This window comes from Propioniciclava coleopterorum (assembly GCF_011393335.1).
Classification (GTDB): Bacteria; Actinomycetota; Actinomycetes; order Propionibacteriales; family Propionibacteriaceae; genus Propioniciclava; species Propioniciclava coleopterorum.
On sequence record NZ_CP049865.1, the window covers coordinates 396346 to 449600 of the forward strand.

A 53255-nucleotide genomic window follows, 5' to 3' on the forward strand; every position below is an offset into this window, starting at 1 on the left:
ACGCCCTGTTCGAGGGCGGGCGCACCCGCACGGAGGCCGAGCTCAGTGAGGAGGCGCTCATCGCGCTGGCGGGCGACCTCGGCCTGCAGACGGACCGGTTCGCCGCCGACCTGCGCTCGGAGGAGACCGCGCAGGCGATCGCCGCCAACCAGCAGCTCGCGTTCAGCCTGGGGGCGACCTCGACGCCGGTGTTCCTGTTGGGCGGACGTCCGCTGGTGGGCGCGCAGCCGACCGAGGTGTTCGAGGCGGCCTTCGCCGCCGCGCTCGACGCCGCGGCGTGAGCCCATGGACATCGGACTGCTCGCCGCGTTCGTCGGCGGCACGCTCGCGCTGCTGAGCCCGTGCGCGGCGCTCATGCTGCCCGCGTTCTTCGCCTCGACGGTGGGGTCGGGCCCGCGGCTGCTGGCGCACGGCGCGGTGTTCTACCTGGGCCTCCTCCTGGTGCTGGTCCCCGTCGGCACCGGCGCCGGGGCGCTCGGGACGCTGTTCGTGACGCACCGACAGGCGATCGTGCTGCTGGCCTCGGTCGTCCTGGTCGTCCTGGGCGCAGCCCAGGCGCTCGGGTTCGGGTTCGACCCCTCGCGCCTGCTGCCCGCCTCCGCCGACCTGCACGCCCGGGCCGCGTCCCGGACGGGCCTGGCCAAGACGCTGCTGCTGGGCGCCGCCAGCGGCATCGCGGGCTTCTGCGCCGGCCCGATCCTCGGGGCCGTGCTGACGCTGGCCGCCGCGCGCGGCGACGCGCTGGCCGCCGGCGTCCTGCTCGCCGTCTACGGCGCCGGGATGGTCGTGCCGCTGCTGGCGATCGCCGCGCTGTGGCAGCGGCTCGGTGACCGGGGACGCCGGTGGTTGCGCGGCCGCACCGTCACGGCGCTGGGCCGCGAACTGCACACGACCTCGCTCGTCACCGGGGTGCTGATCATGGCGGTCGGCGTCCTGTTCTGGACCACCAACGGCCTGGTGGGGGCGCCCGCGCTGGTCCCGGTCGAGGCGCAGGCATGGCTCCAGGAGCGCGCGGGCGGCCTGGCCAGCCCGGTGGTGGACGCCCTGGTCGTGCTCGGCGGCGCCGCGCTGGTGCTGCTGGTCTGGGCCGGGCGGCGCCGCGTCCGCGGCGGCGACGCGCAGGACGCCGAGGACGCCCGCGGCGCCCGCCCGTGAGGGGCTGAGCCGCGCGCCCCCTCGGGCGCCGTCACGCCCGCTTCGGCCGGGGACGCGGCACCAGCACCGGCGTCGCGGCGCGGTAGGCCTGGTAGTCGGCCCGATCGCCCCAGCGCGCGTCCGCCTTCTTCTCCAACAGTGGGATCCCGCTGACCCGGGTGAGCAGCAGGACGACGAACACCGGCGAGAGCAGGGTGACGTACTGCCAGCCGTGCAGCGCCGGGAACGCCGCGAGGGCGATCCCGGCCCAGGCGACGATCTCACCGAAGTAGTTGGGGTGCCGCGACCACGCCCACACGCCCGTGGAGATGAACTCACCCTGGTTGGCCGGGTCCGCGCGGAAGCGGCTCTTCTGGGTGTCGGCCACGACCTCGAACCCGAACCCGAGCGCCCAGACGAGCAGGCCGACGACGGTCATCGCGCCGAACGCGGGTCGCGGCGCGGCGGTGATCGCCGCCAGGGCGGCACCCAGCGTGATGGTGACCCACAGCCCCTGCAGCATCCAGACGTTGAGGAACCGGGGGAAGTTCGGCTTGATCGCGTCGAAGCGGTCATCCGAGCCGGCCCGCCGGACCCGTCGGAACAGGAAGGTCCCCAGCCGGGCCGCCCACACGACCACCGCGCCGCCGATGAGCATCGCCGTCGCGTCGCGATGGCCGCTCAGCACCCACGCGGCGACGACCGTGGTGATGTAGGTCAGGCTGCCGAGCAGGTCGAAGTAGTGCTCGGTCTGCTTCGTCCAGGCGTGGAGGAAGCCGACGGACTGCACCAGGAAGACCCAGGCCACGGCGAGCGCGAACACGGGGACGCCGCCCACGAGCGCCCCGCCCTGCGAGCCGGCCCAGGCGATCCCTGCGCCCAGCCCGAGCACCAGGACGAGGATCGCCGCCGAGCGGCCACGATTACCCGGAGCGGGCGTCTCAGCGCCTCCGGGCCGAGGGTCGGGGTCGGGCGATGCGGTCATGCGGCCGCGACCGCCGGACGGGCCCGGCTCCAGGCCAGCGCGGCCAGCACCGCGACGGCGCTCAGTGCGGCCATCACGCCGACGGTCGTCGAGGCCGGGGTGCCGGCCAGGCGTCCGACGGCGATCCAGCCGAGCCCCCACGCCATGGCGGCCGCGACGCCGAGGGCGGCCACCCCGAACCGCCGCATGAACAAGGCGCCGAGCGCGGCGGCGACCGCGAGGACGAGCACAGCGGCGACGGCGTTGCCCACAGCACCCAGGTCGACGCCCTGGGCCACAGCCGCGGCCGTGACGTTCGCGCACGTGGCGACGGTCACCCAGCCCAGGTAGACGCCGAACGTGCCGTCGAGCACCACGCCCTCCAGTGCCCCGGACGGCCGGGAGGCAGCCAGCCGACGGTTGAGGACGCCGAGGACCACGGCCAGCGCCGCGATGTCCACGACGCTGAGCCACAGCCAGCCGGCCTGGGTGATCCCGAGCCAGGCGCCGTTGAGGACCATCGTGCCGGCGGGCAGCCAGCCGAGGCTCCGCCACCGCTTCGACCGCGCGGCGGCCGGCGTCCAGCCCCAGACCACATAGGCCAGCAGCAGCAGGTAGATCAGGCTCCAGATCGAGAACGCGGCGGTCGCCGGGGCCAGCAGCGTGGCGTCCGCGGCCAGCGCACCCCCGGCCGTGTCCTCCACCGGGTTTCCGAGCAGTCCGAACCCCACAGGGTTCCCACGAGCATGAGGATGAGGGCTGCGGTGTCGAGCAGCCTTCGGGTCAGGGTCGTCATGGGCGGCCTTCCTTTCGGGTCGGGGGGTGGTTCGTCGGTTCGGGTCGGTCGGCGCGGGCCCGCGCGTGGCGTTCCAGGGCGTCCCGCCGCTCGGCGGCGTGGTCCACCAGACGCTCGGGGTAGCCGTGGGCGTGGCCGCCCGGCACGGCCCACGGCTCGTGGACGCGCGGGCCGTCGATGTGGGCGAGTTCGGGGATCCACCGGCGCACGTAGTCGCCGTCCGGGTCGTGCGTGAGCCCCTGCCGGACGGGGTTGAACACCCGGAAGTAGGGGGCGGCGTCGGTGCCGGTGCCGGCGGTCCACTGCCAGCCGTGGGCGTTCGAGGCCGGGTCGCCGTCGATCAGGTGCCGCAGGAACCAGCGCGCGCCGGCGGGCCACCAGGCGTGCAGGTCCTTGGTGAGGAAGCTGGCCGCCACCATGCGCACCCGGTTGTGCATCCATCCGGTCGCGAGCAACTGCCGCATGCCGGCGTCCACGAGGGGATAGCCGGTGCGGCCCTCCTGCCAGGCGACCAGGGCGGCGGGGTCGTCGTCGTAGGCCAGGGACGCGAGCGCGGGACTCAGGTCGGCGTCCAGGCTGCCGGGGTGGTGATGGGTCACGTCGGCGTAGAACTCGCGCCAGGCGAGCTCGGTGAGGAACTTCTCGGCGTCCGGGCCGCCGTCCGCGAGCAGGTCGGCGAGCAGGGTCCGGGGTGCAGCACGCCCAGCGCGAGGTACGGCGACAGGCGGGAGGTGCCGTCCAGGTCGGCCCGGTCCCGGCGCCGCGCGTACCCCGGCAGCCCCTCGTCGAGGAACCCGTGCCAGCGCGCCAGCGCCGCCTCCTCGCCGGCCGGGGGCAGTTCGAGCGCCGCGGCGGCGTCCGCGCGGGCCTCGAGCCGGGCCCAGGCGCCCTCGTCGCCGGACGCCGGCGCCAGCCGCAGGCCCGGCGGCTCCTGGGCCGGGGGCTCGCCCAGGTGCTCGCGCCATCGCCGCGCGAACGGGGTGAAGATCTCGAAGGGTCGCCCCGCAGCCGTCAGCACCGCGCCGGGCGCGACCGCATAGGGGGTCCCGGTCTCGACCCAGTCGACGCCGGCGGCTGCGAGCGCGGCCCGGACGCGGGCGTCGCGGGCCACTCCGGCCGGCTCGGTCTCCCGCGAGACGTGCACCGAGGAGGCGCCCAAGCGGGCGGCGAACGCCACGAGCGCCTCGGCGGGGTCCCCCTCCAGCAGCGTGAGCCGACCCTCGTAGGTCTCCCGCAGCGCCAGGAGCGTGGCCGCCCACCAGGCGCGCGGCGCGGCTCCCCGCGCCTCGTCGCCCGGATCGAGCGCGACGCAGACCGCCACCTCGCCGCCGGACGCGCGGCCGTGGGCTGCGGCCAGCGCGGGCAGGTCAGCGCGACGGAGGTCGCGGCGAAGCCAGAGGACGGCGGTCATGCACGCCACCCTAGACATTGGACAAACCTTGTACAAGAGTGGCCCTCGAGATGGGACGATCCGACCGCGACGGGCGGCGATCGGCCCCCGCGCGACGGGATAGGCTCGGCGCAGGCGCACGATTCGAGGAGGCGAGGGTGTACACGGTCAGCCAGGCCGCCCGCCTCGTCGGCGTCCCCGCTGCCACGCTGCGCGCCTGGGAGCGCCGCTACAGCGTCATCGCCCCGAGCCGCACCGAGGGCGGCTACCGGCTCTACGACCCGGCGCAGATCGAACTGCTGCGGGAGATGGCTGCGCGCGTCGCCGGTGGGATGCGTCCCGCGCTCGCGGCCGCCAGTCTCAGCGCCCTCCCGACGCCGGGTGGGGCCACCTCGGGCACGCCGGATCTGGTCGCGGCCGCCGCCTCGCTCGATCCGGAGGTGCTGGGCCCGACCATCCGGGCCGGCCTCGCGGACGGCGACTTCGAGAAGTCGGTGACGGCGTGGTTGCTCCCCCAACTCGACCTGCTGGGCGAGGCCTGGGCGTCGGGGCGGCTGTCGGTCGCCCACGAACACTTCACCAGCGCGGGCCTCATGGGGGCGCTGGCCTCGGCCTTCGCCGCCGCGGCCCCGCACGAGCGCGGCCCGACGGTCCTGGTGGGCCTGCCGAGCGGCGCGCGGCACGAGCTCGCGCTGCTCGCGTTCGCCGTCTGCCTGCGCCGGCTCGGCGCCGATGTCCTGTACCTGGGGGCCGACGTCCCCCCGGCCGACTGGCGGGCTGCCGTACGCGACCGGCACCCGCTGGCCGCCGTCCTCGCGGTTCACTCGCGCCGGGACGCCCGCGCCGGCACCCTCGTCGCCGACGCCCTGGCCGACCTGCCGGTCTCGGTGTGGGTCGGCGGCGCCGCGCGCGCCGGAGTCAGGGGCGCGACGCCGCTGCCCGACGACATCCCCGAGGCGGCCCGCCGCGTGCACCGGGCGCTGCTCGGGGCGACGCTGTGAGCGCGCGGAGGCGACTCTCTCGCCCGTGAGGGGCGAGGCCGGGTCAGGCGGCAGCGGCCAGCGCCAGCACGGCGACCGCGCCGGTGACGGCGCGAACCAGGTTCCAGCGGCGCCAGGGCCCCTCGAAGGCGTCCCGCGCCGCCCGCAGTTCCACCCCGGACGCCGTGGGCGCGGCGTCCAGGCGTCGGTTCAGGGGGACGTTGGCCGCCACCGTGATGAGGAAGGTCGCCGCCGACGCCGCCGCTCCGAGCACCCCGGCGGCGCCGAGGTCGCCCTCGGCCGCCCGCGCGCCGACGGCGACGAGCGCCAGCGCGGGCGCCAGGAAGAACACCGGGAGGAACCACCGGTTGAGGATCGCGGTGTTGATGAGCCGGAACGCGGTCACGTAGGCGGCGTCGTCGAGCCGCGCGAACGCCAGCACCACCGAGCAGGCGAAGGCGAAGTACAACCCGGCCAGCAGCCCGTTGATCAGAATCGCCCCCACCAGCAGCCACTGCGCGACCATTCCGGCTCCCCTCATCCGACGTCACGACCACGCTAGGACGCCCCGGCGCGACGAACCATGCCCCTGTGAACGGTTCTCTTGCTCATTCGTCCCGGATCTCGCCGCGCCGCATGGGAGAATCGGCCATGACCACCCTCCCGCGGACCGCGGCGGACCGGCTCGCCCGGACGCTGCAGACGCTCCGGATGCGCCGCGTCTTCTCCTGTCGCGCCGAACTGGGCGAGCCGTGGGCGCTGGAGATGCCCGCGCTCCCCGACGCCCTCAGCTTCCACGTCGTGCTGGCGGGGTCGTGCGCGCTCGCCGTCCCGGGCTGCGATCCGGTCGCCCTGGCCGCGGGCGACGTGGCGCTCGTCCCCCACGGCCGCGGCCACACCCTGCGTGCGGGGCGGGCGGACGCGGCACGGGTCGACCTGCTCCCCCAGCGCTACCTCAGCGCCCACCACTCGGTCCTGCGGCACGGCGGCCCCGGCGCGCGCGGCCTGCTGTTCTGCGGCGTGGTCGGGTTCGACGACCAGGCTGCGGCCGAGCTGGTGCGCGGGCTGCCACCGCTGCTGCGGGTCGCCGGGGCGACCGCGGCGGAGTCCGACGCGCTGCACGCGACGGTGCGGCTGATGACCGCGGAGGCGGAGCATCCACGCCTGGGTGGCGACACGATCGCGACGCGGCTCGCGGACGTCCTCGTCGTGCAGGCCATCCGCTCCTGGCTCGAGACCCGGGCCGATCCGCCGCCCGGCTGGCTGAGCGGCATCGCCGACCCGCGGATCGGAGCGTCCCTGGAGGCGCTGGCCGCCGACCCCGGCGCGGACTGGACGCTCGACCGGCTCGCCGCCGCGGCCACCCTCTCGCGCTCGGCGTTCGCCGCCCGGTTCGCGGACCTCCTGGGCGAGGCGCCGGGCGCCTACGTCACGCGCTGGCGGATGCGGCTGGCGTGCGCGCGGCTGCGCGAGGAGGACGTGACCGTCGCCCGGCTGGCCGCCGACCTGGGATACCGCTCCGAGGCGGCCTTCCACCGCGCCTTCACCCGCGTCGTCGGGAGCCCGCCCGGCGCCGTCCGCCGTGCGGCGCGCGAGGACCTCAGCCTTCGGCCGCCCGGCGGTGGTGCTCCCGGGCCAGGTCCAGCCACGACGTGAGGGCGGCGTCGTCCTCGAGCGCCTGCGCCTCCACCCGGATCCATCCCGGGCCCATCGACCGCCCCGCGCCCATCTGCGCCTGCGCCGCGCCCGGTCGGGCCACCAGTTCGTCGTGACGCGCCCCGGCCACCCGCACCAGGAGGCTGCCGTCCCGACCCGCGGCGACCAGCATCCGGCCCTCGACCATGAACGAGCGGCCGCCGAACATCGACACGTCGCGCAGCGTGGGCTCGTCGGCCAGCAGCCCGCGAAGCCGGAACACGAGATCGGCCTGCGCGGCGGGCACGCCCGTCGTCGCGGCACGCGCCGGTTGGGGTGGGGCGCCGGCGTCCGCTCCGCGCGCCGCCGGGTCGGGTGCTTGCATGGCGACCTCCTGGGGGCTCAGCCTGACGCTAACGCACCCCGCCCGCGCCGCCCAGCCCGGACGCCGCCCCGTCGTCCATCAGCCGCGCGAGCGTCCGGGCCGCCTGCCGGGCGAACACCGGGTTGGTCTCCTCGTAGTAGTGCAGCCCCCCGATCGCCATCTCGAAGGCCCAGCCGCGCCCGCGTTCCCAGGCGGCGGCGTCCAGCCCCAGTGCCTCCCGGAACAGCGAGCGTTCCGGCTCCTCGAAGACGGTCCAGGCGGGCGCCAGATCGGACGCCGGATCGCCGATCTGCGGCACGGCGATGTCGATGAGCCCGGCCAGGCGACCGTCCCGGATCACCAGATTCCCCGGAACCGGGTCACCGTGGATCGTCCGGGGTGGGCCCGCGAGCGGCGCCGCCCGCAGCGCCCGCTCCCAGGTCGCGGTGGCCGCGTCCGCGTCGAGCAGGTGGGCGCTGCGCCGGATCGAGGTCCGCACCCAGTCGGTGTCGGCGAGCGGGCGGCTGCCCCGGCCGCCCCGCCCCACCCCGCCCCGCCGGTGGGCAGGGCGTGGAAGGCGCGCAGCACCGCGGCGAGGTCCGCGGCCAGTCGGCCCCGGTCCAGGTCGGCGGAGGCGTCCGGGGTCAGCGCGTCCAGCGACGCCCCCTCGACCCACGTCCAGACCGACCACACCCCGTCGTAGCCGGGGAAGGCCTCCCCGATCGCGACCAGTTGGGAGACCTCCAGCGGAAGGGACGCCGCGAGCCGTCGCGCATGCTCGCCCTCGGCCAGCAGACGGGCGCGGGCGTCGGCGTCCTGGGGCACCAGCGGGACGCGTGCGACAAGGCCATCGCCGATCCGGAAGGGGGCGACCACCGTCCCGGCGGACGCCACCGCGACGACGGGGAGCCCGCGCGCGCCCACGATCTGGTCGGCGACCGCGGCTCGGACCGCCTCGATCTCGATCTCGATCTGACCCGGGTGCATCCGCATCGTGCCATCCTCCCCGCGCAGGGGCGCTACACCACGAACGACACGACGAGTACCCCGGAGGACAACGCCAGCATGCCGAGACAGTTCAACCAGAAGGACGATCGCAGGAAGCGGGCGCGGACGTGCGCGGCGGCCGCGCAGCAGAAGTAGGCCACCACCCCCACGTTGGCGGCGAGCCCCACGCCCGGGAGCCACAGCCCCGCGAGCAGTCCCCCGGCGCCGAGCAGTTTGGCGACCAGCAGCACCCACCACCAACGCTCCGGGAACCCCACCCCGTCGAGGCAGGCGCGCACGAAAGCCGGCGGGCGCACACCCAGCAGGGCGTCGATCACCAGGACCCCGGCGAGCACGACACAGGGCCACCAGGGATCGGGCGTGAGTGTCATGGCGCTCCTGGGCGGGAGGGGCGGGCGCTGGTCCGCCGAGAGTACCGGCGGGGACCCCTCCGCGGGTAGACCCGTTAGGTGGGGACGCCCCCTGCCGCCGATCCACCCCTGGAGGTACCCGTGCGATCACGCCTGACCGTCGCCGCACTGGCCGGCGCGCTGATCGTCAGCCTGGCTCCGCCCGCGGCGGCGGAGCCCGCTCCACCGCCGACCGTGGAGGGGGTGCCCGCGCTCGCGCGAACCTGGATCGGGAACTCCTCCGACCAGGAGACCCGCATCCCCGCCCGGCTCACGGTGCACGGGGTGCGCCGCCTCGAGTCGGCCTCCGTCATCTACTTCTCGATGGGCCTGCCCCGGTCGGGTGAGGCCGCGGAGCGCACGCTCTTCAGCAGCTACGGCACCGGGTTCTTCAACGTGCTCATCCAGGAGCCCGGGGCCGGCAGCGTCCAGTGCAGCGCGGCCGCCCTGGACGTCGCCGGCGGCCTCGCCTACACGGCCCTGCGCCGCGCGGGGGCAGCCGCTGCTTCGGCACCGACATCGGCGACTTCGGCACCAACGCCACGACCGGACCGCACGCGGCCATCGTCGCGTACGCGGTGATCGCGCCGATCCCGAAGGAGCTGACCACCGTCGACCTCTACGTCGGCAGCCAGCTGCTGCACGCGGTGCCCGTGGAGGACGGCCCCCTGGAGCCGCTCGCGACGGCGTCCGGGCCGATCGTGGTCGGCACGGGCTGGCCGAAGGTCGATCTCGGCGACCTGTCCCAGGCGGTCGCGCCCGCTGAGGCCGTCCGGCCGCTCCGCACCATGGTGACGGACCTCGACACGCAGGTCTCCGAGTCGCAGGAGTCCCTCGAGATCGACGCGTCGGTCCTGTTCGCCGTGGACAAGTACGACCTCACGCCGGCCGCGAACCAGGTCATCGCGGACGCCGCGGAGACGATCCGGGCGAAGGCGCCGTCCGGCACGCTCATCGTCGAGGGGCACACCGACTCCACCGCCGACGACGCCTACAACCTCAAGCTGTCGCAGAACCGGGCGGCGTCGGTGACAGCGGCCCTGAAGGCGCTGCTCCCCGACCACACCATCGAGGCGGTGGGCAAGGGCGAGGCCGAGCCGATCGCGACGAACGCCACCGCCGAGGGCCGGGCGCTCAACCGCCGGGTCACCATCAAGCTGCCCGAGTGAGAAGGGAGGGCACCATGCTGATTCGATCTCTGCGCGTCCTCGGGGCGACCCTGGCCGGGACCATCCTGCTGTCGGGGTGCACCGGCGGCGGGCAGCAGCCGCCGCCCAGCGGTGGGCCCCCCAGCGCGGCGCCCACCGCCGCCACGCCGCCCGCGACGCCGACGCTCGTGGATCGGTCGGACGAGGTGCTGGCCCAGCCGCCCACGCTGACCGCCGTCGCCACGACGCAGGCCAAGCCCACGTCGTCCTTCCGCGGCTCGACCTTCACGATCTACGGCCTCAGCCGCAGCGACACCGCGACCATCCTGACCTACACGGTCACCGGCGGTACGGAGCACGCCAGCCCGAGCGACGCGCTGCCGCGCGCCTGGGAGAAGGCGCCGCGGCTCGAGACGCCGACCCACTCCTATCGGGTGGTGACCTTCCAGCAGGAGAGCGGGGAGTGGGCCGCGGTGGCGAACCCGATCTACCGGATCGAGCCCGGGAAGGAATCGGGCCCCCTGACCGTGCTGTATCCGCCGCTGCCCGCCGGCACCGGGACCGTCACCCTGCGGGGGCTCTGGTTCGAAGACGTCAGCGTCCCGGTGACCGACCTGGGCTGACCGGCGCCCCGCCCTCCTCGAGCCGGGCGATGACCCGCAGCACCGTCAGCCAACTGCGGGTGGTCATCGCCGTCCCGAAGCGGCGCTCGAGCCACGCCAGGTAGCGCCGGGCGTTGCCGGGCTCGCTGTTGTCGGCGACCGACAGGATCGCCGCCGCGCCCCCGTCGTGCCCGAGGACGTGCACGTCCTTGTCGGGCTGGTCGTCCAGCACGGCCGGGTCGGCCACCGGGTCGCGCAGGAACGTCACCGTCAGGTAGGTCTCCGGGCTGTGGGTGAGCCCCTCGAACGGGTCGGACGCCGCCAGCCCCCGCAGTTGCGGCAGCGAGCGCACCAGCGCCCGGCTCCTCAGGCCGAGGTCGGCGGTGAGCGCCCCCTCGATGCGGCGCTCCAGCGCGGACCGCGCCTCGGGGGCGTCCCCGCCCGGAGCCGTGAAGGTGATGTTGCCCGAGGAGATCACCGAGCCCACCTCGGTGAAGCCCAGCCGCTCGACGACGCCGCGCAGGTGCGCGTTGGACATGTTGCGTCCGCTCGGGGCGATGCCCCGCAGCAGCGCCACGGTTCGCACCGGCGCGCCCTCAGGCGGGCTGCCGCAGGATCTTGTCCATCGCGCGCCCCCGGGCCAACTCGTCGACGAGCTTGTCCATCCAGCGGATCTGCTGCATCAGGGGATCCTCGATCTCCTCGACGCGGTGGCCACAGATCACGCCGGTGATCAGCGCGGCGTGCGGGTTGAGCGCCGGGGCGTCCGCGAAGAACGTCTCCAGGTCGCGCTCGTCCGCGATGGCCTCGGCGATCCCCTCCGGGTCGTACCCGGTCAGCCAGCCGATGACCTCGTCGACCTCGCCGCGGGTGCGGCCCTTCTTCTCGGCCTTGGTCACGTACAGCGGGTGGATGCTGGCGAAGCTGGTGCCGAAGATGCGGTGTCCGGCCATGATGGTTCCTCCTCCGGGCCACGCGGCCCTGCCTGCGGACGGCCGTCGTGCGGCCCGTCCCATGGATACCAGGCGCCGCCGACGATCGTCACGGTTCAGCGGTTCCCCAGCCTGGCCAGGATCAGCGCGTCGATCAAGAGCGGATCCAGCGCCTTCTCGCGGGCCACGAACGCGGCCCCCTGGAGGCACGCATCCTGCTTCCCCGACGTCCCGACGACCTGGGTCGTGGCCGCGACGAGCGGGTGCAACCGCGCCACGGCCGCCTCGCGGATGACGTCGACGAACAGCGGCTGCTCCCCCGCCAGCCGGCCGCCGACCACGACCAGGCGCGGGTTCAAGGTGGCCACCGCACCCGCGATCACCCGCCCCAGGCGCCCTCCGACCCGGCTCACGGCCGCGACCACCTCGGGAACCCCTTCGTGCAGCGAGCGCGCGATCTGGTCGGCCCACTCGCGCTCGTCGGTGGTGTAGCCGAGTTCGCGCCCGATCGCGGCCAGACTCGCGGTGACCTCGGCGCAGCCGACCTCCCCACACCGGCAACGCACGTCGCTGTCGGGGTCGGGCACGTGGGCGAGATCGCCGGCCATCCCGGCCGCGCCCCGCACGACCTGCCCGCCGGCGACGATGCCGCATGCCAGACCGATGTCGACGTTGACCACGATGAGGTCGCGCGCCTGTGGCCAGCTCGACTTCCACTCGCCCAGGGCCATCAGGTTGGCGTCCTTGTCGACGACCACGGGCGCGGCGGCGCTGATCCCCAGCGCCGGCAGGAACGCCGCGATCTCCTGCCCCACGATGAGGTCGGCCCACTGCCCCTCCAGCGGTCCCGTCCCCGTGGAGGGCGGCCGCGCCATCCGGCCGCCCAACTCGACCGGGCTGGGCAGCCCGACGCCGACGCCCAGCACGCTGCCGGGGTCCACGCCCCGGCGGGCGATCAGCGCGCGCAACTGGGTACCGATCGAGCCGAGCAGGACCCCGGGGCCGGCGTCCATGTCGAGATCGAGGCCCTCGGTGGCGAGCAGGTGGCCCCCGAGGTCGGCGATGCCGATCCGGGAGCGCCGCGAGCCCAGTTCGACGCACACCAGGTGGCCGCCCGAGGGGTTGAAGGCGACCCGGCGCGGCGGCCGGCCGCCGCCCGTGGTGGGCGCGACGTCCTCGACCAGGAAGCCCGTGGCCAGCAGTTCCGACAGTCGGGCCTCCAGGGTGGCGCGCGCCAGCCCGGTCCGTTCGATCAGGTCCTTGCGGGTGCCCCCGCCGCGCTCCATGATCACGCCCAGCAGGGCACCGGGGCCCATCTCCGTGCGGAACGGGGCGCGCTGTCGCGCCGCACCCGCCCTGCTCACTCGCTGGATCCCCCGGGGGGGTCGGCTCACCGCCACCACGCCACTCCTTGGTTTCGATCCCTTTTCGGAAACGAGGCTAGCGCAGCCTTCATTTCCGTCCTAGAGTGAACATAAGTGGGACGCAGTGGTCCCAGAAAGGAGTGGAGCGATGCCCTCCGACCAGGCGCGGAACCCCCTGGCACCCCTCCTGCCACCCGCCGCGATCAGGCTGCACGCCCACGCGGACGACTGGCGCGACGCCATCAGGCAGGCCGGAGACCTTCTGGTCGCCTCCGGGGCCTCGACAACGGCATACACCGACCAGATGATCCAGGCGGTGGAGAGGTACGGCCCGTACATCGTCATCGCCCCCGGCTTCGCCCTGGCCCACGCACGCGCCTCCGAGGCCGTGCTGCGGACCGGCATGTCGTGGGTGTCGCTGGACGAGCCTGTTCGGTTCGGTCACGACAAGAACGACCCTGTCAAGATCGTCCTTGGCCTGGCCAGCCACGGGCACGAGGAGCATCTGGCCGCCCTGCAGCTGGTGGCCGCGCTGGCCACCGACCCCACGCGCATGGACGCGCTGGAGGCTGCGACCACCCCCGAAGAGTTGCTGAAACTGATGAATCAAGGAGAAGACAAGTGAAGATCATCGCCGTGTGCGGCATGGGCATCGGAACGTCCATCCTGCTCAAGATGAACGCCGATAAGGCCCTCGAACAGTTGGGGATCGACGGAGACGTCGAGGCCACCGACATCGGGACGGCCAAGGGGGCGGCCACCACCGCCGATCTGGTGCTCACCAGCGCGGAACTCGCCGAGGAACTCGAAGGCCTCAGCACCCCGGTCCGCGTCATCAACAACTTCATGGACGTCGACGAGATCGCCCAGCAGATCTCGGACGCGACCACGACCTAGCCACCGACAGGACGCGTCATGCCCGTTCTCGATTTCATCGTCAACCAGATCCTGTCCGTGCCGGCCTACCTGGTCGGCCTCATCACCGCCATCGGCCTCGCGGCCATGGGCAAGAAGTCCGGTCAGGTGATCGGTGGTGGCCTCAAGGCCACGCTGGGCTTCCTCCTGCTCGGAGCCGGCGCCAACGTCGTCGTCGCGTCGCTGGAGCCGCTGGGGAACCTGATCCTGGCCGCCACCGGCGCCCAGGGCGTCGTGCCCACCAACGAGGCCATCGTCTCGATCGCCGCCGAGCAGTTCGGCGCCCAGGTCGCCTGGGTCATGATCGCGGGCTTCCTGATCAGCCTCGTCATCGCGCGGTTCACGCCGCTGAAGTACGTCTTCCTCACCGGCCATCACATGTTCTTCATGGCCACCATGCTGACCGTGGTCCTCTCGGTCGCCAACCTCAACGCCTGGGTCCTGGTCGCGGTCGGCGCCATCCTGCTCGGCACGGTCATGACCGTCATGCCGGCGTTCGCGCAGCCCTTCACCAAGGACGTCACCGGCAACGACAAGCTCGCCGTCGGCCACTTCGGGACGTTGGGCTACATCGCCGCGGGCGCCATCGGCTCGGTCGTCGGGCGCAACTCCAAGTCCACCGAGGATCTGAAGGTCCCCGACCAGCTCCGCTTCCTGCGTGACTCGATGGTCTCCACGGCCCTGTCGATGGTGCTCTTCTACATCATCTTCTGCGCGTGGGCGTGGGCGAGGGTGGGCAACGAGGCCGCCTTCAAGCTGCTCGAGGCCACCGACGGCGGCGACTTCATCATGAAGGGGCTGGCCCAGGGCCTGCAGTTCGGCATCGGCGTCTCGATCATCCTCTACGGCGTCCGCACGATCCTCGCCGAGCTGGTCCCGGCGTTCGAGGGCATTTCGCGCAAGGTCGTCCCCGGCGCGGTCCCCGCCCTGGACTGCCCCATCGTGTTCCCGTTCGCCCCCAACGCGGTGCTGATCGGCTTCATCTCCAGCTTCGTGGGCGGCCTGGTGTCGTTCTTCCTGCTGGCGACGATCTTCGGTCCGGCGTTCGGCCTGGCGCTGATCCTGCCCGGCATGGTGCCGCACTTCTTCACCGGCGGCGCCGCGGGCGTCTTCGGCAACGCCACCGGCGGACGCCGCGGCGCGGTCATCGGCGCGTTCACCAACGGCGTGCTGATCTCCTTCCTGCCGGCGTTCCTGCTGACGGTGCTGGGCAGCCTCGGCTTCGCCAACACCACCTTCGGCGACGCGGACTTCGGCTGGTACGGCATCCTCGTCGGCAACATGATCAAGCTGGGCCCGATCGGCGGCGTCATCGGCGTCCTGATCCTGGCGGCCGCCCTGCTCGTGGGCGCCAGCTTCTACCAGAAGCGCTTGGTCAACACCGGCTGGAACCCCGGCCTGAAGCACCAGCAGTGGCTCAGGGACGAGGCAGAGGCCGCCAAGGCCGCCGCCGACGCCGCGAAGTCCGCTTCCTGACCGCACCACCACGGGTGCCGGGACGTCGTCGTCCCGGCACCCGGCCTTTTCATCCCCTCACCTCGAAACGGAGCCCCCGATGGCCACGGCCGAACACGACATCATCCGCTACGCCCGCGTCCTGCCGCCGGACATCGTGCAGGCGAAGGGGAACGGGCACGCGGGCACCGCCGCCAGCCTCGCCCCGCTCATGACCCTGCTGTTCGGCACCCACCTGCGCGACGACCCGGCCGACGCGGCCTGGGCCGGGCGTGACCGGTTCGTGCTGTCGGCAGGCCACGCCGCCCTGGTGCTGTACGTGCAGCTGTACCTGTCGGGTTACGGGCTCACCCTGGACGATCTGCGCCGGACGCGCCGCCTGGGGTCGCTGACGCCGGGCCACCCCGAGCGCGGTGTCACGAACGGGGTCGAGACCAGCACCGGGCCGCTGGGCCAGGGCATCGGCAACGCCGTCGGGCTGGCGATGGACCAGCGCCGGCAGCAGCAGCTGTTCGATCCGGACGGCGGGCCGTCCAGCCCGTTCGCGCACCGGGTGTGGTGCGTCGCCGGCGACGGCGACCTGATGGAGGGCATCAGCCACGAGGCGGCGTCGCTGGCCGGGCACCTGGGACTGGGCAACCTGGTGATCCTCTGGGACGACAACGGCATCACCATCGAGGGCGGCACCGACATCACCTGGACCGAGGACGTCGCCGCGCGGTTCGCCGCGTACGGCTTCCGCGTCCTCGAGGTCGCCGACGGCGAGGACCTCGCGGCGCTCGACGCCACGCTGACGTCCGCCGCGGCGGCCGACCCCCTCGGGCCGCCCACCTTCGTCCGCGTCCGGACGCGGATCGGCCATCCGCTCCCCCACGTCGGCGGCACCGCGCGAGCCCACGCGGGCGCGCCCGGCGAGGACGAGATCCGCGCGGCCAAGCAGATCCTGGGGCTCGACCCCGACGAGCAGTTCGCCATGCCGGCCGACCTGCTGGAGCGGGTCCGCGCCGGACGGGCCGAGCGCGGCGCCGCCCGGCACCGGGCGTGGGAGCGGGACCTGGCGGCGTGGCGCGCGGACGCCCCCGCCGAGCGCGTCGCGCTCCTGGACCGCCTCGCCGCCGGCGCGCTGCCCGAGGGCCTGTGGGATGACCTCCCGGTTTTCGAGGAGCCGAGCCTGCCGATCCGCTCCGCGACCGCCGGCTACCTGGCCGCGCTCGCCGCCCGGCTCCCCGAACTGTGGGGCGGCTCGGCCGACCTGGCCGACACCGCCGGCGGGCGGCTCACGGCGTCCGACAACTTCCTGCGCCCCGCCGACGCGTCCGGACGCCCCGGATCGCCGGGCGGCCAGCAGGTGCACTACGGCGTCCGCGAGCACGCCATGGCGGCCATCAGCAACGGCATCGCGCTGGGCGGCCTGTCCCGGCCGTTCGCCAACGGCTACCTCGTCTTCGCCGACTACCTGCGCCCGTCGCTGCGGCTGGCGGCCCTGATGGGGCTGCCGGTGCTGTACTCCCTGACGCACGACTCCATCGCGGTGGGCGAGGACGGCCCCACGCACCAGCCCGTCGAACACGTCTCGTCGCTGCGCCTGATCCCGGGGGTCGACGTCGTGCGCCCCGCGGATGCCGACGAGGTGCTGGGCGCCCTGCGGCGCATCCTGGAGCGCCCCGAGGGTCCCGCCGTCGTCGTCTCGAGCCGGCAGGCCGTCCCCCGGTTGGGGCTCGGGGACGCCGCGGTCGCCGGCGCGCAGCGCGGCGGCTACGTCGTCCGCGCCGAGGAGCACCCCGACGTGGTGCTGCTCGCGACCGGCTCGGAGGTGTCGCTCGCCCTCGCGGCGGCCGACCTGCTCGCCGCGTCCGGACGCCGCGTCCAGGTGTCGTCGCTGCCGTGCTGGGAGTGGTTCGAGCAGCAGCCGGACGCCTACCGCGAGCCCGTCGTCCGGCCCGACGTCCCCGCCCGCGTCGCCGTCGAGGCCGGGTCGGGCGCCCTGTGGTGGAAGTACGTAGGGCCGCTGGGCGCCGTGGTGTCGGTGGAGGACTTCGGGCACTCCGGCGACGGGGCCGAACTGCTGCGCCGCGCCGGCCTGACCCCGGAGAACGTCGCCGCCGTCGCGACGCAGACCTGGGAGCGCACCACCCCGGCGTGACGCAGCCGGCGCTGCGGGGACCTTCCCTGCGGCGTCCGGGCGCCGAACCGCGCCATGGGCCTTGTCGGGGCGAGCGGCTAGGGTGGTCGGAACAGCGTGGCACCTGGACCGACGACCTCGACAGCGAAGGCATCATGATCGAGCTGACCGGCGTGACCAAGACGTACCCCGACGGCACCGTCGCGGTCGACCACTTCGACGCGCAGTTCCCGCCGCACGAGACCACCGTCCTGCTCGGGTCCTCGGGCAGCGGCAAGACCACCATCCTGCGCATGATCAACCGCATGGTGGACGCCACCTCGGGCACCATCACCATCGACGGGGAGAACATCGCCGACCGGGATCCGGTGCTGCTGCGCCGCAGCATCGGCTACGTCATGCAGAACGGCGGGCTGCTGCCGCACCGCTCGGTGCTGGACAACATCGCCACCGTGCCGCTGCTCAACGGCGAGCCCAAGCAACAGGCCTACGCCCGCGCGCGGGAGCTGATGGGGCTGGTCGGCCTCGACGACAAGCTGGCCAGGCGCTACCCCGGCCAACTCTCGGGCGGCCAGCAGCAGCGGGTGGGCGTCGCGCGCGGCCTCGCGGCCGACCCGAACGTCCTGCTCATGGACGAGCCGTTCGGTGCGGTGGATCCGCTGGTGCGGGCCGACCTGCAGGACGAACTGCTCCGGATCCAGCAGACGCTGGCCAAGACCATCGTCTTCGTCACCCACGACGTGGACGAGGCGCTGCGCCTGGGCGACCAGATCATCCTGCTCGAAGAGGGCGGCCACGTCGCCCAGCGCGGGACGGGGCCCGAGCTGCTCGGCGCGCCCGCGAGCCCGTTCGTGGCCGACTTCATGGGCCTGGACCGCGGCAGCCGCGACCTGTTCGACAAGGACGGCGTCCTGGTCGACGGCTTCGGCCGCGCGGCCGGCGTCCTGGCGGGGGATGCGCCCGCGTGACGTGGCTGCTGGAGAACCTGGGCGCGGTGGCCGGCTACCTCGCCAGCCACCTCACGCTCGCGCTGCCCCCGATCGCGCTGAGCTTCCTGCTCGCCGTGCCGCTGGGCTGGCTGGCGAACCGGTTCCGCTGGCTGCGCACCCCGCTGCTGACCGGCGCCGGGCTCACGTACGCGATCCCGTCGCTGCCGCTGTTCATCGTCCTGCCGATCATCATCGGCACCCAGACGCGCGACCCGGCCAACATCATCGTGGCCCTCACCATCTACGGGCTGGCGCTGATGCTGCCGCTGACCGCCGACGGGCTGCGGCAGGTCAACCCGCTCGCCCTGGACGCCGCCAAGGCGATGGGCTATCCGCCGCTGCGCCGCTTCCTCACCGTGGAACTGCCCCTGGCCGGGCCGACGCTGCTGGCCGGCGTCCGCGTGGTGGCGGTGAGCACCGTCTCCCTGGTGACCGTCGGCGCGGTGCTGGGCATCCCCAGCCTCGGGTCGCTGTTCACCGACGGCTTCCAGCGCGGCATCCTCGCCGAGATCGTGACCGGGATCATCCTCACCGTCGTCCTGGCGCTCCTGCTGGACGGCCTCCTGGTGCTGCTGGGCCGCGTCCTGATGCCGTGGACGCGCAAGCGTCCCGTCCGGACGCAGGCGCAGGACGCCGTGGCGGAGGTGGCCGCGTGAACTACCTCCTGGACGCCATCGCCTGGATCAACGACCCCACGCACTGGCCGGGGGCCAACGGCATCGGCGTGCGGCTCGGCGAGCACCTGGCGTACTCGGTCCTCGGCGTGCTCGTGGCCTGCGTCATCGCCATCCCGGCCGGCTGGTGGGTCGGCCACACGGGCAGGCTGCGCGGGTTGGCCGTGGGCATCTCCGGGGGCGCCCGCGCGCTGCCGACCCTCGGTCTGGTCACCCTGCTGGGCATCCTGTTCGGCATCGGCCTGGTCGGGCCGATGGTCGCCTTCATCGTGCTGGCGCTGCCCTCGGTGCTGGCCGGCGCGTACTCCGGGGTGGAGTCCGCCGACAAGCAGGCCGTGGACGGCGCCCGGGCGTCCGGCATGACCGAGATGCAGGTGCTGCTCCGCGTCGAGGTGCCACTCGGCCTGCCGCTGCTGATCGGCGGCATCCGCTCGGCGTTCCTGCAGGTGATCGCGACCGCGACGCTGGCCGCCTACGTCGGCGCCGGCGGCCTGGGCCGCTTCCTGTTCCTCGGCCTCAAGACGCAGGACTACGCCCAGATGCTGGCGGCGTCCCTGCTCGTCGTCGCCCTGGCGCTCGTGTGCGACATCGCGTTCGCCACCGCGCAGCGCCTCGCCTCCCCCACCCGCTTCCGCTGACCACCTGCACCGAACGAAAGGACTCAGCCATGTCTCTCTCCCGTCGTCGTCTCACCCAACTGGCCGCCGTCGGAGGGCTCGGCGTGCTCGCCGGCTGCGCCTCCGGCGACCCGCTCGGCACCGCCCAGCCCACCACCGGCCCGGCCACGACCGCCGCCGGCGGGGGCGGCGGCTCGCTCACCGTCGGGTCGCAGCAGTACTACTCGAACGAGATCATCGCCGAGCTCTACGCGCAGGTGCTGGAGAAGGCGGGCTTCAGCGTGAGCCGGCAGTACCAGATCGGCCAGCGCGAGATCTACCTGCCCGAGCTGGAGTCCGGCAAGATCGACGTGATCCCCGAGTACAGCGGCAACCTCATGCAGTACTACGACAAGGCGGCCACCGCGACCGACCCGGCCGAGATCACCGCCACCCTGGCCAAGGTGCTGCCCGCGGGCCTGCGGGCGCTCAAGCCCGCCGAGGCGTCCGACCAGGACTCCTACACCGTCACGCAGGCCTTCGCGCAGCAGCACGGACTGAGCAGCATCGGCGACCTGACCAAGGCCCCGCAGCCGCTTAAGATCGCCGCCAACAGCGAGTTCGCGACCCGCCCGTACGGCCCCGAGGGCGTCCAGAAGGCCTACGGGGTCACCCTCGAACTCGTGCCCGTGGAGGACTCGGGCGGCCCGCTCACGCTGCGCGCGCTCACCGACGGCACGGTGCAGATCGCCGACCTGTACACCGCGGATCCGTCGATCGTGAAGAACAACCTGGTCACGCTGCAGGATCCCGAGCACCTGATCCTGCCGCAGAACGTGACCCCGGTGGTGTCCAGCAAGGTGGACGACAAGGCCGCGGCCGCGATCGACGCCGTCGACGCCAAGCTGACCGCGACCGATCTGCAGCAGCTCAACGCCAAGAGCGTCGACGAGCAGGCGAAGTCCGCCGACATCGCGTCGGCCTGGCTCAAGGAGAAGGGCCTGCTCTAGCCGGGACCGGCACGTCGGCGGCGGCGTTGCGGGCCCGTAACACGGCCACTGGCACAATGGGCGCGTGGTGAACGACCTGAACGCGCGCGCCGTGCCGTCCCCGCTGCCGGCCCTCGACCGGATCCGGCTGGGGGTGGGCACGCTGCTGGGCGACGCCGCCGCGCTGGCGTCCCGTGCCCTCGGGAAGGGGTCCGGCGCCTCGATCCGCGGCCAGATCCTGACGCGGGCCTACCCGGGCGCGTTCGGCGCCCTGGTCAAGAGACGCCGGATCGCGGCCGTCACCGGGACGAACGGCAAGACGACCACGAGCCACCTCCTGGCCGCCGCCCTGCGTGCCGGCCTGGGGTCGGAGGCCGGCCGCCTGGTGACCAACGCCGACGGCGCCAACCTCCACTACGGCATCGCCTCGGCGCTGGCCAAGGCGCCGCGCGCCGACCTCGCCGTCCTGGAGACAGATGAGCGCGTGGTGAAGGATCTGCTGGCCCAGGGCCGGCCCGAGGTGCTCGTCATGCTCAACTTCAGCCGCGACCAGCTCGACCGCAACCACGAGATCAAGTTCCTGGCCCGCTCGTGGCGCGAGGCGCTGGCCGCCGCCGGGCCCGACGGCCCCGTCGTGGTGGCCAACTCCGACGATCCGCTGATCGTCTGGTCGGCGCAGACCGCGCACCGGGTCATCTGGATCGACACGGCGTCCACGTGGACCGCCGACGCCGCGCTGTGCCCGGAGTGCGGCGGGCTCCTGCAGCGCACCAACCCGTCCGAGGGCTCCCCCACCGGCGCGTGGGACTGCCCCGCCTGCCCCCTGTCCGAGCCGGCCGCCGACTACGTGGTCCGCGGCACCGACGTGCAACTGCCCGACGGGACGATCGTCGCGACCCGGCTGAACGTGCCGGGCGCCTTCAACGTCGCCAACGCGGCGTGCGCGCTGGCCGCGGCGGTGCAGTTGGGCGTCGCGGTGCCCGACGCCCTGGCCGGCTTCTCCACGGTCCGCTCGCCGGCGGGGCGCTTCGCGGTCGCGACCATCGGGGAGTCGCTGGTGCGGCTCGTGCTGAGCAAGAATCCGGCCGGCTGGGCGGAATCGCTGCCCCTGCTGAAGACCGACCCGGTCATCCTCGCCATCGACTCCGTGGCCGCCGACGGCAAGGACGTCTCCTGGCTGTGGGACGTCGACTTCGAGCAGCTGGGCGACCGGCACGTCATCTGCACCGGCCCCCGCGCCTACGACCTGGCGGTCCGCCTCGAGTACGGCGACGTCGACCACGAGGTCATCCTCGACGTGGCCGACGCGGTGCGCGCGGTCCGCGGCACCCCCGACCCGGTGGACGTGATCGCCACCTACACCCCGTTCCAGAAGTTACTGAAGATGGCAGGGCTGCGATGACCGTGAAGATCGTGCTGGTGTACCAGTCGCTGCTGGGGATTTACGGCGACCAGGGCAACTCGAAGGTGCTGGCCAAGCGGCTGCAGTGGCGCGGCATCGACGCCGAGGTGATCCAGGTGGAGCCCGGCGACGAGCTGCCGCGCGACGGCGCGGTGTACCTGCTGGGCGGCGGCGAGGACAACGCCCAGACCGCCGCCGTGCGCGAGCTGCGCCGGGGCGGGGAGCTGTTCGACGCCCTGGGCGAGGGCGCGGTGCTGTTCGCCGTGTGCGCCGGCTACCAGATCTGCGGCACCACGTTCACGATCGGGGAGAACGACGAGGTCCGCGAGGGCCTGGGCCTGCTCGACGTCGAGACCCGACGCGGCCCGACCCGCGCGGTCGGCGAGATCCTGACCGAGTGGACCAGGCCAGACGGCACCACCACCCTGCTGACCGGCTTCGAGAACCACGGCGGCTACACCACGCTCGGCCCGGACGCCTCCCCGCTGGCCCGCGTGCAGGTCGGCGTCGGCAACGACGGACGCGGCTTCGAGGGCGCCGTGCAGGGTCGGGTCGTGGCCACGTACCCGCACGGCCCCGTCCTGGCCCGGAACCCCGAGCTCGCCGATCACCTCCTGGAGCTGGCGCTGGGGCGTCCCCTCGAGCCGCTCGCCCGGGGCGAGAAGGAGATCGCGGGGCTGCGCCGGGAGCGACTGGAGTTCGTGCGGCGCTGATGCCCGCCCGATTCGCCTTTCGGGCAGGCATGCACTAAAGTTCTTTCTCGCGCGCACCGCTAGCTCAACTGGCAGAGCAGCTGACTCTTAATCAGCGGGTTCAGGGTTCGAGTCCCTGGCGGTGTACCACGTGAAGGCCCGGACGCAGCAGCGTCCGGGCCTTTCGCATGCCCCGGTACTCCACCCGCCAGGCCTCCGGACACCGGCCCCCTCGCGGCCGACCGGACGCGGCAGGGCCCGGAGGATCGCTCCCCCGGGCCCTGCTCGCGCGCGCGGCGTCCTACTTGACGCCGCCCGCGGTCAGACCCGCGACGATCCGGCGCTGGAAGAACAGCACCAGCAGGATCAGCGGGATGGTGAGGATCACGCCGGCGGCCATGATCGTGCCCCACGGCGTGTCGAAGCCGTACTGGCCGGTGAACTTGCTCAGCGCCACCACCGCCGTGTACATGTCGGCACGCGTGCCGAACGTGAGGGCGATCATGAACTCGTTCCACACCGCGATGAAGGTGATGATCGCCGTGGTGAAGACGCCCGGCGCCGCCAGCGGCAGGATGACCTTCACGAAGGCCTGGCCCGGCGTGCAGCCGTCCACCATCGCGGCCTGCTCGAGCTCGACCGGCAACTGCCGGAAGAACGCGGTCAGGTTCCACACGCACAGCGGCAGCCCGAAGCTGAGCGACGGGATGATGAGCGCCTGGTAGGTGTTCATCCAGTTGAACGGGAACCACGGGTAGGTCGCCGTGAACAGCTTGAACAGCGGGATCAGCAGCGTGATGCCGGGGAACATCGAGCAGGCGATGATGATCGACAGCACGACGCCCTTGAACCGGAAGCGGAGCCGGGCCAGCGCGTAGGCGGCCAGGATGCCGAACAACAGCGTCAGCAGCGTCACCGAGGTCGACACGATGATCGAGTTGATGATGGCCGGCGCGAAGTTGTTGGCCGGATCCCAGACGGCGACGTAGTTCTCGATCGAGGGCGGGTTCGGGATGAAGTCGGTGCTGCGACCCATGGACGGCAGGCGCAGCGAGCTGACGAGCATCCAGTAGAACGGCAGCAGGCAGTACAGGATGATGACCGCCATGCCGATCAGTCCCAGCACGAGGAACAGCAGGTCCTTGCCCGAGCGCTTGCGGCTGGCGAGTTCCTTGATCTCGGCCTGCGAGGTGCGGGCCTGGGTGTCGGTGCTCATGATGACGAATCTCCGCTCGTGATCGTGCTCCGCATCGGAGCGGGGAGCTCGCGGCCCTCGGCCTTGGCGCGCTTGCGGGCCAGCTTCTGGCGCTTGCGCTGCTCGGCGAACGCCTTGGTCTCGGGATCGCCCACCACGTCGGCGCCCAGCAGCTTCACGAACAGGAACGCGACCAGGACGATGTAGAGGAACAGCACGATCGAGTAGGCGGCCGCCTGGCCGTACCTCAGCGCGTTGTTCTCGAAGTAGGCGAACATCGACAGCGTCTCGACGGAGTACTTGCCCTGTCCCGCCAGCGCGAACGGCAGATCGAACATCCGCATGGTGTCGAGGGTGCGGAACAGCACCGCCACCACCAGGGCGGGCTGGACGAGTGGGAGCGTGATGCGCGTGAACTGCTGCCAGGCGGACGCCCCGTCGACGCGGGCCGCCTCGTAGACCTCGTCGGGGATGGTCTGCAGGCCGGCGAGCGTGAGCAGGCCGATGAACGGGGCCGTCTTCCACACGTCGGCGACGATGACCGCCCATTGGCTGTAGGCGTTGTCGGCCAGCCACAGGATGTTCTGGCCGAGCAGCTTGTTGGCGACGCCGTTGGCGTCGAAGATCAGCGCCCACATCTTGGCCGACACGACCGTGGGGATGGCCCACGGCACCAGGATCGCGGCCCGGACGAGGCCGCGGCCCTTGAAGGCCTTGCTCATGATGACCGCCATCGCGACGCCGATGACCGTCTCTGCGGTGACGCACACCACGGTGAAGAACGTCGTGTTGAGGAAGGCGTTGATCAGGCGGTCCATGCTCCCGAACACGCCGATGACCGTCTGGGGGTTGGTGAAGATGTCGGTGAAGTTGGCCAGGCCGACGAACTGCTCGCCGCTCTGCACGATGCCGGTGGTGGGGTCGACGCCCGAGTTGGTGCGGAACACCGACTCGCGGAGCGAGAACAGGATCGGGAACCCGACGACCAGGGCGATGACGAGCATCGTCGGGGAGATCAGCAGTCCGGCCAGGGCGCCCTGGCCGTCGCTCATGAGGTTCTTCTTGGCTTTCGTGGCCGGCCTCTTCGCCGGCCCAGCCACGGTGGTGGGTGCTGTCATGTGGGAGTTCCTTCTCCTGGGAACCGGGAGGCCCGGCGTGACGTCACGCCACGCCGGGCCACCGGTTCCGTGTTGGACAGGAGAACTACTTGACCAGTTCGGTGAGCTTGGTCTGCAGTTCTTCGAAGGCGGTCTGCGGCGCCTTCTGGCCCTGGAGGGCGGAGTAGCTCGCGTCCTGGATCGCCAGCGTCACGTCGCCGTACTTGACGGCCTTCGGGCGCGGCTTGGCGGTCGAGATCGAGTCACCCAGGTCCTTCAGGTACGGGAACTTGGCCTGCAGCGCGGCGTCGGAGTAGATGGACTCCACGGTCGGGGCGAGCGAGGAGGTCTCGAGGCGGCGCTTCTGGTTGGCCTCGGTGTTCATCCACTTGATGAACTCCATCGCGGTGCCCTTGTTCTCGGCGAACTTGGAGACGGCCATGTTGTGACCACCCAGCGTCGAGACGCCCGGGCCGTCCTTGCCGGGCAGCGGAGCAACGGCGAACTTGCCGGCGACCGACGACGAGCCGTCCGTCTTCGAGGCGAGCTGGTACACGTAGGGCCAGTTGCGCAGGAACAGGATCTTGCCGTCCTGGAAGGCCTGGCGCGACTCCTCCTCCTTGAAGGTGATCGCGTCCTGCGGGATCATCCCGGACTTGAAGCCGTCCACCAGCCACTGGACGCCCGCGACGGCTTCGGAGGTGTTGACGTTGGGCTTGCCGTCCGCGGTCAGGAACTCGCCACCGGCGGAGTTCACGGCCTCGGCGATGTTGCAGGTCAGGCCCTCGTACTTCTGGAACTGGCCGGCGTAGCACGACATGCCGGACTGGCCCGGGAGGACCGCGTCGCAGGCGGACTTCATCTCGGCCCACGTCTTGGGGGCCGACAGACCCTTCGCGTCCAGGAGGTCCTTGCGGTAGTAGAGCAGCGCGCCGTCGGAGGTCGACGGGTAGCCGTACACCTTGTTGAAGTAGGTCACCGAGTCCACGGCGCTCTTGAGCAGGCCCGTAGTCGGGAACTTGTCGGCGGGCAGTTCCTCCACCCACTGGTTGGCGGCGAACTCGGCCGTCCACACCACGTCCATGCTGATGACCGAGAACTCGCCGGACTTCGCGCTCGCGCGCTTGACCATGTCGGCTCGCTGCTGGTCGGCGCTGTCGCTCAGCTCGATCAGGGTGACCTTCTGGTCGGGGTTGGCCGCGTTCCACTCGTCGATCTCGGCCTTGAGGTTGCCCGAGGTGTCCTTGCCCTGGGCGTAGTTGATCGGGCCCTTCTTGGTCCAGTCAGCAGTGGTGGTCGTGCCGCCCCCGCCGCCACCGCCCGTGCCCGGCGCCGCCGGCGTCGAGGAACACGCCGCGGTCGCGAGCACCGCGGCGACGGAGAGCGACGCCACGAGCGCACGCTTCATGGTTGTGGTGTTCATCAAACCTCACTCCTATGTGACGGCTCGCAAGTAGGCACTGCGGGCCTTGTTCGTGAACAACAAGGTAGACTCACGCGCCCTTATCGGGGAAGCCCCCCCGCACCATCGTTATCAATCTTTGACTTCGTGGTGATAGCCATCACAGAGCCATCATAAAACCCCTAGTGAAAGGGATTTTGACGCGATTCTTCGGTTTGGTTGACCTCTGAATCTGTGTTTTTGTGTGGAGTCATGCACGGACGCGCCAGAAGGTGACCCCCGTCGTCGGGGGCCAGTAGCCCTCACCGGAGGCTCGGCGCGGCGGGGTTGCAGGCGGTTGCCGCACCCCGCGGGGAGGTCAGCCGCGCGCGATGGACCGGATCACGACGAGGAAGGCGATGCCGCCGACGACCGCGGCCGCCAGCGCCGCCAGACGCGGCGCCTTGGGGCTCCCGTCGAGGTTCACGAACTGCGCCTTGACGCCCTCGGCCTCGTCGCGGACGAACTGTTTGGCGTCCTGCACGGTGCGCGCGGCGATCGCCTTGGGGTGGGCTTGAGTGATGAGGCCCTCGATGTTTCCCGCGAGGCGCGACCGGGCGGCCGCCATCTCGGCTTCGATTCGCGCGGTATTGCTCGTGCCGTTTGCCACCGGTGCTCCCTCTCCCACAGGCTCGTTGCCTCGCCCCCACTATGCCAGAAGCTAGGCTGAGGCCATGGCCAAACTCCAGGTGGGCGATCCCGCCCCGACGTTCACCCTGCCCGACGCCGACGGCAAGCCGGTCTCCCTGTCGGACTTCGCCGGCCGCCGCGTCATCGTCTACTTCTACCCCGCGGCCATGACGCCCGGGTGCACCACCCAGGCGATCGACTTCACCGCGAACGCCGACGAGTTCGAGCACGCGGGCTTCGACGTCCTGGGCATCTCCCCGGACGCGCCCGCCAAGCTCGCGACGTTCCGCTCCAAGGAGCACCTCGACGTGATCCTGCTCTCGGACGAGGACAAGTCCGTGATGGACGCCTACGGCGCGTACGGCAGGAAGATGCTCTACGGCAAGGAGATCGAGGGCGTGATCCGCTCCACCTTCGTCGTCGACGTGGACGCCGAGGGCGCGGGCACGATCTCGGTCGCCCAGTACAACGTGAAGGCGACCGGCCACGTCACCCGGCTGCGGCGCGACCTCGGCGTCTGACGCCCGGCCGCCCCACCGCAGGCCCCGAACCACGAAGCCCCGTCCCGCGCGATGCGGGACGGGGCTTCGGTGCTGTTCGGCTACTGGTAGGACTTCAGCAGGTCCAACACGCGCTGGGCGCCGTCGGCGGGCGTGGCCCGATCGAACAGGACGTCGGTGCCGACCAGCTGCAGGTCGGCGCCCCAGGTCGAGGCCTTCGACGGCGTGACTTGCGGCGGGGGCACCAACTCGGGCGCCACGGCGTCGGAGTAGTCCAGTGCCACCTTGGCCTGCGCGTCCACGAAGGGCGCGATCTCGGTGCGCACCGAGGCCAGCGAGGGGACGCCGCGCTCGGACGTCAGCAGCTTGGTCGCCGCCGGGTCCGTCATCAGGAAGTTGATGAGCTTGGCCGCCTGCTCCTGCTTGGTGCTCTGGGAAGAGATCGACCAGTACATGGACGCCTTGCTCACGATGTGCGGCTCGCCCGCCTTCGTGGCCGGGATGCGCAGGAGCGCGAGTTCGCTGCCGCTGGCGGTGCTGAACGCCGTGATCTGGGTGTTCCACATGCCCGACATCGCCATCTTGTTGGTGGCGAGCAGCGTGGCGTCCAGCGGGCCGGACAGGCTCTCGATCTGGACGCTGGCCGGCGGGGCCGCCTTGGTCGTGATGAGGTCCTTGCCGTACTCGAACCAGCTCTGGACCGTCTCCTTGCTGAGCGGCTTCTGCCCCTCGGCCGGGAACACCTCTTCACCGCGCTGCCGGGCCCAGTACCCCAGGTCGATGGTGCTCGTGCCGGCGCCGCCGTTGCCCCACGCGTCGGGGCCGAGCTTCTCGGTCAGCTGCGTGCCGAGCTTCTGGTAGTCGTCCCACGTCCACGTCTTGTCGTCCGGGATCGGGATGCCGGCCTTCTCCATCAAGGGCACGTTGACCGCGATGGCCAGGTTGGTGATGCCGATCGGCACCCCGTAGGTCTTGCCCTTCACCTTGCCGGTGTCGAGGATGGCGGCGTCCATGTCCTTCATCGGGAGCCGATCGGCCATCGCGTCAAGGTCGGCCAGAGACCCGCGCGAGCCGTAGGCGGCGATGTAGGACTCGTCCATCTGGATGACGTCGGGCGCGTCCTTGGCCGCGGTCGTCGTCGCCAGCTTGTCCCAGTAGCCGTTCCACTGGCTGTTCTCCAGGATGACCTTGATGTCGGGGTTCGCCGCCTGGAAGGCGTCGATCGCCTGCTGGGTGATGCGGGTGCGGACGTCGTTGCCCCACGTGGAGATGCGCAGGGTGACGGGCCCGGTCTGCTGGGTGGGGGCGCCGCCCGAACAGGCGGTGGCGAGCAGCATGGCCGCGGCGGTGGCCGCGGCGGCGGCGGCCCGGCGCCAGCGTCCGGGGGATCGGGTCGGAGAGTGGTGGGTCATGGGACCTCGCCTTCGAGGAGGAACAATAGTGATCGATCACTACGGATCTATTGCGAAGCTAAGTGACCGATCACTACCGTGTCAACGTGTTGCACGAATCTTCCTCGCCCAAGCGGGCCACCATCTGGGACGTGGCCGAGCGCGCGGGTGTCTCGCACCAGACGGTGTCGCGCTACCTGCGGCACGACGGGGCCGGCGTCCGCCCCGAGACCGCCGAGAAGGTGCAGGCCGCGATCGACGAACTGCGCTACCGGCCCAACCTGATCGCCCGCTCGATGCGCACCCGCACGACCGGGCGGCTGGCCATCCTGCTTCCGATGACCACCACCCTGCACCCGCACCGCCTGCTGGACGGCGCCACCAGTCGCGCCCACGAGGAGGGGTTCGTCGTCGACATCTTCGGCCTGGAGGAGCCCGACCCGTCCCGGATCGACCGGGCGCTCGACCTGGCCGACACGGGCGGCTTCGAGGGGATCCTCGTCATGCTCGGCCTGGAGGACGCCGCCCTGGAGGCGAGCACCACCCCGATCGTCCGGCTGCGCGCCTACGACCAGGACCTCAAGGCGGTCGGTCCGCTCGCCGACGGCGCGATGTGCGCCGAGGTGGTGCGGCACCTGGCCGGCCTGGGGCACCGGCACTTCCTGCACATCACGGGGGACCTGACCTTCACCTCCGCCCGCAACCGGGCCGCGGCGTTCAGCGCCACCATCGCCGAACTGGGCCTGCAGGGGCAGGTGGCCGAGGGCGACTGGCACACTCCGTCGGCGCGCGCGGCGGTGGCCGCCCTCCCCGCCGACTCCCCGTCACCGCGATCGTCGCCGGCAACGACACCCTGGCCATGGGTGCCATCCGCGCCTGCCTGGACCGCGGCTGGACGGTGCCCGGCGACGTGAGCGTCGTCGGCTGGGACGACAACGAGCAGGCGGCGGTCGCGACCCCGTCGGTCTCCACCGTGGCGGTGGACGCCGAGGGCCTGGGCCGCGACGCCATGTCGGAGCTGATCGCGCTGGTCCGGGGCCAGGACGCCCCCGCCCCGACCGCGGGTCCGCTGCACACGCTGGTGCTGCGCGAGTCGACCGGCCCCGCGCGGCGCCCGGTCACCGGCTGACCCTCGGCGCTCCGGTCACCGGCTGATCGGCGCGGGCGTCCGATCCCCGGCCGACCCTCGACCGAGCGGCTCGCCGGTCGGGACCGCGACTCCGGTCGGGAGGCTCAGCCGCGGGGCAGCACCCGCAGCACGACCTCGCAGTCGAAGTGCTGGGAGGCGGTCATCGAGCCGCGGAACCACAGCAGCGGGGTGATCGACGGGTCCCCCGGGGCGACGATCGGGCGCAGGTTGTCCGCGTCCGAGTCCTGGGTCACCGGGTCCCACGTCCAGGTCGCGCCGCGGTCGGTGGTGTGGCCACGGTAGATCTCGTGGTGGGCGGTCGGGGCGCCGTCACGCGGGTCGAGCGGCGTGGACAGGTAGAGCGTGTCGGCGTCATAGGGGTCGATCGCCGCCAGGCCCGTGTAGTCCTGTTCGTGCGGCAGCAGCCCGGCGCCCGCCGGCGCGAGGTGATGGACGCCCCAGGTGCCGTCGGCCCCCAGGCGTGCATAGACGAACCGGTGGTCCGGGATCGGCGCCAGCCTGCCCCACCACTCGGGGTCGCTGAGGTCCGAGGCCCCCACCCGGTCGTCGGCGCGGGCCGTGACCACGGCGGCGACCTGGTCGCCGACCCGCCGGATGTCGGTGGTCCAGAAGTGGGTCAGCGTCGCCCCGCCCATCCGCGTCCCCGCCGCGATGACCGTGGTGAGGGCGTCCTGGTTGGGCGCGTCGCCGTCCAGGGGCGCCGCGTCGACGACGCTCCCGTCGCTGGCCCGCAGGGCGCCGTCGGCCAGGTAGCCGTGGTAGATGGAGTTGTCGTAGTCGCGCGGGTGGTGGTCGGTGGCGAGGATGTCGATGCGGTCGGCGTCCGGGGCGCTGGAGTAGCGGGTGTAGCTGTTGACGTAGCCGACCTTGTCGCGGGTGAACAGCTTGCCGGCGAACGACCAGGTCGCCCCCTCGTCGTCGGAGACCAGGGCGGAGGGGTCGTCGTTGATCGCGCGGGCGAACCACCACAGCCGGCCGTCCCAGCGGTGCAGGTTGGAGTAGGTGACGCCGCGCTGCGCGGTGAGGTCGCTCCAGTCGAACGCCTGCGGCTCGCCCCAGGCCGTCGGGTCGCCGGGCTCGCTGAGCGCGTACCACGACAGGTCGTCGCTCTTGTGGCGGGCGTACGCGACGCCCCAGCGGCCATCCGTGCGTCGCCAGAAGGCCGGAACGTCGTGGTCGTCCACCTCGAAGCCCGGGTGGAGCACCGTCACGGTGGCCTCGCCGGTGCGCAGATCGACGACGGTCACGTCGAGGTCGCCGACGCGCCCCTCACCGCCGGGACCCTCGGCCGCGGCGATCGACCCGACCACCAGGACCCCCGCGTCGGGATCGACCAGGGCGCGCTCGTCCTGGAACCAGCACCAGGCCCCGTTGTCGTTGATGACCTGCTCGTCGGCGTTGGCGGCCAGGGGTGTCGGCCGTCCCGTGGCGTCGGTGGAGTTCATGATGTGACCCTAGCGAAGCGCTTTCCCAGGCGCTCCGGGATCCCGGTATAGGGTCGCCCGAGTGAAGAATCTCGCCCCCGGACTCGCCGTCTGCGCGGTGGCCGCGTCCATCGCCGTCCTCGTCAACCAGTGGCTCCCCGTCCTCAGCGCGCTGCTCGTCGCGATCGTGCTGGGGATGCTCGTGGGCAACCTCGCGCCGATGCCGGAGCCGATGGATCCCGGGGTGAAGTTCGCCGCCAAGCGGTTGCTGCGGGCGGGCGTGGTGCTGCTGGGCCTGCAGGTGTCCCTGGGTGACATCCTGGGGCTGGGCTGGGGCATGGTCGGCGTGGTCTTCGCCGTGGTGGGGATCACCTTCGCCCTGACGATGGCGCTCGGACGCCTCCTGCGGCTGCCCCTGCCCGTGACGCTGCTGGTGGCCAGCGGCTTCTCGATCTGTGGCGCCGCCGCGGTCGCCGCCTGCGACGGCGTCATCGACGCCGAGGACGAGGACGTCGCCTCCGCCCTGGCCCAGGTGGTGCTGTTCGGCACGCTGATGATCGCGGTGATCCCGCTGCTGAGCGGCCTCATCGGGCTCACCGAGCATCAGGCCGGACTCTGGGCGGGCGCGTCGATCCACGAGGTCGCCCAGGTGGTGGCCGCCGCCGGCATCATCGGATCGAGCGCCCTGGCCGTCGCGGTGATCGTGAAGCTCGCCCGCGTGGTGCTGCTCGCCCCCGTGATGGCCGTGCTCTCCACGTGGCAGCGCCGCCGGCAGGCCGAGAGCGGCGCCGGCGGGGCCAGGCCGCCGATCGTCCCGCTGTTCGTCGTCGGCTTCCTCGCTGCCGTGGCGCTCGCCAGCCTACGCATCGTGCCCGCGGAGATCATGGCGGTGCTCAAGATCCTGCAGACGTTCCTGCTGTCCGCGGCGATGTTCGCCCTGGGCACGGGCGTGAACGTCCGCAAGCTGCTGGGGATGGGCGGCCGCCCGATCGCCCTGGGCGCCGGCGCGACCGTCATCGTGACGCTGGTCGGGCTCGGCGGCGTCCTGCTCGTCACGAGCTGACCGCCGGTTCCCCCCGGGGTCAGCGCAGGTGCTGGGCCAGGAAGGCGAGCTTGCGGGGGACGTGGTGCTCGCCGCCGCCCTCGTGGTCGTTGAAGCGGTAGACCGCCATCTCCTTGTCGTCGCCGCCCCAGTGGTTGAAGGCCGCGTAGACGGTCGAGGGCGGGCAGGTCTGGTCGCGCAGCCCGACCGAGAACAGGGCGGGCGCCTGCGCCAGCGCAGCCAGGTTGGCCCCGTCGAAGTAGGACAACACGTCCAGGGTCTGCTCGACGCGGTCGCGGTAGCGCGCCAGGTGGCGCACGATCTCGCCGTACGGGTCGCGGTCGGAGATGGCCAGCGCACGCTCGAAGTGGCACAGGAACGGCACGTCGGTCGCGACGGCGACGACGTCGTGGTTCAGCGCGCCGGCCGCGATGGCCAATCCCCCGCCCTGGCTCGCGCCGGTGACGGCGACGCGGGCGGCGTCCACCCAGGGCAGCGCGCGGGCGGCGTCCACCGCCAGCGCGGCGTCGGTGAAGAGCCGCCGGTAGTAGTAGGTGTCCTTGTCGGCGATGCCCTTGGTCATCACGCCCGGCTCGGTGCTCAGGCCCGCGTCGGCCGTGGGATCGGGGGTGGCGCCGACGGCCTTCCACCCCTGGCCCCGGCTGTCCACGGTGAGGTGGACGTAGCCCGCGGTCGCGAACACCTGGTTCTGCCAGGCGAGCGACCGGCCGCCGGAGTAGCCGTGGAACTCCACCACGGCCGGCAGCGGGCCGCTGGCGCCCGCCGGCACGTGCGCCCACGCCCGGATCGGGTGGCCTCCGAAGCCGCTGAACGTCACGTCGTGGGTGTCGACCAGCGTCATGCCGGTCTCGACGCGCTCGGTGCGCGGCGGCTCCGCCAGCGCCCGGGACTCCTCGATGGTCGCGTCCCAGAAGGCCTGCAGGTCGTCGGGGCGCCGCACGTCGGGGCGGTAGGCGCGCAGTTGCTCCAGCGGGAGGTCGAATTCAGCCACGGGCACACCCTAGTGACCCCGGACGCCCACGTTGGAGCGTTTCAAACTACGCCCGCCGACCGCGCCGCGGGGGCCCCGAACGCGCCTCCCGCGGTTCGGGGCGGCCAGGGCCGATGATGGGGCGGTGCCCGCGCTCATCGTCGTCACCGGCCCCCGGGGCTCGGGAAGTCCACCGTCTCGGCGCTCGTCGCCGACGCCTTCGACCCGGGCGCGCTCGTCGCGGGGGACGACTTCTTCGCGTTCCTGCGGCGCGGCGAGATCCCGCCCTGGGAGCCGGCGTCCCTGGCGCAGAACACGGCGGTGAACGAGGCCGCCGGGGCGGCGTCCGGGCGGCTGGCGCGGCACTGCACCGTCGTGTTCGACGGCGTGCTGGGGCCCTGGTTCCTGCCCGCGTTCGCCGCGGCGTCCGGCCTGGACTCGCTGCACTACGCCGTGCTGACCGCCCCGCTGGACACCTGCCTGGAGCGGATCGCGACCCGCAGGGATCACCCGTTCGGCGACGTCGGGGCGGCGACCCACATGTGGCGCGAGTTCGAGCGGGCCGAGATCGAGGGTCGGCACCGGGTCGACGCCACGGCCCCGGCGGAGCAGGTGGCCGCGGCCATCCTCGCGGGCGTGGCTGCGGGCTCGCTGCGCGTCCGGCGCTGAGCGGCCGGCGAGGGTGGGCTCCAGGCCGGCGAGGGCGGGCGTCCGGCCACGGCGCCCGTAGCGCGAGCCGAGCGGGGCTCTCCACCCGTGGCATGAGGCGGCCGCGACCGACGGCCCATGGCGGCCGGAGCCGGGCGCGGCCAGACTGTGCCCATGCAACGCATACTCACCCCCGCCGTGGCCCTGTCCGCCCTCGTCCTGTTGAGCGCCTGCTCCACCCCCGCGCCGACGCCGACGCCGAGCGTCCCGGCGGTCACCGCCTCCCCCAGCGCCTCGACCGCCCAGCCCACGACCGCCTCGCCCACGACCGCCTCGCCCTCGGCGACACCGACGCGGACGCCCTCAGCCACGGCGTCACCGTCCGCCACCGCGGCCACCGGCCCGCGGCTCACCTCGTCGTCGTGCCAGTTGTCGGTCTCCGAGCAGTCGGGCGACCCGCTGATCCTGTACGGCTACACCGTGAGCGCGCCGAGCAAGCAGCGCTGGACGATCACCCTGACCTACACCAACGACATGGGCCCCAGCACCGAGACCATCACCGGGACCGGCACCAAGTCCGACACGGTCAAGCTCTACGGCATCACCAAGCAGGGCGTCACACCCGGCTGCAAGGCCACCATCAAGGCGCGCTGACTAGGGGCACCGCCCCGTCGGCGCGCCCCCACCGGGCATCGGAGTGACGTCCACGAAGGTGTTGCCGACGGAGTGGGCGTCCAGCACCCACGGGTTCACGCCCCCACGCACACTGGCGAAGCAGACGCGTGTGAACGTGGAGTCGGTCAGGCCCTGGATGCCCGTCGGGCTCACGTTGCGGAACCGGACGTCGGTGAACGCGAACGGGCCGACGGTGTCGGCGTTCTTGCCCGGGCCGGCCTCCACCAGGATGACCGGCTTGCCGGCGTTGTCGGCCATGCCGCACGTCTTGGAGTTGTTGCTGTTGACGCTGACATTGCTCACGGCGATGTCGCGGAAGGTGGCCGAGCCGCCGCTCACGTAGCCCGACGGCGACAGGGTGTAGGCCAACGACGCGATGAAGGCGTTGGAGGCCATGCAGTCCACCGCCGAATCGCGGAAGATGATGTCGCGCGCGCCGCCGTTCATGTCGGAGGTGCTCTTCATGCGCAGCGCCCCCGTCTCGGTGCGGTGGAACACGTTGTCCTCGGCCAGCAGGTGCTGGACCCAGGCGGCGGTGTGGCTGCCGATCGCGACGCCGCCGTGGCCGCGCCGCACGTAGTTGCCCATGATCCACACGTCCTGCGAGCTGCGGCCCAGGGCACCGTACTTGCCCTGTCCCGCCGCGAAGTTCACGACGTCGTCGCCGGTGTCGAAGAAGTTGTTGGCCACGACGCCGTGCGAGGACCCGCCGAACTCGAGGCCGTCGCCGTTGTTGGTGTTGAACGTGGTGTGCGAGGTCGCGTACACCCCGATGTTGTGGGAGTCGAGGAACATCACCCCGTGGAATGCGGGGTTGTCCGCGGTGACGCCCTCCAGGTAGAGCCCGTCGACGCCGATGAAGGTGGCCAGGCTGGAGCGGTACTGGCCGTAGATCGAGGAGTCGCTCACGGTCTCGGGCCGGTTGACGATGCCCGGCATGGTGTCGATGGCCTCGCGGGCGTGGATGACCTGGTTCGCGGCGAGGATGCCGTCCGTGGCGACCTTGCCGGCGGAGCTCGCCACGTAGTCGGGGAGGGCGTTGCCCGCCTCGTCGGTGGTGGAGCCGGCCGCGGTGCGCTTCCAGCCGTTGCCGTCGATGACGCCCTGGCCGACGATCCGGACGCCGCGGGCCGCCGCGCCCGGCTGGCGTCCCGCCTCCCCGCGTCCGTTGTCGGCGGGGATGACGTTGAGCAGCGACGGCGGACGCAGGTAGGCGGTGTAGCTGGCCTCCGTGGGCACGGGGTCCGGGATCGGATAGAGGTAGTAGCCCCGCTCGATCGGGTAGTCGCGCCAGTCGTCCGAGCCGAGGAGGCGTGCCCCCTGCGCCAACTCGAGCGTGACGCCGCTGCGCAGGAACAGCGCGCCCGTCCGGAAGGTGCCCTCGGGGATCGTGACCACGCAGGACGGGGCGTTGCAGGCGTCGATCGCCTTCTGGATGGCGCCGGTGTTGAGGGTGACACCGTCGCCGATCGCGCCGAACTGCGGCGCCGTCACGACGCTGCGGTGCGCCTTCTTGGCGGTGGTCTGCCGGATCGCGGCGCTGGGGGCGGACAGGCTGCCGTCGGCGAGGACCGCACGGACCTGGAAGGTGTAGGTGGTCTGCGGCGCCAGCCCGGTCACCTTGAAGCTGCGGGACTCCACGCCCACGTGGAAGCCGTCGCGATCGGCGGCGTAGAACGCCTCCACGTACGGCTGCGACGGCGTGTGCGCGGCGGCGTTCGCGGACGCGCGCCCGAGCACGCGGCCGTCCTGGGAGACCTCGTAGTCGACGACGTCGAGCTTGCCGCCTTCGGGCTTGTTCCAGACGAGCAGGGTGCTGACGTCATCGGTGGCCGATCCCGGCACGCACAGGTTGCTCGGGGCCAGGGGGCTGGTGCCCGTCAGCCGGGTGCTGGCCTGGGTGCAGGTGTTGTCGGTGCCGGTCTTGGGCGCCGCGTCCGCGGGGGTCGCGGCGAGGAGGGCGACCGGCCCGAGGGCGAGCGCGCCGAGCGCGGCGACGAGCGTGGGGACGGTGCGACGTGGGCGAAGCATGCGAGACCTCCGTGGTGCGGCGACGTTGCCGCGCTCACGCTAACCCTGCCGGACACCCGTCAGCAAGCGCTTTCTCAGACGAGAGAGTATCACAACTCGGCGAGCAACGTCCGGACGCGGGCGGCGATGTCGTCACGGACGAGGTCCATCCGCTCGCGCCCGTCGATCCCGCGCTCGGAGGGCTCGTCGGTGATCCAGCGCTCCACCGTCACGCCGGCGACCTGCGGGAGTTCGGCCTCGGCACCCAGGACGATCACCCGATCCGCGACCCGCATCATGTCCTCGGTGAGCTGCCGGGGGCGCTCCCCCGCCGTCGAGGCGCCGACCGCGTCCAGCGATGCCACGGACAGAGCGTTCAGACCCTCACCGGGGCGCGTCCCGGCCGAGGACACCTCCACGGCGTCCCCCGCCAGCGAACGCAGCAGGGCCGCCGCCATCTGCGACTTGCCGCCGTTCTTCACGCAGACGAACAGGACGCGCGGGGCGGGCCGCGTCTCGTGGGACGGGGCTTCGGGTCGCTGGTCCATGCTCGCTCCTGGTTGTGCGCGGGGCCTGCTGAGATCCTAGGCGAGGCCCCTGCGGGTTCTGGCTAGGCTCCCGGCATGAACCTGGGACTCCACTTCCGCCTCAGCGACGACCAGGCCGCGGCGGTGCTCGCGGCGGCCGGCGACGACGACGCCCTGATGGATGCGATCGCGCTGCTGGAGGAGGACGCGGGCGTCTACGACCGGGGTTGTGAGACCGACAAGGCCTGGGATCCCATCGCGTGCGCGCTGGCGCCCGAGGGCGATCGTGACGAGTGGCCGGCCCGCGGGGTGATCGGCGGGGCCCGCTCGTTGCAGACCGACGACGACGCGCTGTGGGTCACCCACCTCGATCCAGCGGAGACCACCGAGGTGGCGCACTACCTGGCCGGGCTGAGCGACGGGGACTTCTCCGCGGCCTACCGCGCCATGCCCGCCGAACTCCGCAACCCCGAGTTCGGCCCGGACGAGGAGGCGTACGCCCTGGGATGGTTGGGCCCCCTGCGCACCTTCTTCTCCGACGCCGCCGGCGCGGGCGAGCACGTGGTGTTCACCGTCACGTTCTGAGCGATCGCCGCGCCTGCCGGGCGACTTGTGCAACCGGCCTCGGAGCCGGCCGCACGCCGTTAGGCTCGAGCCGTCGACCGGACGACGACGTCCGGTTCTGCACGGAGGAACCCATGATCGAGCTACCCGAGGCGGCCACTTTGGCGCGCCAATTGTCGGCCGCCTTCACCGGACGGACCGTCGCGTCGGCGACGGCCGGCCAGACACCGCACGGCTTCGCGTTCTACAACCGGGAGGCCGCCGAGTTCGGCCCGCTGTTGACGGGCGGCGCGGTGGGGCGCGCGGCCGCGTACGGCGGGGTGGTGGAGGTGCCCGTGGGCGCCTTCCGGCTGGTCCTCAACGACGGCGCCCGCCTGCGACGGCTCGCGCCCGGAACGCCCCGCCCGCCGCGGCACCAACTCCTGGTCGAGTTCGACGACGGCGCCGCCCTGGCCTGCACCGTGCAGATGTACGCCGGGATCGCGCTGGTCGAGGACGGCGACGACGTGGGGCCCTACGTGCGCGCCGCGCGTGACGCGCCGTCGCCGCTGACGGCCGCGTTCACCCTGGACCACCTGCGGGGACTGGTCGCGCAGGCGCCCGCCCGCGCGTCGGTCAAGGAACTGCTGGCCACCAAGCAGCGGATCCCCGGGCTGGGCAACGGCTGTCTGCACGACATCGCCTTCTACGCGGGCCTGCACCCCCGCCGCAGGATCGAGACGCTCGCGCCGCGCGATCTGGTCCACCTGCACGCGACGCTGCTGGCGGTGCTGCGCCGCATGACCGACGACGGCGGCCGCGACACCGAGCGCGACCTCCATGGCGAGCCGGGGCGCTACCCCACGACGCTGTCGGCGCGCACCCAGGGGCTTCCCTGCCCCCGCTGCGGCTCGGCCATCACCAAGCAGACCTTCCTGGGCGGCACCATCTACTTCTGCGTCCGGTGCCAGCCGCTGCCGTGATCCTTCGCGGCCGGCCGCTGCTTGGCCCTCGGGGTGTCAGCCGGCGCCGCTCCCCCGAAGGACGCAACCGTGCGGGGCGCGCACGCGCGTGCCGGAGAAGGGACTTGAACCCTCACGCCTTGCGGCACGGGAACCTAAATCCCGCGTGTCTGCCAATTCCACCACTCCGGCCGGCCGGGTCAGTCTAGCCAGATCGACTCACGAGCCGGCCGTGTGGCAGACCGCCTCGACGTTGTTGCCGTCCGGGTCCCGGACGAAGGCGCCGTAGTAGTGGGCGTGGTATTCGGGCCACACCTGGGGCACGTCGACGACGTCAGCGCCCATCTCCTGGGCGGCGACGAAGAAGGCGTCCACAGCCGCTTCGTCCGGCGCGGCGAAGGCGAGGTGCGATTCCCGGTTGGACGCGCCGGGCGCGGGGCCCGCGATCCAGAACCCCGCCTCGCCGTCCGCGCCGTACCCGATCGCGACGCCGGAGTCGACCTGCCTGGTGTGACCCAGCGGGGCCAGCACCGCGTCGTAGAACCGGGCGGACGCGGCCACGTCGGCCACGCTGATCCCGCAGTGATCCATCATGGCGGCAGCCTAGGCCGACCCGGTCGGCCAGGAGCCGCGTTCGAGGAGTCGACGGACCGACCGCAGATCGTCACGCTGTGGGGTCGCCCCCGAGGCGCGGCGACGGCGGCGTCAGGCCTCGGCCGTGTGGCACACCGCCTCGACGTTGTTGCCGTCGGGATCCCGCACGAAAGCGCCGTAGTAGTGCTCGTGGTACTCCGGCCACAGCCGCGGCCGGTGCAGCACCTCCGCGCCCAGCGCCTCGGCGGCCGCGAACCAGGCGTCCACGGCGGCCACATCGGGCGCGGAGAACGCGATGTGGCACTCACGGTTGGACGCGCCCTCGACCGGCCCCGAGATCCAGAAGCCCGCCTCCGCACCCGTGCCGTAGCCGATGGCCTGGCCGAAGTCCATCAGCCGGGTGTGCCCGAGGGTGCCGAGCACGGTGTCGTAGAAGCGCGCCGAGGCGTCCAGGTCGGCGACGCTGATTCCGAAGTGATCCATCATGGGTCGAGCCTAGGAAGGCCCTCCGACAGTTCGCGCGGATCCGCCAGGTGCAGGGCCGGATCGTCCACGCGGAAGGTGCGCACCGGACCCGGGCCCGTGAGCGCGGTCTCGAACCGGACGGTCACCCGTCCCACGCCGGCGCCCCACACCCAGCCGCGTCCGTGCTCGTCGTGCACCACGTCGGCCCCCGGCGTGAAGGAGGGACGCCAGCGCGGCCGCAGGGACGCGGCGTCCGGCTCGGCCGCCGCCTCCGCCGAGGAGACGGTGCTGACGACCGCGCCCGCCGCGTCCGGTTCGAAGAGTTCCTCCTGGGCGGCCTCGGTGAAGCCGGCGACCCCGACGCCGAGCAGCCGGAACCCCGTCTCGACGGGGACGCCGTCGAGCATCGAGCGGGCGATGCGGGCGACGACCTCGGCCCGGTCGGTGGCGCCGTGCAGCGTCTGGCTACGGGAGATGATCGTGAAGTCCGGACGCTTGACCTTGAGGGTGATGGTGCGGGCGAACAGCCCCTGGCGCGCCAGGCGCTCGGTGACGATCCGGGCGTCCCGGTCGATCGTGGCGTCCAGCTCGGCGCGGTCGCGGACGTCCCCCTCGAACGTGTCCTCCACGCTGATGGACTTCGCCTCGCGGTCGGCGACGACGGGCCGGATGTCGCGGGCGAACGCCAGGTCGTGCACCCACTCCCCCTGCGACCTGCCGAGCTCGCGCAGCACCTCGGCGCGACTGAGCGCCCGGATGTCGGCGACCGTCTTCACCCCGAGCCGGGACAGCCGCTCCATCGTCGCCGGCCCCACCCCGGGGATGGCCCGCGCCGGCAGGCCCGCGATGGTGTCGAGCTCGTCGCCGGGAGCGACCACCGTGATCCCGTCGGGCTTGGCCAGCTCGCTGGCCACCTTGGCCATGAACTTGCTGGTGCCGATGCCCACCGAGGCCGTCAGCCCGCCGGTCCGCTCCCGGACGGCCGCGCGCAGCCGCTCCCCCACCTCCCGCACCGCCGCGGGCGAGAAGTCGACGGTCGGGCCCGCCGCGAGGTCGACGAACGCCTCGTCCAGGCTGAGGGGCTCCACCAGCGGCGACAGCTCGGCGAGCAGCCCCATCACGATCGCCGAGCTCTCCCGGTAGGCGGCGAACCTGCCCGACAGGTAGGCGGCGTGCGGGCACAGCCGGCGGGCCTCGTGGGTCGGCATCGCCGAGTGGACGCCGAACACGCGCGCCTCGTACGAGGCGGTTGACACCACCCCGCGGCCCCGATGCCCCCGACGATGACGGGCTTGCCGCGCAGCGAGGGCTTGTCGCGCTGCTCGACGGCGGCGAAGAAGGCGTCGAGGTCCAGGTGGAGGACGCTCGCGTCCCGCCGATGTCCCTCGCTCGCCTGCACGCCCCCAGTGTGGCAGCCCGGTCCGACGGCGCTTTTGTCGGTGGGCGGTGCGAAGATCGAAGCATGGACGCCAACGCTCTCCTCATCGACGCGATCGGACGACCGCTTCAGGCAGCCCGGGCGGTGCTGCGGGATCTGGACGCCGACGCCTTCACCACCCTGGTCCAGGGCCCCGTCGGCCGGGGCAACTCCATCGCCTGGCTGGTGTGGCACGCCGCCCGCCAGCAGGACGCGCAGATGGCCGACCTGTCCGGCGCGCAGCAGCAGTGGGTCACCGGCGGGTGGGCGGAGCGGCTGGGGGTGTCGCGCGGGCCGGGCTCGATGGGCTTCGGCGACACCGAGCAGCAGGTCGCCGACCTGCACGTGTCCGACCCGGCGGATCTCCTGGCCTACGTGACCGCGGTCACCGACGCCTCGGTGGAGTACCTGCGCGGCCTCAGCTCCGACGACCTGGCCGAGGTCGTCGACCACAACTGGACGCCGCCGGTGACCCGCGGCGTCCGGATCATCAGCGTGATCGACGACGCCACGGCGCACGTCGCGCAGGCGGAGTACGCCCGCGGGCTGCTCACCGACTGGTCGATCGGCTACTGAGGCGCCGCGTCCGCTCCGCGGATCCGTTCGTAGCCGACGAAGTCGAACGGGCCGCGCGGCTCGCGGCGCGTCTCACGCCACTGCGCCGGGTCGATCCTCGGGAACACCACGCCGCCCTCGGCGGAGGCGTGCACCTCGGTGAGGTCGAGCTCGTCCAGGTCGGGCCACGACTCGGCGTAGACGCGGCCGCCCCCGGCGACGAACACGGTGTCGTCCAGACTGCGGGCCAGCTCGAGCGCCTCGGGGTAGGAGCCAGCGGTGTAGCCGGTGGCGCGGCCGTCGGTCGGCAGCTCGATCCGGTCGGGGTTCCGGGTGATCACGATGGTGGCGCGCCCGGGCAGCCATCGGCCGATCGCCTCGAACGTGGCGCGCCCCATGATCATGGGATGGCCGAGCGTCACCTCCTTGTAGCGCGCCCAGTCCTCGGCGAACTCGAACGGCTGACGCTCACCGTCCCCGATCACACCGTTGTCGGCGACGATCGCGATGGCGATGACGGGCATGGCTCCTCCTGGCGGGTCGGTGGGCGGCGGCGCGGCGCCGAACGGCGATCCGCGCCTGGACGCTAGACGGCGATCGGCGCCTTGATGGTGGGGTGCGGGTCGTAGCCGGCCACCTCGATGTCGGCGAGTTCGAAGCCGTCGATGCGGTCGACGTCGGGGTTCAGCCGCAGCGTCGGCAGCGTGCGCGGCGTCCGGGACAGCTGCTCGTGCGCCTGGTCGAGGTGGTTGAGGTAGAGGTGCGCGTCGCCGAACGTGTGCACGAACTCGCCCGGCTGCAGCCCGGTCACCTGCGCGACCATGTGCGTCAGCAGCGCGTAGGAGGCGATGTTGAACGGCACGCCGAGGAACACGTCCGCGGAGCGCTGGTACATCTGGCAGCTCAGCCGGCCGTCGGCCACGTAGAACTGGAACATCATGTGGCACGGCGGCAGGGCCATGGCGTCCACGTCGGCCGGGTTCCAGGCCACCACCACGTGCCGGCGCGAATCGGGGTTGCGCGTGAGCTGCTCGATCACCCCGGCGAGCTGGTCGATGTGCCGACCGTCCGGGGCGGGCCAGCTGCGCCACTGCGCGCCGTACACCGGGCCCAGGTCGCCGTTGGCGTCCGCCCACTCGTCCCAGATGGTGATGTTGTTGGCGTGCAGCCACCCGATGTTGGTGTCGCCGCGCAGGAACCACAGCAGCTCGCCGAAGATCGAGCGGGTGTGGAGCTTCTTGGTGGTCAGCAGGGGGAAGCCGTCGGCCAGGTCGAACCGCATCTGGTGGCCGAACACGCTGAGGGTGCCGGTGCCGGTGCGGTCGGTCTTACGGGCGCCCTCGTCGAGGATCCGGCGCACGAGGGCCAGGTACTGGGCGTCGGCGTTGTTGGTGCTCATGCCGCCTCCCCCGCCAGGACGCCGCGCAGGTGCTCGACCATGGCCCGGACGGCCTTGCCGCGGTGGCTGATGGCGTCCTTGGCGTCCGGGTCGAGCTCGGCGGTGGTCCGGGTGTGCCCGTCGGGGAGGAACGCCGGGTCGTAGCCGAAGCCGTTGCTGCCGCGGGCCTCGCGCGCGAGCCGACCCTCCATCGTCGCCCGCTCGACGTGCTCGGCGCCGGTGGGCAGCACCAGGGCCATCGCGCAGACGAACCGGGCCGTGCGCTCGGCGTCCGGGACGTCGTCGACCTGACGCAGCAGCAGCGCGAGGTTCTCGGCGTCGTCGCCGTGGCCGCCGGCCCAGCGCGCCGACCGGACGCCCGGCATCCTGTTCAGGACGTCGACCTCGATGCCGGAGTCGTCGGCCAGGGCCGGCAGCCCCGTGGCGGAGGCCGCCACCCGCGCCTTGATGAGGGCGTTGCCCTCGAACGAACGCTCGGTTTCCGCCGGCTCGGGGTAGCTCGCCACGTCGTCCAGGCCGACCACCTCGACGGCCAGCCCCGAGGCCTCGACGATCCGCCGCAACTCGACCAGCTTCTTGTGGTTGTGGGTCGCCAGAACAACGCGTTGCATGCCGCACACCCTAGCCGGGCGCGGCGCAGGGCAGACTGACCCCATGAGTGGCAAGACGGACCGGATCCCGCTCGAGATCGCCGTCCAGGACGCCGCGGGCGCGCTCGCCGCGCTGGCCGCCGGCGCGGACCGGCTGGAGCTGTGCAGCGCCCTGGAGACGGGCGGGCTGACCCCCTCGCTCGGCCTCGTCGAGCGCGTCGCCGCAGCCGCAGCCGAGGCCGGCGCCGGGTTGTGCGTGTTGATCCGGGCGCGCGACGGCGACTTCGTCTACGACGCCGACGAGGTGGCGGTGATGCGCCGCGACGTCGCACTGACGGCGGCGGTGCCGGGGGTGACCGGTGTCGTGGTGGGGGCGCTCACCGCGTCCGGCGGGGTGGACGCGCCCGCGGTCCGCGCGCTGGCGGACGCGGCGGCCGGGCGCGACGTCGTCTTCCACCGGGCCCTCGATGTGCTCGCCGACCCGCTCGCCGCCCTGGACGAACTCGCCCGGCTGGGCGTGACCCGGGTGCTCACCAGCGGCGGCGCCCCCACCGCGCCCGAGGGGCTGGAGACCCTGCGGGCCATGGCGGCGCACGCGTCCGGCCTGGGGATCGTGGCGGGCGGCGGCGTCACACCGGCGGCCTTCCCGGCGCTGCTGGACGCCGGCGTCACCGGCCTGCACCTGTCGGCCAAACATCGGCGTCCGGGCGGGGCGAGCGGCCCCGGGGGCGGCGCGGGCGAGGTGTGGCGGACCTCGGCCGCGGCTGTCCGGGAGGCGCGCGACGCCCTGGATCGGGCGGCCCGCTGAGCGCGGGTTCGACAGCCCGCCCAACCTCTCGGGGGTTCCTCCGCACGGCCTCCCGCGCCCGAAAATCAGTTTTCGCGCAGTCACCGCCGCGCGGGAGCGCATCGCCCCTTGTCGGCACGCGCGCTGCAGGCGCGAGTGCGCGATCCTTGATTTTTCGCCGCCTCAGCCCGCCCGCCCCGGCGCCGTCAGGAGGGGCGGCCGCACGGCGAGGCGAGCCCACCGTCCGGCGCAGCCCCCGGAACCGCGCATCCACCGGCGACGCGCCGGACCGCACCATCCCGTGACGCGCACGTGCCCGGCCCCGCGAGCGGGACCGGGCACGTGAGAAGCGACGGGATCAGTCGTCCAGGACCTGACCGGAACGGTCGCGGGTGAACCACACCGAGACGAACGACACGACGGCGCACAGCCCGATGAAGACACCGATCAGCGGGTAGTTGTTGTTGGTGCCGACCAGGGCGGTCGCGATCAGCGGCGCGGTGCCGCCGACCAGGGCCGCGCCCACCTGGTAGCCCAGCGAGATGCCGGTGTAGCGGACGTCGGCGGTGAAGGACTCGGCCAGGAACGTGCCCAGCAGGGCGCCGTAGATCGACCAGATGGCGCCGAAGCCGATGACGGTGGAGATGATCAGGACCGGGACGCTCATCAGGTTCAGCATCCAGAAGTACGGCACGACGTAGATGACGGCCAGCACGGTGCCGATGAGGTAGAGCGACTTGCGGCCCACGCGGTCCGACAGCGCGCCGATGGCGAGCATGCACGGGATCGCGATGACGGCGGCGACCAGGACCGCGCTCAGCGCCTCGCCGCGGGTGTAGCCGAGCTTGATGGCGTAGGAGATGACGTAGGTCGCGAAGATGAAGAACGTCGAGGTCTCGATGAACTTGGCCCCGATGGCCTTCAGGACGGCCGGCCACTGGGTCTTGAAGATCTCCACGATCGGGACCTTGACCTCCTTGCGCTCCGACTTGATCTTGCGGAACGCGGGGGTCTCGTCGACCTTGTTGCGGATCCACAGGCCCAGCAGCACCAGCAGCGCCGACAGCAGGAACGGGATGCGCCAACCCCACGACAGGAAGGCCTCCTCCGGCAGGAGCGCGTCCAGGCCCATCACGGTGAGGTTGCCCAGCGCCAGGCCGAACAGGGCGCCGGTCTGCGGGACGGCGCCGTAGAAGCCGCGCTTGGAGCGCGGGGAGTACTCCACCGCCAGCAGGACGCCGCCGCCCCACTCGCCGCCCAGGGCCAACCCCTGGATCAGGCGCAGCAGCGTGAGCAGGACGCCGGCCGACACGCCGATCTGGGCGTGGGTGGGCAGCAGGCCCATCGCGGCGGTCGAGATGCCCATCAGCGACAGCGTCATGACCAGGGTCTTCTTGCGGCCGATGCGGTCGCCGATGTGGGAGAAGATGACGCCGCCGATGGGGCGGACCAGGAACGCCAGCGAGAAGGACGCCAGCGCCAGCACCGTCTCCATGAACGGGTCGTCGGAGGGGAAGAACAGGTGGCCGAAGACGGCGCTGGCCATCGTGCCGTAGAGGAAGTAGTCGTACCACTCCACCGCGGACCCGACGGCGCTGCCCATCAGGGCGCGCATCCGGGTGGAGCGGTCGATCGATTCGACGTCGTGCTCGCGCGAGGACTGCGCGGACGACTCTGCGGTGTGCGAGCTCATGTGGTGTTGGTTCCTTGTCGTATCAGGCGGCGTTGCCGGAGCGCGAGCGGGCGAGGTCGAGTGCGACGTCGACGATCATGTCTTCCTGACCGCCGACCATCTTGCGGGCGCCGAGTTCCATCAGGATCTCGGCGGTGCGGACGCCGTACTTGGCGGCGGCGCGCTGGGCGTGCAGCAGGAAGCTGCCGTACACGCCCGCGTACCCGATGCTGAGCGTGTCGCGGTCGACCCGCACCGGGTTGGTCATCAGGGGCCGGACGAGGTCGTCGGCTGCGTCGGCCAGGGCGAACACGTCGCAGCCGGTCTCCCAGCCGAGGCGGTCGCACACGGCCACGAACGCCTCCAGCGGCGTGTTGCCCGCGGCCGCCCCGAGGCCGGCCAGCGACGCGTCGACCCGGTAGGCGCCCTGCTCGACCGCGGCGACGGAGTTGGCCACCGAGACCGACAGGTTCTCGTGGGCGTGGACGCCGACCTGCGTCGCCGGGTCGAGCGCCTGCCGGACGGCGGCGATCTTCTCGGCGTACTCCCGGGTCGTCATGGCGCCGGCCGAATCGGTGACGTAGACACACTGGGCGCCGTAGCCCTCCATCAGCTTGGCCTGCTCGACGAGCGTCGCGACCGGGGCCATGTGGGCCATCATCAGGAAGCCGGCGGTGTTGAGGCCGATCTCCCGGGCGGTGGCGATGTGCTGGGCGGCGACGTCGGCCTCGGTGCAGTGCGTGGCGACTCGGACGTAGGTCGCCCCGGCGGACCGGGCGTCCTTCAGTTCGGCGATCGTGCCGACGCCCGGGAGCAGCAGCGTCGCGATCGCGGCGCGCTCCACCACGGACGCGGCCGCCTCGATCTTGGCCAGGTCGGTGAACGGGGCGAACCCGTAGTTCGCGGACGCGCCGGCGAGCCCGTCGCCGTGGGCGACCTCGATGCTGTCGACGCCGGCGGCGTCCAGGGCCGAGGCGATGGCGCGCACCTGGTCGAGGGTGAACTGGTGGGCGACGGCGTGGCTGCCGTCGCGCAGCGTGACGTCGGAGATGAAGATGTCGGGGCTCATGCCGTGGCCTCCTGGGTGTCGTGCAGCGTCGCCGCGATGGCCTGACCGGTCCGCAGCGCGGCCGAGGTCATGATGTCGAGGTTCCCGGCGTAGGCGGGCAGGTAGTGGGCGGCACCCTCCACCTCGAGGAAGACGCTCACCTTGAGGCCGGTGAAGGTCGCGCCGTCGGGCAGGGTGATCGGCTCGGCGATGGCGTCGAACTGCACGTCCTGCTTGAGCCGGTAGCCGGGCACGTAGGCCGCGACCTCGGCGACGCGCGCCTCGACGGCCGCCCGGATGGCGTCGGGCTCGCCCGAGCGGGTCAGGCAGAACACCGTGTCGCGCATGAGCACGGGCGGCTCGGCCGGGTTGAGGATGATGATGGCCTTGCCGCGCGCGGCACCGCCCACCTGCTCCAGGGCGTGCGCGGTGGTCTCGGTGAACTCGTCGATGTTCGCCCGCGTGCCGGGACCCGCCGAGCGGGAGCTGATGGACGCGACGATCTCGGCGTACTCCACCGGCGCCACCGAGCTGATGGCGTGCACGATCGGGACGGTGGCCTGGCCGCCGCAGGTGACCATGTTGACGTTGGGGGCGTCGATCACCTCGACGAGGTTGGCCACCGGGACGCAGAACGGGCCGATGGCCGCGGGCGTGAGGTCGACGACCCGGATGCCCGGCTTGGCCGCGCGGAGCGCCGCGTCGTCGTAGACGTGCGCCTTGGCCGAGGTCGCGTCGAACACGATCTCGACGTCGTCGAAGACCGGGGACGCGATGAGGCCGTCCACCCCGGTGTCGATCGCGGCGACGCCCAGGCGGGCCGCCCGGGCCAGACCGTCGGAGTCCGGGTCGATGCCGACGAGCGCCGCCACCTCCAGGTCACCCCCGCCCCGCAGGATCTTGATCATCAGGTCGGTGCCGATGTTGCCCGAGCCGATGATGGCTGCTTTCACACTCACGCTGCGTCCCTTCCATGCTCCGTCGCATGTCCGACATGTCGAACTGTGGTTCTAAATATCGAACATGAGAGGAGTGGTGTCAACCCGGATCGGCGAAATCGTGGGTAGGCTTCCCGACGACGAAAGGAGCCGGCATGGCACGCCGCACGCCCGCTGTCATGCGCGCCCTCGACATCCTGGAGCTGTTCGTGGGACGCTCCGGACGCCTCACCGCCGCCGACATCGGCGTCGCGACCGACCTCCCCCGCACGACCGTCCACGAGCTGCTGACCACCCTGGTCTCCCGCGGCTACCTCGAGCGCGACGAGGCCGGGCGTTACCGGCTGGGCATGATGACCGTGCAGCTCGGCCAGGCGTACACCTCGCGCTTCGACCTGCTGGGCGAGGCGACCGACCTGGCCCGCACGGTGGCGCTGGAGACGGGCGAGACCTGCTCGGTGGCCGTCCTGCAGGGCAACGAGGTGTTCTACCTCGCCAAGGTCGACGGGGCCGAGCCCTTCCACATGCCCTCCTCGATCGGGCGCCGGCTCCCCGCGTCCTGCACCGGGCTGGGCAAGGTGCTGCTGAGCGACCTCGACGAGGAACAGCTCGCCGCCCTCTACCCCGGCGGGACGCTGCCCGCCATGACCCCCGCGAGCCGCACCACGCTGGCGGAGCTCACCCCCGAGCTGGCGGCGGCCCGCGCCGGCGGGGTGGCCTACGAGCGCGAGGAGTCGACGCCGGGGCTGGCCTGTGCGGCCGCGCCGATCCGGGACTTCGCCGGCCACGTCGTCGCGGCGGTGTCGCTCGCGGTCCCCCTGCAGCGCTGGGACGCGCGTCCGACCGAGACGTGGGCCGAGCTAGCCCTGGACGCGGCGGCTAGGATTTCCGCGCCCCGCCCTCCGGTCGTCACCCGCGCGGGTTAGGGCACGCGAGCCACGGACCCGCCGCGCCCGCGGAGAGGAACGTGCATGAGCGAGGACACCCCCGACATCCGGCCGTGGCCGGCGCTGTGGGCGCTGGTGGTGGGGTTCTTCATGATCCTGCTGGACACCACGATCGTGTCCGTCGCCAACCCCGCCATCAAGGCGGCGCTCGACCCGGCCACCGCGAACCTCGACAACGTGGTGTGGGTCACCAGCGCCTACCTGCTGGCCTACGCGGTGCCCCTGCTGCTGACCGGACGCCTCGGCGACCGCTTCGGCCCCAAGCGCGTCTACCTCGTGGGCCTGGTGGTGTTCACGGTCTCCTCCCTGCTGTGCGGGCTGTCGGGCAGCCTGCCGCTGCTCGTCGCGGCCCGCGCCGTCCAGGGGCTGGGGGCGTCCATGATGTCGCCGCAGACGATGGCGGTGATCACGCGCATCTTCCCCGCCACGAGCCGCGGGGCCGCGATGGGGCTGTGGGGCGCGACCGCCGGCGTCGCGACGCTGCTGGGGCCGATCGCGGGCGGCCTGCTGGTGGACGGCTTCGGCTGGCAGTGGATCTTCTTCATCAACATCCCCATCGGGGTCGTGGCCTGGCTGCTCGCCCACCGCCTGGTGCCGGACCTGCCCACGCACCCGCACCGCTTCGACGTGACGGGCGTCCTGCTGTCGGGCGCGGCGCTGTTCCTGATCGTGTTCGGCCTCCAGGAGGGCGAGACCTACGCGTGGGGGACCATCTGGGGCCGGTGTCGGTGTGGTCGCTCATCCTCGCCGGGGCGGTGCTGTTCGGCGCCTTCCTGTGGAACCAGGCCCACACCCGCAACGAGCCGCTCGTCCCGCTGAGCCTGTTCGCCGACCGCAACTTCGCGATGGCGAACATCGGCATCGCGGCGGTGGGCTGCGCGGTGACGAGCATGTCCCTGCCCATGATGTTCTTCGCCCAGCTCGGGCGCGGGCTCTCCCCCACCCAGGCCGCGCTGCTGACCGCGCCCAGCGCCGTGCTGTCGGGCGTGCTGGCGCCCTTCGCCGGCCGACTGCTCGACCGGACCGACCCGCGCTTCATCCTGCTGCCCGGCCTGATCCTGGTGGCCGGCGCGATGACCTGGTGGGGCCTGTGGATGAACGTCGACACCCCGATCTGGGCGTTCCTGTTCCCCGCCGCGATGATGGGCGTCGGGCAGGCCGGGATGTGGGGGCCGCTGTCGACCACGGCGAACCGGAACCTGCCGCCGCGCCTGGCCGGGGCCGGCGCCGGGGTCTACAACACCACCCGGCAGATCGGCTCGGTCATCGGGTCGGCGGCCATCGCCGCGCTGATGCAGTCGCGGCTCACCGCGCTGATGCCGGCGGGCCAGGACGGCCTCGCCGGCGCCGCGCACGGTGGGCTGCCGCCGCAGGCCGCCGCGCCGTTCTCGCTGGCGATGGGTCAGGCGATGCTGCTCCCTGTCTGCGTCCTGGGCGTGGCGATCGTCGCGGCCAGCTTCATGGAACGCCCCAGCGTCCTGGCCCGGCGGTAGCGACGGGTCGGGGAGTTCCCCTGGCCCACCCTCCCCGCTCGGCCCAGCACCCGGTGATGCGTCGTGCGCGTTGCGTCGTGCCCGCGTGCGTCGTGCTGGGCGTGCCCCGTGTGGGAGGGCCCGGCCCGTCGGGCCTGCAGTGCGACCGAAACGAACCCTCGGTCGCGTGGGCTCGTGCTCGCTGCCGAACGGGTACCGGCTCCCCGGACCCGTCGTGCCCCGAGCTTAGGGCTCGACGAGGTCGGTGGACCAGTTGAGCTGCTGGAGCCGCTCGTCCAGCCGCCGGAAGGCCTTCGCCGTCGCGTCGGCCTCGGCGCGCAGGTCGGCCACCGACACCGTGGGGACGAACTTGATCTCGGCGCGCCCGAACCGGGCGCCCGGCGTCGCCGCCGCCGCGACCGACGCGAGGAACTTCTGGCGGCGGGCCAGCGTGTCCCGCTCGGCGATGGCGTCGGTGATGGTGCCGCCCTCGTCGAAGGCGGTGGCGGCGTTCGTCGCGTTGATGGCGGCGACGAGCCACGTCAGCCGCTCGAAGGACGCCGCGGCCTCGGCCAGCAGCGCCCGGGGATCCTCGACGGGGCTCTCGCCCTCCTGGACGAGCACCGCCCCGGCGAGGCGGCCCTCGATCTCCGCGATCCGGGTCTGGACGGCCGCGCGTTCGGCCAGCGCCTGGGCGAGCTTCATCGGGCCAGCGCCTCCGCCTGAAGGGTCGCCAGGGTGGCGCACCCCGCCTGCCCCAGGTCGAGCAGCGCGTCGAGCTGGGCGCGGTCGAACGGCTCCCCCTCGGCGGTGCCCTGCACCTCGATGAGGCGCCCGTCGCCGGTGCAGACGATGTTCATGTCGACCTCGGCGGCCGAGTCCTCCTCGTAGGGGAGGTCCAGAAGGGCCGTGCCGTCCAGGATGCCGACGCTGATCGCGGCCACCGAGTCCTTCAGCGGCTCGCCGGCCAGCAGGTCGCGCTCGCGCAGCCACGCCACGGCGTCCGCGAGGGCGACGTAGGCGCCCGTGATGGACGCGGTGCGGGTGCCGCCGTCGGCCTGCAGCACGTCGCAGTCGATGACGATGGTGTTCTCCCCCAGCGCCTCGTAGTCGATGACCGCGCGCAGCGCCCGGCCGATCAGGCGGGAGATCTCGTGGGTGCGGCCGCCGACGCGTCCACGACGCGACTCGCGGTCCGAGCGGGTGTGCGTCGAGCGCGGCAGCATCTCGTACTCCGCGGTGACCCAGCCCAGGCCGCTGCCCTTGCGCCAGCGCGGGACCCCCGGCGTGACCGACGCCGCGACCAGGACGCGGGTGGCACCGAACTCGACCAGCACCGAACCCTCGGCGTGGTCGAGCCACTTGCGGGTGATGCGGACGTCGCGGAGCTGGTCGGGGGCACGCCCATCGGCGCGTTGGAAGGTCATGCCCGCAGACTATCGGTTTCCACCTGCTCGACATCGGTCACGAACCCGCCCATCAGGCGCCGCCCGATGCCCTCGAACATCTCGGGGCTGCCGGTGGTGAGGAAGCGGCGGGTGACGGGGCGCTGGTCGGTGCGGACCAGGTCGAGGTCGGTCAGCGTCGTGAAGACCTCCTTGGCGCACTCGTCGGCCGAGGAGACCATCGTGACCCCGTCGCCCAGCACGTAGCCGAGCACGCCGGTCAGCAGCGGGTAGTGGGTGCAGCCCAGGATCAGGGTGTCGACGTCCGCCCCCTGCAACGGAGCCAGGTACTCCCGGGCCAGCGCCAGGATCTCGGGGCCGGTGGTGACGCCCCGCTCGACGTAGTCCACGAACCGCGGGCACGGCGAGGTGAAGAGTTCGACGTCCGGCACGGCGGTGAGGGCGTCGTCGTAGCTCAGGGAGTTCGCGGTCGCCTGCGTGCAGATGACGCCGATCCGGCCGTTGCGGGTGGCCTTCACCGACCGGCGCGCGGCGGGCAGGATCACCTCGATCACCGGGACGTCGTAGCGCTCGCGGGCGTCCCGCAGCACCGCCGAGGACGCCGAGTTGCACGCGATCACCAGCGCCTTGACGTCTTGGGCGACCAGGTAGTCCAGCGACTCCAGGGCGAACTGCCGGACCTCCGACAGCGGGCGGGGCCCGTAGGGGGCGCGGGCGGTGTCGCCCAGGTAGATGATGTCCTCGTTGGGCAACTGGTCGGTCACCGCGCGGGCGACGGTCAGCCCCCCGAAACCCGAATCGAACAGCCCGATCGGTGCATCCACATCGCTCACGACGACCCAGGCTACCCGGGACGCGGGCGCCCCGGAGCGGGCCCGCTCAGGCCGCGCCCGGACGCCGCCGCAGGCTCAGCGCGACCAGGCCGGGGCCGCGGCGTCCGGGGACCGGGGCGCCGGTCGCGCAGCCCGCCCCGCCGTCCGCGGTCGCGAACGCGCAGCCGCCGCACCCGCCCGAGGGGCAGCCCGCGGTCAGGGACTTCGACTCGATGCGCCCCGCGCGGACGAGGTGGTCGACCGCGGCGCTCACCACGTCGTGTGTCAGGCCGGTGCGGGCCTCGACCTCGGTCAGCGAGGCGGCGCCCCCTCGAAGGCGTCCAGGACGGCGGTCAGCGGCCTCACCAGAACAACCGCCCGATCTGG

The 53255-nt window shown here is 72.6% G+C and carries 63 protein-coding genes, 2 tRNA genes and 2 pseudogenes (2 of these 67 only partly in view); 31 read left to right on the top strand and 36 right to left on the bottom strand.

Features of this window, described 5'->3' with window-relative positions; translation table 11 throughout:
• Positions 1–281, top strand: the final stretch of a protein-coding gene (locus G7070_RS01860) for a DsbA family protein (RefSeq protein WP_166231495.1). Its footprint begins 466 nt before the window's first position; the window shows 281 of its 747 coding nt (coding positions 467–747); the start codon falls outside the window, past its left edge; its stop codon occupies positions 279–281.
• A gap of 4 nt (positions 282–285) precedes the next feature.
• The gene (locus G7070_RS01865; RefSeq protein ID WP_166231498.1) at positions 286–1155 is read left to right on the top strand and encodes a cytochrome c biogenesis CcdA family protein; all 870 of its coding nucleotides are present in this window, start codon (positions 286–288) and stop codon (positions 1153–1155) included.
• A 31-nt stretch (positions 1156–1186) separates the two neighbouring features.
• On the opposite strand, the gene G7070_RS01870 is transcribed toward G7070_RS01865, so the two are convergent.
• From G7070_RS01870 to G7070_RS18210, 4 genes are all read right to left on the bottom strand, one after another.
• Positions 1187–2119: a DUF1295 domain-containing protein gene (locus G7070_RS01870; RefSeq protein WP_166231501.1), complete on the bottom strand. Its 933-nt coding sequence runs from the start codon at positions 2117–2119 to the stop codon at positions 1187–1189.
• Positions 2116–2802, bottom strand: coding sequence for a hypothetical protein (locus G7070_RS01875; RefSeq protein ID WP_206079892.1), 687 nt, complete (start codon positions 2800–2802; stop codon positions 2116–2118). The genes G7070_RS01870 and G7070_RS01875 overlap by 4 nt, the downstream gene beginning before the upstream one ends.
• A gap of 88 nt (positions 2803–2890) precedes the next feature.
• Positions 2891–3493: an FAD-binding domain-containing protein gene (locus tag G7070_RS18205; RefSeq protein ID WP_246227221.1), complete on the bottom strand. Its 603-nt coding sequence runs from the start codon at positions 3491–3493 to the stop codon at positions 2891–2893.
• Entirely contained in the window at positions 3490–4305 is an 816-nt protein-coding gene (locus G7070_RS18210) for a deoxyribodipyrimidine photo-lyase (protein ID WP_246227223.1), read from the bottom strand. Before G7070_RS18210 ends, G7070_RS18205 begins: the two co-directional genes overlap by 4 nt.
• A gap of 137 nt (positions 4306–4442) precedes the next feature.
• On the opposite strand from G7070_RS18210, the gene G7070_RS01885 reads away from it, so the two are divergent.
• Positions 4443–5285, top strand: a complete 843-nt coding sequence (locus G7070_RS01885) for a MerR family transcriptional regulator (protein ID WP_166231504.1) — start codon at positions 4443–4445, stop codon at positions 5283–5285.
• Between the two features lie 43 nt (positions 5286–5328).
• On the opposite strand, the gene G7070_RS01890 is transcribed toward G7070_RS01885, so the two are convergent.
• Positions 5329–5805 carry an anthrone oxygenase family protein gene (locus tag G7070_RS01890; RefSeq protein WP_206079893.1) on the bottom strand — a complete coding sequence of 159 codons (477 nt, stop codon included), beginning with the start codon at positions 5803–5805 and terminating at the stop codon, positions 5329–5331.
• 110 nt (positions 5806–5915) lie between these two features.
• Here G7070_RS01890 and G7070_RS01895 point away from each other — a divergent pair, with 110 nt between their 5' ends.
• Positions 5916–6920: an AraC family transcriptional regulator gene (locus G7070_RS01895; RefSeq protein ID WP_166231507.1), complete on the top strand. Its 1005-nt coding sequence runs from the start codon at positions 5916–5918 to the stop codon at positions 6918–6920.
• On the opposite strand, the gene G7070_RS01900 is transcribed toward G7070_RS01895, so the two are convergent.
• Genes G7070_RS01900 through G7070_RS01915 form a run of 4 tightly spaced genes read right to left on the bottom strand, consistent with a single transcriptional unit; the run spans position 6865 to position 8642 of the window.
• Entirely contained in the window at positions 6865–7284 is a 420-nt protein-coding gene (locus tag G7070_RS01900) for a TfoX/Sxy family protein (protein ID WP_166231510.1), read from the bottom strand. The two genes, G7070_RS01895 and G7070_RS01900, sit on opposite strands and share 56 nt — an antisense overlap.
• 28 nt (positions 7285–7312) lie before the next feature.
• A complete protein-coding gene (locus G7070_RS19130) occupies positions 7313–7732 on the bottom strand; it encodes a phosphotransferase (protein WP_250646002.1) in 420 nt (139 codons plus the stop codon).
• A complete protein-coding gene (locus tag G7070_RS19135; protein WP_166231513.1) occupies positions 7621–8256 on the bottom strand; it encodes a phosphotransferase in 636 nt (211 codons plus the stop codon). The genes G7070_RS19130 and G7070_RS19135 overlap by 112 nt, the downstream gene beginning before the upstream one ends.
• Positions 8257–8282: 26 nt before the next feature.
• Positions 8283–8642 (bottom strand): DoxX family protein, encoded by a 360-nt coding sequence (locus G7070_RS01915; protein ID WP_166231517.1) that lies wholly within the window; start codon positions 8640–8642, stop codon positions 8283–8285.
• A 120-nt stretch (positions 8643–8762) separates the two neighbouring features.
• Here G7070_RS01915 and G7070_RS01920 point away from each other — a divergent pair, with 120 nt between their 5' ends.
• From G7070_RS01920 to G7070_RS01930, 3 genes are read left to right on the top strand one after another with little or no spacing between them, the layout of a single operon-like run.
• Complete coding sequence (locus G7070_RS01920) at positions 8763–9242, top strand: hypothetical protein (RefSeq protein WP_166231520.1); 480 nt, start codon at positions 8763–8765, stop codon at positions 9240–9242.
• Positions 9239–9829, top strand: a complete 591-nt coding sequence (locus G7070_RS01925; protein WP_166231523.1) for an OmpA family protein — start codon at positions 9239–9241, stop codon at positions 9827–9829. Before G7070_RS01920 ends, G7070_RS01925 begins: the two co-directional genes overlap by 4 nt.
• A gap of 14 nt (positions 9830–9843) precedes the next feature.
• A complete protein-coding gene (locus G7070_RS01930; protein WP_166231526.1) occupies positions 9844–10431 on the top strand; it encodes a hypothetical protein in 588 nt (195 codons plus the stop codon).
• On the opposite strand, the gene G7070_RS01935 is transcribed toward G7070_RS01930, so the two are convergent.
• The 3 genes from G7070_RS01935 to G7070_RS01945 form a co-directional block, all read right to left on the bottom strand.
• Positions 10403–10996 carry a DUF1697 domain-containing protein gene (locus tag G7070_RS01935; RefSeq protein ID WP_206079894.1) on the bottom strand — a complete coding sequence of 198 codons (594 nt, stop codon included), beginning with the start codon at positions 10994–10996 and terminating at the stop codon, positions 10403–10405. The two genes, G7070_RS01930 and G7070_RS01935, sit on opposite strands and share 29 nt — an antisense overlap.
• A 10-nt stretch (positions 10997–11006) precedes the next feature.
• Complete coding sequence (locus G7070_RS01940; RefSeq protein WP_166231529.1) at positions 11007–11363, bottom strand: DUF2200 domain-containing protein; 357 nt, start codon at positions 11361–11363, stop codon at positions 11007–11009.
• A 95-nt stretch (positions 11364–11458) separates the two neighbouring features.
• The gene (locus tag G7070_RS01945; protein WP_166231532.1) at positions 11459–12706 is read right to left on the bottom strand and encodes an ROK family protein; all 1248 of its coding nucleotides are present in this window, start codon (positions 12704–12706) and stop codon (positions 11459–11461) included.
• Positions 12707–12854: 148 nt separating this feature from the next.
• Here G7070_RS01945 and G7070_RS01950 point away from each other — a divergent pair, with 148 nt between their 5' ends.
• From G7070_RS01950 to G7070_RS02000, 11 genes and pseudogenes are all read left to right on the top strand, one after another.
• Positions 12855–13331: a PTS sugar transporter subunit IIA gene (locus tag G7070_RS01950; protein ID WP_166231535.1), complete on the top strand. Its 477-nt coding sequence runs from the start codon at positions 12855–12857 to the stop codon at positions 13329–13331.
• Positions 13328–13603, top strand: coding sequence for a PTS sugar transporter subunit IIB (locus G7070_RS01955; protein ID WP_166231538.1), 276 nt, complete (start codon positions 13328–13330; stop codon positions 13601–13603). The genes G7070_RS01950 and G7070_RS01955 overlap by 4 nt, the downstream gene beginning before the upstream one ends.
• An 18-nt stretch (positions 13604–13621) precedes the next feature.
• Positions 13622–15016 (top strand): annotated as a pseudogene (locus G7070_RS01960) (PTS ascorbate transporter subunit IIC); the annotation flags it as partial.
• A 160-nt stretch (positions 15017–15176) separates the two neighbouring features.
• On the top strand, positions 15177–17219 hold the full coding sequence (locus G7070_RS01965; protein WP_166231544.1) for a transketolase family protein: 2043 nt from the start codon (positions 15177–15179) through the stop codon (positions 17217–17219).
• A 134-nt stretch (positions 17220–17353) separates the two neighbouring features.
• Positions 17354–18166, top strand: coding sequence for an ABC transporter ATP-binding protein (locus G7070_RS01970; RefSeq protein ID WP_166231547.1), 813 nt, complete (start codon positions 17354–17356; stop codon positions 18164–18166).
• Positions 18163–18843 carry an ABC transporter permease gene (locus G7070_RS01975; protein WP_166231550.1) on the top strand — a complete coding sequence of 227 codons (681 nt, stop codon included), beginning with the start codon at positions 18163–18165 and terminating at the stop codon, positions 18841–18843. The genes G7070_RS01970 and G7070_RS01975 overlap by 4 nt, the downstream gene beginning before the upstream one ends.
• Entirely contained in the window at positions 18840–19499 is a 660-nt protein-coding gene (locus tag G7070_RS01980; protein WP_166231553.1) for an ABC transporter permease, read from the top strand. Before G7070_RS01975 ends, G7070_RS01980 begins: the two co-directional genes overlap by 4 nt.
• A gap of 29 nt (positions 19500–19528) precedes the next feature.
• The gene (locus G7070_RS01985; RefSeq protein WP_166231556.1) at positions 19529–20467 is read left to right on the top strand and encodes an ABC transporter substrate-binding protein; all 939 of its coding nucleotides are present in this window, start codon (positions 19529–19531) and stop codon (positions 20465–20467) included.
• 217 nt (positions 20468–20684) lie between these two features.
• Positions 20685–21848, top strand: a complete 1164-nt coding sequence (locus G7070_RS01990) for a Mur ligase family protein (protein ID WP_206080063.1) — start codon at positions 20685–20687, stop codon at positions 21846–21848.
• Positions 21845–22561, top strand: a complete 717-nt coding sequence (locus G7070_RS01995; protein ID WP_166231559.1) for a type 1 glutamine amidotransferase — start codon at positions 21845–21847, stop codon at positions 22559–22561. The genes G7070_RS01990 and G7070_RS01995 overlap by 4 nt, the downstream gene beginning before the upstream one ends.
• Before the next feature lie 53 nt (positions 22562–22614).
• Positions 22615–22690, top strand: a tRNA-Lys gene (locus tag G7070_RS02000).
• 151 nt (positions 22691–22841) lie between these two features.
• Here G7070_RS02000 and G7070_RS02005 read toward each other — a convergent pair.
• From G7070_RS02005 to G7070_RS02020, 4 genes are all read right to left on the bottom strand, one after another.
• A complete protein-coding gene (locus G7070_RS02005; protein ID WP_246228153.1) occupies positions 22842–23648 on the bottom strand; it encodes a carbohydrate ABC transporter permease in 807 nt (268 codons plus the stop codon).
• 104 nt (positions 23649–23752) lie between these two features.
• Positions 23753–24853, bottom strand: a complete 1101-nt coding sequence (locus G7070_RS02010; protein ID WP_246227225.1) for a carbohydrate ABC transporter permease — start codon at positions 24851–24853, stop codon at positions 23753–23755.
• An 85-nt stretch (positions 24854–24938) separates the two neighbouring features.
• Positions 24939–26255, bottom strand: a complete 1317-nt coding sequence (locus tag G7070_RS02015) for an ABC transporter substrate-binding protein (protein ID WP_246227227.1) — start codon at positions 26253–26255, stop codon at positions 24939–24941.
• 337 nt (positions 26256–26592) lie between these two features.
• Positions 26593–26883: a DUF3618 domain-containing protein gene (locus G7070_RS02020; RefSeq protein WP_166231565.1), complete on the bottom strand. Its 291-nt coding sequence runs from the start codon at positions 26881–26883 to the stop codon at positions 26593–26595.
• Positions 26884–26947: 64 nt separating this feature from the next.
• Here G7070_RS02020 and bcp point away from each other — a divergent pair, with 64 nt between their 5' ends.
• Positions 26948–27424, top strand: a complete 477-nt coding sequence (gene bcp, locus G7070_RS02025; protein ID WP_166231568.1) for a thioredoxin-dependent thiol peroxidase — start codon at positions 26948–26950, stop codon at positions 27422–27424.
• Positions 27425–27504: 80 nt separating this feature from the next.
• Here the strand turns inward: bcp and G7070_RS02030 are convergent, their stop codons facing one another.
• A complete protein-coding gene (locus G7070_RS02030) occupies positions 27505–28815 on the bottom strand; it encodes an ABC transporter substrate-binding protein (RefSeq protein ID WP_166231571.1) in 1311 nt (436 codons plus the stop codon).
• Positions 28816–28901: 86 nt separating this feature from the next.
• Here G7070_RS02030 and G7070_RS02035 point away from each other — a divergent pair, with 86 nt between their 5' ends.
• Entirely contained in the window at positions 28902–29708 is an 807-nt protein-coding gene (locus G7070_RS02035; RefSeq protein WP_206079895.1) for a LacI family DNA-binding transcriptional regulator, read from the top strand.
• Positions 29654–29923: a substrate-binding domain-containing protein gene (locus G7070_RS17500; RefSeq protein ID WP_206080170.1), complete on the top strand. Its 270-nt coding sequence runs from the start codon at positions 29654–29656 to the stop codon at positions 29921–29923. The genes G7070_RS02035 and G7070_RS17500 overlap by 55 nt, the downstream gene beginning before the upstream one ends.
• A gap of 104 nt (positions 29924–30027) precedes the next feature.
• Here G7070_RS17500 and G7070_RS02040 read toward each other — a convergent pair whose 3' ends face one another.
• Positions 30028–31389, bottom strand: a complete 1362-nt coding sequence (locus tag G7070_RS02040; protein WP_166231574.1) for a BNR-4 repeat-containing protein — start codon at positions 31387–31389, stop codon at positions 30028–30030.
• A gap of 61 nt (positions 31390–31450) precedes the next feature.
• On the opposite strand from G7070_RS02040, the gene G7070_RS02045 reads away from it, so the two are divergent.
• Positions 31451–32431 carry a YeiH family protein gene (locus tag G7070_RS02045; protein ID WP_166231577.1) on the top strand — a complete coding sequence of 327 codons (981 nt, stop codon included), beginning with the start codon at positions 31451–31453 and terminating at the stop codon, positions 32429–32431.
• A gap of 19 nt (positions 32432–32450) precedes the next feature.
• Here the strand turns inward: G7070_RS02045 and G7070_RS02050 are convergent, their stop codons facing one another.
• Positions 32451–33422, bottom strand: a complete 972-nt coding sequence (locus G7070_RS02050; protein WP_166231580.1) for an acetylxylan esterase — start codon at positions 33420–33422, stop codon at positions 32451–32453.
• A 300-nt stretch (positions 33423–33722) separates the two neighbouring features.
• On the opposite strand from G7070_RS02050, the gene G7070_RS02055 reads away from it, so the two are divergent.
• Together G7070_RS02055 and G7070_RS02060 are read left to right on the top strand one after the other, a co-directional pair.
• Complete coding sequence (locus G7070_RS02055; RefSeq protein ID WP_166231583.1) at positions 33723–34070, top strand: DEAD/DEAH box helicase family protein; 348 nt, start codon at positions 33723–33725, stop codon at positions 34068–34070.
• 153 nt (positions 34071–34223) lie between these two features.
• Positions 34224–34703, top strand: coding sequence for a hypothetical protein (locus tag G7070_RS02060; protein ID WP_166231586.1), 480 nt, complete (start codon positions 34224–34226; stop codon positions 34701–34703).
• Here the strand turns inward: G7070_RS02060 and G7070_RS02065 are convergent, their stop codons facing one another.
• Both G7070_RS02065 and G7070_RS02070 read right to left on the bottom strand, forming a co-directional pair.
• Complete coding sequence (locus G7070_RS02065) at positions 34704–36755, bottom strand: glycosyl hydrolase family 28 protein (protein WP_166231588.1); 2052 nt, start codon at positions 36753–36755, stop codon at positions 34704–34706.
• Between the two features lie 89 nt (positions 36756–36844).
• Positions 36845–37282, bottom strand: a complete 438-nt coding sequence (locus G7070_RS02070; protein WP_166231590.1) for an arsenate-mycothiol transferase ArsC — start codon at positions 37280–37282, stop codon at positions 36845–36847.
• A 75-nt stretch (positions 37283–37357) separates the two neighbouring features.
• Here G7070_RS02070 and G7070_RS02075 point away from each other — a divergent pair, with 75 nt between their 5' ends.
• Positions 37358–37846, top strand: a complete 489-nt coding sequence (locus tag G7070_RS02075) for a DUF1877 family protein (RefSeq protein ID WP_166231592.1) — start codon at positions 37358–37360, stop codon at positions 37844–37846.
• A gap of 113 nt (positions 37847–37959) precedes the next feature.
• Positions 37960–38787 (top strand): endonuclease VIII, encoded by an 828-nt coding sequence (locus tag G7070_RS02080; protein WP_166231594.1) that lies wholly within the window; start codon positions 37960–37962, stop codon positions 38785–38787.
• Between the two features lie 89 nt (positions 38788–38876).
• On the opposite strand, the gene G7070_RS02085 is transcribed toward G7070_RS02080, so the two are convergent.
• From G7070_RS02085 to G7070_RS02100, 4 genes and pseudogenes are all read right to left on the bottom strand, one after another.
• A tRNA-Leu gene (locus G7070_RS02085) sits at positions 38877–38958 on the bottom strand.
• A 27-nt stretch (positions 38959–38985) separates the two neighbouring features.
• A complete protein-coding gene (locus G7070_RS02090) occupies positions 38986–39360 on the bottom strand; it encodes a VOC family protein (RefSeq protein ID WP_166231596.1) in 375 nt (124 codons plus the stop codon).
• A gap of 111 nt (positions 39361–39471) precedes the next feature.
• Positions 39472–39846 carry a VOC family protein gene (locus G7070_RS02095; RefSeq protein WP_166231598.1) on the bottom strand — a complete coding sequence of 125 codons (375 nt, stop codon included), beginning with the start codon at positions 39844–39846 and terminating at the stop codon, positions 39472–39474.
• A pseudogene (locus tag G7070_RS02100) lies at positions 39843–41224 on the bottom strand (DNA polymerase IV). Before G7070_RS02100 ends, G7070_RS02095 begins: the two are co-directional and overlap by 4 nt.
• A 63-nt stretch (positions 41225–41287) precedes the next feature.
• Here G7070_RS02100 and G7070_RS02105 point away from each other — a divergent pair.
• A complete protein-coding gene (locus G7070_RS02105; protein ID WP_166231600.1) occupies positions 41288–41818 on the top strand; it encodes a mycothiol transferase in 531 nt (176 codons plus the stop codon).
• Here the strand turns inward: G7070_RS02105 and G7070_RS02110 are convergent.
• From G7070_RS02110 to rdgB, 3 genes are all read right to left on the bottom strand, one after another.
• Positions 41812–42321, bottom strand: a complete 510-nt coding sequence (locus tag G7070_RS02110; protein ID WP_166231602.1) for a dihydrofolate reductase — start codon at positions 42319–42321, stop codon at positions 41812–41814. The two genes, G7070_RS02105 and G7070_RS02110, sit on opposite strands and share 7 nt — an antisense overlap.
• A gap of 62 nt (positions 42322–42383) precedes the next feature.
• Positions 42384–43196, bottom strand: coding sequence for a thymidylate synthase (locus G7070_RS02115; RefSeq protein ID WP_166231604.1), 813 nt, complete (start codon positions 43194–43196; stop codon positions 42384–42386).
• Positions 43193–43807, bottom strand: a complete 615-nt coding sequence (rdgB, locus tag G7070_RS02120; protein WP_166231606.1) for an RdgB/HAM1 family non-canonical purine NTP pyrophosphatase — start codon at positions 43805–43807, stop codon at positions 43193–43195. Before rdgB ends, G7070_RS02115 begins: the two co-directional genes overlap by 4 nt.
• Positions 43808–43850: 43 nt before the next feature.
• Between rdgB and G7070_RS02125 the strand changes: the two genes are divergently transcribed.
• Complete coding sequence (locus G7070_RS02125; RefSeq protein WP_166231608.1) at positions 43851–44594, top strand: copper homeostasis protein CutC; 744 nt, start codon at positions 43851–43853, stop codon at positions 44592–44594.
• 337 nt (positions 44595–44931) lie between these two features.
• On the opposite strand, the gene G7070_RS02130 is transcribed toward G7070_RS02125, so the two are convergent.
• From G7070_RS02130 to G7070_RS02140, 3 genes are read right to left on the bottom strand one after another with little or no spacing between them, the layout of a single operon-like run.
• A complete protein-coding gene (locus tag G7070_RS02130; protein WP_166231610.1) occupies positions 44932–46266 on the bottom strand; it encodes an MFS transporter in 1335 nt (444 codons plus the stop codon).
• A gap of 22 nt (positions 46267–46288) precedes the next feature.
• Complete coding sequence (dmpG, locus tag G7070_RS02135; protein WP_166231612.1) at positions 46289–47314, bottom strand: 4-hydroxy-2-oxovalerate aldolase; 1026 nt, start codon at positions 47312–47314, stop codon at positions 46289–46291.
• A complete protein-coding gene (locus G7070_RS02140; protein ID WP_166231613.1) occupies positions 47311–48252 on the bottom strand; it encodes an acetaldehyde dehydrogenase (acetylating) in 942 nt (313 codons plus the stop codon). The genes dmpG and G7070_RS02140 overlap by 4 nt, the downstream gene beginning before the upstream one ends.
• A gap of 134 nt (positions 48253–48386) precedes the next feature.
• Here G7070_RS02140 and G7070_RS02145 point away from each other — a divergent pair, with 134 nt between their 5' ends.
• From G7070_RS02145 to G7070_RS18220, 3 genes are read left to right on the top strand one after another with little or no spacing between them, the layout of a single operon-like run.
• Positions 48387–49157, top strand: a complete 771-nt coding sequence (locus G7070_RS02145) for an IclR family transcriptional regulator (protein WP_166231615.1) — start codon at positions 48387–48389, stop codon at positions 49155–49157.
• Between the two features lie 45 nt (positions 49158–49202).
• Positions 49203–49997: an MFS transporter gene (locus G7070_RS18215; protein ID WP_246227229.1), complete on the top strand. Its 795-nt coding sequence runs from the start codon at positions 49203–49205 to the stop codon at positions 49995–49997.
• The gene (locus G7070_RS18220) at positions 49934–50671 is read left to right on the top strand and encodes an MFS transporter (protein WP_246227231.1); all 738 of its coding nucleotides are present in this window, start codon (positions 49934–49936) and stop codon (positions 50669–50671) included. Before G7070_RS18215 ends, G7070_RS18220 begins: the two co-directional genes overlap by 64 nt.
• Positions 50672–50896: 225 nt before the next feature.
• Here the strand turns inward: G7070_RS18220 and G7070_RS02155 are convergent, their stop codons facing one another.
• From G7070_RS02155 to feoB, 5 genes are all read right to left on the bottom strand, one after another.
• A complete protein-coding gene (locus tag G7070_RS02155) occupies positions 50897–51355 on the bottom strand; it encodes a DIP1984 family protein (RefSeq protein ID WP_166231617.1) in 459 nt (152 codons plus the stop codon).
• Positions 51352–52077, bottom strand: coding sequence for a ribonuclease PH (rph, locus tag G7070_RS02160; RefSeq protein WP_166231620.1), 726 nt, complete (start codon positions 52075–52077; stop codon positions 51352–51354). Before rph ends, G7070_RS02155 begins: the two co-directional genes overlap by 4 nt.
• Positions 52074–52889 carry a glutamate racemase gene (gene murI / locus G7070_RS02165; protein WP_166231622.1) on the bottom strand — a complete coding sequence of 272 codons (816 nt, stop codon included), beginning with the start codon at positions 52887–52889 and terminating at the stop codon, positions 52074–52076. The genes rph and murI overlap by 4 nt, the downstream gene beginning before the upstream one ends.
• Positions 52890–52935: 46 nt before the next feature.
• The gene (locus tag G7070_RS02170; RefSeq protein WP_166231624.1) at positions 52936–53142 is read right to left on the bottom strand and encodes a hypothetical protein; all 207 of its coding nucleotides are present in this window, start codon (positions 53140–53142) and stop codon (positions 52936–52938) included.
• Positions 53143–53230: 88 nt separating this feature from the next.
• Positions 53231–53255, bottom strand: partial view of a ferrous iron transport protein B gene (gene feoB / locus G7070_RS02175; RefSeq protein ID WP_206079896.1) — the 3' end only. Its footprint extends 2009 nt past the window's final position; only the last 25 of its 2034 coding nucleotides appear in the window; its start codon lies off the right edge, out of view — the gene reads right to left on this strand; it ends in the stop codon at positions 53231–53233.

What these genes read in the sequence shown, in the direction of transcription:
- rph (WP_166231620.1), bottom strand. Translation starts at nt 52,077, where the DNA reads ATGACCTTCCAACGCGCCGATGGGCGTGCCCCCGACCAGCTCCGCGAC.
- G7070_RS01995 (WP_166231559.1), top strand. Translation starts at nt 21,845, where the DNA reads ATGACCGTGAAGATCGTGCTGGTGTACCAGTCGCTGCTGGGGATTTAC.
- G7070_RS02155 (WP_166231617.1), bottom strand. Translation starts at nt 51,355, where the DNA reads ATGAAGCTCGCCCAGGCGCTGGCCGAACGCGCGGCCGTCCAGACCCGG.
- G7070_RS19135 (WP_166231513.1), bottom strand. Translation starts at nt 8,256, where the DNA reads ATGCGGATGCACCCGGGTCAGATCGAGATCGAGATCGAGGCGGTCCGA.
- G7070_RS02065 (WP_166231588.1), bottom strand. Translation starts at nt 36,755, where the DNA reads ATGCTTCGCCCACGTCGCACCGTCCCCACGCTCGTCGCCGCGCTCGGC.
- G7070_RS02125 (WP_166231608.1), top strand. Translation starts at nt 43,851, where the DNA reads ATGAGTGGCAAGACGGACCGGATCCCGCTCGAGATCGCCGTCCAGGAC.
- G7070_RS02090 (WP_166231596.1), bottom strand. Translation starts at nt 39,360, where the DNA reads ATGATGGATCACTGCGGGATCAGCGTGGCCGACGTGGCCGCGTCCGCC.
- G7070_RS02015 (WP_246227227.1), bottom strand. Translation starts at nt 26,255, where the DNA reads ATGAACACCACAACCATGAAGCGTGCGCTCGTGGCGTCGCTCTCCGTC.
- G7070_RS18215 (WP_246227229.1), top strand. Translation starts at nt 49,203, where the DNA reads ATGAGCGAGGACACCCCCGACATCCGGCCGTGGCCGGCGCTGTGGGCG.
- G7070_RS01865 (WP_166231498.1), top strand. Translation starts at nt 286, where the DNA reads ATGGACATCGGACTGCTCGCCGCGTTCGTCGGCGGCACGCTCGCGCTG.
- G7070_RS01895 (WP_166231507.1), top strand. Translation starts at nt 5,916, where the DNA reads ATGACCACCCTCCCGCGGACCGCGGCGGACCGGCTCGCCCGGACGCTG.
- G7070_RS02060 (WP_166231586.1), top strand. Translation starts at nt 34,224, where the DNA reads ATGCAACGCATACTCACCCCCGCCGTGGCCCTGTCCGCCCTCGTCCTG.
- G7070_RS01965 (WP_166231544.1), top strand. Translation starts at nt 15,177, where the DNA reads ATGGCCACGGCCGAACACGACATCATCCGCTACGCCCGCGTCCTGCCG.
- G7070_RS02130 (WP_166231610.1), bottom strand. Translation starts at nt 46,266, where the DNA reads ATGAGCTCGCACACCGCAGAGTCGTCCGCGCAGTCCTCGCGCGAGCAC.
- G7070_RS02070 (WP_166231590.1), bottom strand. Translation starts at nt 37,282, where the DNA reads ATGGACCAGCGACCCGAAGCCCCGTCCCACGAGACGCGGCCCGCCCCG.
- G7070_RS01940 (WP_166231529.1), bottom strand. Translation starts at nt 11,363, where the DNA reads ATGGCCGGACACCGCATCTTCGGCACCAGCTTCGCCAGCATCCACCCG.
- G7070_RS01890 (WP_206079893.1), bottom strand. Translation starts at nt 5,805, where the DNA reads ATGAGGGGAGCCGGAATGGTCGCGCAGTGGCTGCTGGTGGGGGCGATT.
- G7070_RS02030 (WP_166231571.1), bottom strand. Translation starts at nt 28,815, where the DNA reads ATGACCCACCACTCTCCGACCCGATCCCCCGGACGCTGGCGCCGGGCC.
- G7070_RS02110 (WP_166231602.1), bottom strand. Translation starts at nt 42,321, where the DNA reads ATGCCCGTCATCGCCATCGCGATCGTCGCCGACAACGGTGTGATCGGG.
- G7070_RS01970 (WP_166231547.1), top strand. Translation starts at nt 17,354, where the DNA reads ATGATCGAGCTGACCGGCGTGACCAAGACGTACCCCGACGGCACCGTC.
- G7070_RS01870 (WP_166231501.1), bottom strand. Translation starts at nt 2,119, where the DNA reads ATGACCGCATCGCCCGACCCCGACCCTCGGCCCGGAGGCGCTGAGACG.
- G7070_RS01950 (WP_166231535.1), top strand. Translation starts at nt 12,855, where the DNA reads ATGCCCTCCGACCAGGCGCGGAACCCCCTGGCACCCCTCCTGCCACCC.
- G7070_RS18210 (WP_246227223.1), bottom strand. Translation starts at nt 4,305, where the DNA reads ATGACCGCCGTCCTCTGGCTTCGCCGCGACCTCCGTCGCGCTGACCTG.
- G7070_RS01985 (WP_166231556.1), top strand. Translation starts at nt 19,529, where the DNA reads ATGTCTCTCTCCCGTCGTCGTCTCACCCAACTGGCCGCCGTCGGAGGG.
- G7070_RS02145 (WP_166231615.1), top strand. Translation starts at nt 48,387, where the DNA reads ATGGCACGCCGCACGCCCGCTGTCATGCGCGCCCTCGACATCCTGGAG.
- rdgB (WP_166231606.1), bottom strand. Translation starts at nt 43,807, where the DNA reads ATGCAACGCGTTGTTCTGGCGACCCACAACCACAAGAAGCTGGTCGAG.
- G7070_RS01900 (WP_166231510.1), bottom strand. Translation starts at nt 7,284, where the DNA reads ATGCAAGCACCCGACCCGGCGGCGCGCGGAGCGGACGCCGGCGCCCCA.
- G7070_RS02005 (WP_246228153.1), bottom strand. Translation starts at nt 23,648, where the DNA reads ATGGCGGTCATCATCCTGTACTGCCTGCTGCCGTTCTACTGGATGCTC.
- G7070_RS17500 (WP_206080170.1), top strand. Translation starts at nt 29,654, where the DNA reads ATGGGTGCCATCCGCGCCTGCCTGGACCGCGGCTGGACGGTGCCCGGC.
- G7070_RS02105 (WP_166231600.1), top strand. Translation starts at nt 41,288, where the DNA reads ATGGACGCCAACGCTCTCCTCATCGACGCGATCGGACGACCGCTTCAG.
- dmpG (WP_166231612.1), bottom strand. Translation starts at nt 47,314, where the DNA reads ATGAGCCCCGACATCTTCATCTCCGACGTCACGCTGCGCGACGGCAGC.
- G7070_RS02075 (WP_166231592.1), top strand. Translation starts at nt 37,358, where the DNA reads ATGAACCTGGGACTCCACTTCCGCCTCAGCGACGACCAGGCCGCGGCG.
- G7070_RS02095 (WP_166231598.1), bottom strand. Translation starts at nt 39,846, where the DNA reads ATGATGGATCACTTCGGAATCAGCGTCGCCGACCTGGACGCCTCGGCG.
- G7070_RS02010 (WP_246227225.1), bottom strand. Translation starts at nt 24,853, where the DNA reads ATGACAGCACCCACCACCGTGGCTGGGCCGGCGAAGAGGCCGGCCACG.
- bcp (WP_166231568.1), top strand. Translation starts at nt 26,948, where the DNA reads ATGGCCAAACTCCAGGTGGGCGATCCCGCCCCGACGTTCACCCTGCCC.
- G7070_RS02040 (WP_166231574.1), bottom strand. Translation starts at nt 31,389, where the DNA reads ATGAACTCCACCGACGCCACGGGACGGCCGACACCCCTGGCCGCCAAC.
- G7070_RS02115 (WP_166231604.1), bottom strand. Translation starts at nt 43,196, where the DNA reads ATGAGCACCAACAACGCCGACGCCCAGTACCTGGCCCTCGTGCGCCGG.
- G7070_RS01930 (WP_166231526.1), top strand. Translation starts at nt 9,844, where the DNA reads ATGCTGATTCGATCTCTGCGCGTCCTCGGGGCGACCCTGGCCGGGACC.
- G7070_RS01915 (WP_166231517.1), bottom strand. Translation starts at nt 8,642, where the DNA reads ATGACACTCACGCCCGATCCCTGGTGGCCCTGTGTCGTGCTCGCCGGG.
- G7070_RS02080 (WP_166231594.1), top strand. Translation starts at nt 37,960, where the DNA reads ATGATCGAGCTACCCGAGGCGGCCACTTTGGCGCGCCAATTGTCGGCC.